This window comes from Flavobacterium johnsoniae, from assembly GCF_001879205.1.
Taxonomy (GTDB): domain Bacteria; phylum Bacteroidota; class Bacteroidia; order Flavobacteriales; family Flavobacteriaceae; genus Flavobacterium; species Flavobacterium johnsoniae_A.
Map to the genome: position 1 here is coordinate 173,014 of NZ_MLFK01000008.1, position 57,671 is coordinate 230,684.

General features: G+C 35.3%; 41 protein-coding genes and 1 pseudogene (2 of these 42 only partly in view). 22 read left to right on the plus strand and 20 right to left on the minus strand.

Going from position 1 to position 57,671, the window contains the following annotated elements:
* The 3 genes from BKM63_RS15670 to BKM63_RS15680 form a co-directional block, all read left to right on the plus strand.
* Positions 1-338: the 3' portion of a hypothetical protein gene (locus tag BKM63_RS15670; RefSeq protein WP_071637521.1), read on the plus strand. It extends 55 nt beyond the left edge of the window; only the last 338 of its 393 coding nucleotides appear in the window; its start codon lies beyond the left edge, outside the window; it ends in the stop codon at positions 336-338.
* 55 nt (positions 339-393) lie between these two features.
* Positions 394-1,809 carry a PLP-dependent aminotransferase family protein gene (locus BKM63_RS15675; protein WP_071637522.1) on the plus strand — a complete coding sequence of 472 codons (1,416 nt, stop codon included), beginning with the start codon at positions 394-396 and terminating at the stop codon, positions 1,807-1,809.
* 80 nt (positions 1,810-1,889) lie between these two features.
* On the plus strand, positions 1,890-2,675 hold the full coding sequence (locus BKM63_RS15680) for a PhzF family phenazine biosynthesis protein (RefSeq protein WP_071637523.1): 786 nt from the start codon (positions 1,890-1,892) through the stop codon (positions 2,673-2,675).
* Between the two features lie 12 nt (positions 2,676-2,687).
* Here BKM63_RS15680 and BKM63_RS15685 read toward each other — a convergent pair whose 3' ends face one another.
* From BKM63_RS15685 to BKM63_RS15700, 4 genes are all read right to left on the minus strand, one after another.
* Complete coding sequence (locus BKM63_RS15685) at positions 2,688-3,095, minus strand: DUF1634 domain-containing protein (RefSeq protein ID WP_083572250.1); 408 nt, start codon at positions 3,093-3,095, stop codon at positions 2,688-2,690.
* Positions 3,082-3,918 (minus strand): sulfite exporter TauE/SafE family protein, encoded by an 837-nt coding sequence (locus tag BKM63_RS15690; protein ID WP_071637524.1) that lies wholly within the window; start codon positions 3,916-3,918, stop codon positions 3,082-3,084. The genes BKM63_RS15685 and BKM63_RS15690 overlap by 14 nt, the downstream gene beginning before the upstream one ends.
* A 231-nt stretch (positions 3,919-4,149) precedes the next feature.
* Entirely contained in the window at positions 4,150-4,584 is a 435-nt protein-coding gene (locus tag BKM63_RS15695) for a DoxX family protein (RefSeq protein WP_071637525.1), read from the minus strand.
* A gap of 6 nt (positions 4,585-4,590) precedes the next feature.
* Positions 4,591-5,148, minus strand: a complete 558-nt coding sequence (locus BKM63_RS15700; RefSeq protein ID WP_071637526.1) for a GNAT family N-acetyltransferase — start codon at positions 5,146-5,148, stop codon at positions 4,591-4,593.
* A 252-nt stretch (positions 5,149-5,400) separates the two neighbouring features.
* On the opposite strand from BKM63_RS15700, the gene BKM63_RS15710 reads away from it, so the two are divergent.
* From BKM63_RS15710 to BKM63_RS15740, 7 genes are all read left to right on the plus strand, one after another.
* Entirely contained in the window at positions 5,401-6,414 is a 1,014-nt protein-coding gene (locus BKM63_RS15710; RefSeq protein WP_071637528.1) for a zinc-binding alcohol dehydrogenase family protein, read from the plus strand.
* Positions 6,415-6,568: 154 nt separating this feature from the next.
* Entirely contained in the window at positions 6,569-6,955 is a 387-nt protein-coding gene (locus BKM63_RS15715; protein ID WP_071637578.1) for a DoxX family protein, read from the plus strand.
* 117 nt (positions 6,956-7,072) lie between these two features.
* Positions 7,073-9,277, plus strand: a complete 2,205-nt coding sequence (locus BKM63_RS15720) for a TonB-dependent receptor (protein ID WP_071637529.1) — start codon at positions 7,073-7,075, stop codon at positions 9,275-9,277.
* A gap of 159 nt (positions 9,278-9,436) precedes the next feature.
* Positions 9,437-10,663: a PQQ-dependent sugar dehydrogenase gene (locus BKM63_RS15725; protein WP_071637530.1), complete on the plus strand. Its 1,227-nt coding sequence runs from the start codon at positions 9,437-9,439 to the stop codon at positions 10,661-10,663.
* A 138-nt stretch (positions 10,664-10,801) separates the two neighbouring features.
* Positions 10,802-11,647 carry a helix-turn-helix domain-containing protein gene (locus tag BKM63_RS15730; RefSeq protein ID WP_071637531.1) on the plus strand — a complete coding sequence of 282 codons (846 nt, stop codon included), beginning with the start codon at positions 10,802-10,804 and terminating at the stop codon, positions 11,645-11,647.
* 199 nt (positions 11,648-11,846) lie between these two features.
* Complete coding sequence (locus BKM63_RS15735; RefSeq protein WP_071637532.1) at positions 11,847-12,347, plus strand: hypothetical protein; 501 nt, start codon at positions 11,847-11,849, stop codon at positions 12,345-12,347.
* A 112-nt stretch (positions 12,348-12,459) separates the two neighbouring features.
* Positions 12,460-13,239 (plus strand): Ku protein, encoded by a 780-nt coding sequence (locus BKM63_RS15740; RefSeq protein ID WP_071637533.1) that lies wholly within the window; start codon positions 12,460-12,462, stop codon positions 13,237-13,239.
* A gap of 5 nt (positions 13,240-13,244) precedes the next feature.
* On the opposite strand, the gene ligD is transcribed toward BKM63_RS15740, so the two are convergent.
* On the minus strand, positions 13,245-15,845 hold the full coding sequence (gene ligD / locus BKM63_RS15745; RefSeq protein ID WP_071637534.1) for a DNA ligase D: 2,601 nt from the start codon (positions 15,843-15,845) through the stop codon (positions 13,245-13,247).
* Entirely contained in the window at positions 15,832-16,314 is a 483-nt protein-coding gene (locus BKM63_RS15750) for a hypothetical protein (RefSeq protein WP_071637535.1), read from the minus strand. Before BKM63_RS15750 ends, ligD begins: the two co-directional genes overlap by 14 nt.
* Before the next feature lie 273 nt (positions 16,315-16,587).
* On the opposite strand from BKM63_RS15750, the gene BKM63_RS15755 reads away from it, so the two are divergent.
* Positions 16,588-18,735: a catalase gene (locus BKM63_RS15755; protein WP_071637536.1), complete on the plus strand. Its 2,148-nt coding sequence runs from the start codon at positions 16,588-16,590 to the stop codon at positions 18,733-18,735.
* A 62-nt stretch (positions 18,736-18,797) separates the two neighbouring features.
* Here the strand turns inward: BKM63_RS15755 and BKM63_RS15760 are convergent, their stop codons facing one another.
* Both BKM63_RS15760 and BKM63_RS15765 read right to left on the minus strand, forming a co-directional pair.
* On the minus strand, positions 18,798-19,673 hold the full coding sequence (locus tag BKM63_RS15760) for a DMT family transporter (protein ID WP_071637537.1): 876 nt from the start codon (positions 19,671-19,673) through the stop codon (positions 18,798-18,800).
* A gap of 1 nt (position 19,674) precedes the next feature.
* Entirely contained in the window at positions 19,675-20,196 is a 522-nt protein-coding gene (locus BKM63_RS15765) for a GNAT family N-acetyltransferase (RefSeq protein WP_071637538.1), read from the minus strand.
* Between the two features lie 64 nt (positions 20,197-20,260).
* Here BKM63_RS15765 and BKM63_RS15770 point away from each other — a divergent pair, with 64 nt between their 5' ends.
* Positions 20,261-21,124 (plus strand): LysR family transcriptional regulator, encoded by an 864-nt coding sequence (locus BKM63_RS15770; RefSeq protein WP_071637539.1) that lies wholly within the window; start codon positions 20,261-20,263, stop codon positions 21,122-21,124.
* 5 nt (positions 21,125-21,129) lie between these two features.
* Here the strand turns inward: BKM63_RS15770 and BKM63_RS15775 are convergent, their stop codons facing one another.
* From BKM63_RS15775 to BKM63_RS15785, 3 genes are all read right to left on the minus strand, one after another.
* Positions 21,130-21,576: a GNAT family N-acetyltransferase gene (locus BKM63_RS15775; RefSeq protein WP_071637540.1), complete on the minus strand. Its 447-nt coding sequence runs from the start codon at positions 21,574-21,576 to the stop codon at positions 21,130-21,132.
* Between the two features lie 184 nt (positions 21,577-21,760).
* Positions 21,761-22,087 (minus strand): DMT family transporter, encoded by a 327-nt coding sequence (locus BKM63_RS15780; RefSeq protein ID WP_071637541.1) that lies wholly within the window; start codon positions 22,085-22,087, stop codon positions 21,761-21,763.
* Between the two features lie 71 nt (positions 22,088-22,158).
* Positions 22,159-22,722 (minus strand): Crp/Fnr family transcriptional regulator, encoded by a 564-nt coding sequence (locus tag BKM63_RS15785; protein WP_071637542.1) that lies wholly within the window; start codon positions 22,720-22,722, stop codon positions 22,159-22,161.
* Positions 22,723-23,006: 284 nt separating this feature from the next.
* Between BKM63_RS15785 and BKM63_RS15790 the strand changes: the two genes are divergently transcribed.
* The gene (locus tag BKM63_RS15790) at positions 23,007-24,065 is read left to right on the plus strand and encodes an NAD(P)-dependent alcohol dehydrogenase (RefSeq protein WP_071637543.1); all 1,059 of its coding nucleotides are present in this window, start codon (positions 23,007-23,009) and stop codon (positions 24,063-24,065) included.
* 68 nt (positions 24,066-24,133) lie between these two features.
* On the opposite strand, the gene BKM63_RS15795 is transcribed toward BKM63_RS15790, so the two are convergent.
* From BKM63_RS15795 to BKM63_RS15830, 8 genes are all read right to left on the minus strand, one after another.
* Entirely contained in the window at positions 24,134-24,940 is an 807-nt protein-coding gene (locus tag BKM63_RS15795; protein ID WP_071637544.1) for an SDR family NAD(P)-dependent oxidoreductase, read from the minus strand.
* A 151-nt stretch (positions 24,941-25,091) separates the two neighbouring features.
* Positions 25,092-25,679: a TetR/AcrR family transcriptional regulator gene (locus BKM63_RS15800; protein WP_071637545.1), complete on the minus strand. Its 588-nt coding sequence runs from the start codon at positions 25,677-25,679 to the stop codon at positions 25,092-25,094.
* Positions 25,680-25,822: 143 nt separating this feature from the next.
* Positions 25,823-27,049 carry a hypothetical protein gene (locus tag BKM63_RS15805; protein ID WP_071637546.1) on the minus strand — a complete coding sequence of 409 codons (1,227 nt, stop codon included), beginning with the start codon at positions 27,047-27,049 and terminating at the stop codon, positions 25,823-25,825.
* 40 nt (positions 27,050-27,089) lie between these two features.
* Positions 27,090-27,992, minus strand: coding sequence for a DUF4625 domain-containing protein (locus BKM63_RS15810; protein ID WP_071637547.1), 903 nt, complete (start codon positions 27,990-27,992; stop codon positions 27,090-27,092).
* A gap of 35 nt (positions 27,993-28,027) precedes the next feature.
* Positions 28,028-30,220 carry a TonB-dependent receptor gene (locus BKM63_RS15815; RefSeq protein ID WP_071637548.1) on the minus strand — a complete coding sequence of 731 codons (2,193 nt, stop codon included), beginning with the start codon at positions 30,218-30,220 and terminating at the stop codon, positions 28,028-28,030.
* Between the two features lie 8 nt (positions 30,221-30,228).
* Positions 30,229-30,702 carry a DUF4625 domain-containing protein gene (locus BKM63_RS15820; protein ID WP_071637549.1) on the minus strand — a complete coding sequence of 158 codons (474 nt, stop codon included), beginning with the start codon at positions 30,700-30,702 and terminating at the stop codon, positions 30,229-30,231.
* 507 nt (positions 30,703-31,209) lie between these two features.
* Positions 31,210-31,557, minus strand: a complete 348-nt coding sequence (locus BKM63_RS15825) for a hypothetical protein (RefSeq protein WP_071637550.1) — start codon at positions 31,555-31,557, stop codon at positions 31,210-31,212.
* Between the two features lie 188 nt (positions 31,558-31,745).
* Positions 31,746-32,339, minus strand: coding sequence for a hypothetical protein (locus tag BKM63_RS15830; protein ID WP_071637551.1), 594 nt, complete (start codon positions 32,337-32,339; stop codon positions 31,746-31,748).
* Positions 32,340-32,764: 425 nt separating this feature from the next.
* On the opposite strand from BKM63_RS15830, the gene BKM63_RS15835 reads away from it, so the two are divergent.
* The gene (locus BKM63_RS15835) at positions 32,765-33,049 is read left to right on the plus strand and encodes a hypothetical protein (protein ID WP_083572251.1); all 285 of its coding nucleotides are present in this window, start codon (positions 32,765-32,767) and stop codon (positions 33,047-33,049) included.
* 73 nt (positions 33,050-33,122) lie between these two features.
* Here the strand turns inward: BKM63_RS15835 and BKM63_RS15840 are convergent.
* A pseudogene (locus tag BKM63_RS15840) lies at positions 33,123-33,779 on the minus strand (AAA family ATPase); the annotation flags it as partial.
* Between the two features lie 2 nt (positions 33,780-33,781).
* On the opposite strand from BKM63_RS15840, the gene BKM63_RS15845 reads away from it, so the two are divergent.
* The 8 genes from BKM63_RS15845 to BKM63_RS15885 all read left to right on the plus strand — a co-directional run.
* A complete protein-coding gene (locus BKM63_RS15845; protein WP_242661159.1) occupies positions 33,782-35,545 on the plus strand; it encodes a type VI secretion system baseplate subunit TssF in 1,764 nt (587 codons plus the stop codon).
* Positions 35,546-35,917: 372 nt separating this feature from the next.
* Positions 35,918-36,475: an RNA polymerase sigma-70 factor gene (locus tag BKM63_RS15850; RefSeq protein WP_071637553.1), complete on the plus strand. Its 558-nt coding sequence runs from the start codon at positions 35,918-35,920 to the stop codon at positions 36,473-36,475.
* A 117-nt stretch (positions 36,476-36,592) separates the two neighbouring features.
* On the plus strand, positions 36,593-37,510 hold the full coding sequence (locus BKM63_RS15855; RefSeq protein ID WP_071637554.1) for a FecR family protein: 918 nt from the start codon (positions 36,593-36,595) through the stop codon (positions 37,508-37,510).
* Between the two features lie 93 nt (positions 37,511-37,603).
* The gene (locus BKM63_RS15860) at positions 37,604-40,987 is read left to right on the plus strand and encodes a SusC/RagA family TonB-linked outer membrane protein (protein WP_071637555.1); all 3,384 of its coding nucleotides are present in this window, start codon (positions 37,604-37,606) and stop codon (positions 40,985-40,987) included.
* A gap of 21 nt (positions 40,988-41,008) precedes the next feature.
* Positions 41,009-42,544, plus strand: coding sequence for a RagB/SusD family nutrient uptake outer membrane protein (locus BKM63_RS15865; RefSeq protein ID WP_071637556.1), 1,536 nt, complete (start codon positions 41,009-41,011; stop codon positions 42,542-42,544).
* A gap of 426 nt (positions 42,545-42,970) precedes the next feature.
* Complete coding sequence (locus tag BKM63_RS15875; protein ID WP_071637558.1) at positions 42,971-44,794, plus strand: alkaline phosphatase; 1,824 nt, start codon at positions 42,971-42,973, stop codon at positions 44,792-44,794.
* Positions 44,795-45,104: 310 nt separating this feature from the next.
* A complete protein-coding gene (locus BKM63_RS15880) occupies positions 45,105-52,067 on the plus strand; it encodes a leucine-rich repeat domain-containing protein (protein ID WP_071637559.1) in 6,963 nt (2,320 codons plus the stop codon).
* Positions 52,068-52,101: 34 nt separating this feature from the next.
* Positions 52,102-57,671 carry the 5' portion of a CARDB domain-containing protein gene (locus BKM63_RS15885; protein ID WP_242661160.1) on the plus strand. The gene runs 2,395 nt beyond the window's last position, so only the first 5,570 of its 7,965 coding nucleotides appear in the window; its start codon is at positions 52,102-52,104; its stop codon lies beyond the right edge, outside the window.

Sequence of the window (57,671 nt, forward strand, 5' to 3'; positions counted from 1 at the left end):
TAAAATCGGTTATCAATATTTATCAAAACAGAAGCAGTAAAAACTTTGTTCAGGATCGAAACATTTCACAATTGAGCCATGATTTCGGTCTTCCCTTGAGTGTGGCTTTATGCGAAAACCGGGTAGTAGGCTATGCCTTTGTTACCATAAATGAAAGGGAAGAACCTGAAATTAATTCGTATTGGGAGAAAGAATTTTATAGTATAGAAGCTGAGCAGGATTTAAAAATTCATGCTGAAGAGACTTGCCATTCTTTATTTAAAGATGCACCTGCACGTTCGATCAAGATTCAAAATGCCGCCGCAAAATTATCCAGCTGGTTACAAGTTTGTAATTGATAAACAGGTTACAGATTAATTTTTAGTAAATTTACCAGACACAGATATAAAAAAAATGGCAAAAGAGATTCTATATCAGAAGATTGCAAATATCATTGAAGAACAAATATTTTCAGAAACTTTAAAAATAGGAGATAAGCTCCCGTCTATTCGGGCTCTTCAAAAATTACATAATGTAAGTTTGAATACTATTAAACAGTCTTTTTTAGAACTGGAAAGTAAATCTTTGATTGAATCTCGCCCAAAATCAGGTTTTTATGTAAGTAAAACTTCCAATCGAAAACTGTCTATACCATCAATGAATCAATTAAAACAGCCAGAGAAGCAAGCTGCGCCGGAAGACTTGATTACCAAGGTTTTCAATAGCCTGAACGATAACAGTATTACCCGATTTTCGTTAGGAGTTCCAGATCCAAGCCTGCTCCCTATAGCCAAACTGAATAAGGGAATTATAAAAGCTGTTCAAAACTTAGAAGAAACCGGTTCAGGTTATGGACCCGTTCAGGGAAGTGCAAACCTGAGACGAAACCTTGCAAAATGGTCTATTGTTTTGGAAGGAAAACTCACAGAAGATGATTTTGTAATTACTTCCGGGGCTATGAATGCTATTTACAACTGTTTAATGGCTGTTACCAAAAGAGGTGATACCATTGCAATTGAAAGCCCTGTTTATTTTGGAATTATCCAGGTTGCGCAAACCTTAGGTCTTACTATTATTGAACTGCCGACACATCCTACAACCGGAGTAGATTTAGACGCTTTAAAAAAGGTAATTCATAAAATTGATGTCTGCTGTTTTATGAGTAATTTCAGCAACCCGCTTGGAAGTTTAATGCCGGATGAAAGTAAAATAGAATTGGTTAAGCTGCTTACTTATCACAATATTCCCTTAATAGAAGATGATCTTTACGGTAATCTTTTTTTTGGAACAACAAGACCAAAGCCCTGTAAGTATTTTGATGAGGCAGGTATTGTAATGTGGTGCGGCTCAATTTCTAAAACGCTGGCACCGGGCTATCGTTTGGGATGGGTTGCTCCCGGAAAATTTAAAAATAAAATTATCAGGCAAAAACTGGTAGAAACCATTTGTACGCCCTCGTTGTATCAGGAAGTAATTGCAGATTTTTTAGAGCACGGAAGATACGATCATCATTTAAGAAATTTTAGAAGTACATTATATACTAATTCACTTCATTTTCAGCGTACTATTGAAGATTTTTTTCCTGAAAACACTAAAATTTCACAACCTCAGGGCGGAACTTTTTTTTGGCTTGAGTTGGATAAAAATATCGATACAGCTGTTTTATACGATACGGCCATAAAGCAAAAGATAGGTTTTGCACCCGGACGGATTTTTACGCATCATAATCAGTACAACAACTGTTTGAGGCTTAATTTTGCTTTGGAATGGAAACCCAAAGTAGAAGCCGATTTAAAGCGTTTAGGATTATTAATCAAAAACGCTGTTTAATCTGTACCTGTTAAAAATCAAATTATTGTATCTGTAATTTTGTTTTAATGCGCATTAAATTTGCTTAAAAATTAGAAATTATGATACTTACCATATATCAGGTTGATGCTTTTACAGATCAGGTTTTTAAAGGAAATCCTGCGGCAGTTTGTCCGTTATCAGAATGGATTTCAGATGATCTTCTTCAGAAAATTGCTTCAGAAAACAATTTATCAGAAACGGCATTCTATGTTCCAAAAGACAATAAGTTTGAAATTAGATGGTTTACGCCGACAGCAGAAGTAGATTTATGCGGACATGCTACTTTGGCGGCAGCTTTTGTTTTGTTTACGCAAGAAGGTTTTTCTAAAAAAATACTGGAATTCTATTCTCCGCGAAGCGGTGATTTATCTGTGATTGTCGAGGAAGATTCGTTTGTTTTGAATTTTCCTGCAGATGATTATAAAGAGGTAGAATTATCAGATCAGTTTTTAGAACTTACAGATAGAACACCAATTGCTGTTTATAAAGGCAAAACCGATTTTATGCTGGTTTTTGAAAAACAGGAAGATATTCAAAATTTAAAACCCAACTTGTTACTGATTAGTCAAATAGAAGCAAGAGGAATTATTGTAACAGCAAAAGGAAATGACCACGATTTTGTTTCCCGCTTTTTTGCACCTGCAGTGGGTGTTAACGAAGATCCTGTCTGCGGATCTGCGCATACCACACTCACACCATTTTGGGCCTCTCAATTAAACAAAAAAATGCTTACTGCCTTTCAGCTTTCAGAAAGAACGGGCAGTTTAACATGTACTTTATTAAACGACAGAGTAAAACTATCCGGAAAAGCAGTATTATATTTAAAAGGAGAAATTTATGTTTAAATCTTCTTTTTATTAATGAGAAAATCCAAAAGAAATACTTGTTATAATAATCAGGATCACGATCAGTGTAATGACAACATATAAATAATCTTTCTCCAGCATAAAAGAAAATAAAGAAAGCAAAACCCGGAATACGGGAGTTAGGAAAAGTAATATGATTCCAACGAATATTAAATACGCCCCATTTCCCTGAACAGCGCCATTGTAAACAGTTGATATAACTTCAAATATATTTCGGTCATTTTCCTTAAAAACAGAGTAATCTTCAATTTCATTTCCGTGGTGCATTAAATACACGATACCGCCAATAAAAGCAACCGATAATGAAATCCAGACACCGTAACGCAATAAGTTTCCAATAATAGTTTGAAAATCTTTTTCTCCAAATTTTTCGTGCTGCATAATTTTAGATTTTTCCATTAAGTCCGTTATAAATCATATTAACTGCCAATACAAAAATCAGGCATGCAAAAAAGATTCTCAATTTTTTAGGATTTGTTCGCACCAAAACTTTGGCTCCGGCCATAGCGCCAAAAAGTACACCAATAACAACCGGCATGCAGATTCCCGGTTCGATATATCCTTTTTGAATATAAATTACAGAACTAGCCATCGCTGTAACCCCCATCATAAAATTACTGGTTGTGGTTGAAACCTTAAACGGAATTCGCATAATGTTATCCATGGCTATTACTTTAAAGGCACCAGAACCAATTCCTAATAAACCCGACATCATTCCGGCGATGCCCATCATGCTGAAACCGCCAATTACGTTTTTGGTTCCGTAACTCACCACTTTTCCGTCATGAGTTGGGTAAGTTCCCTCAAGCCTGAGTTTTTTAGCCAGAGGGCTCGATTCTAAAACGATATGTTCTTCTTTCTTTCGAAGGGAATTTATGGCTGAAAATATTAAAGTAAGCCCGAATAAAACTGCAATAAATGAAGTAGGAGCAATGGTAGAAAGCAAAGCGCCGCAAACCGCCCCAATTGTAGTCGCGATTTCCAGAAAAATTCCGAGCCTCATATTGGTAATCCCTTCTTTTACATAAGCAGCAGCAGAGCCCGAAGAAGTGGCAATAACCGAAACTAAAGCCGCTCCAATTGCATAATGAATGTCAACACCAAGAATTATAGTCAAAAGAGGGATAATAATTATACCTCCGCCCAAGCCTGATAATGAACCAATAAAGCCGGCTAAAAAAGCACCGAGCAGCATAATCAGAGTAAAAGTAAGTACTGTCATTAAGATAAATTTTGCTGAGGGCTAATTTACGAATAGATATCTGTTCCCAGTGATTTTTGGAACTTAAATATACCTTAAAAATGTTTTTGAGTATTCAGTTTTGAGTATTCAGTCTCAGTTTTCAGTTTTCAGGAACTCTGTCAAAGTTTAAAACTTTGACAAAGTTTGTGCTTTTTTAAACTACCGCAAACCAACACTGAGACTGAATACTCAAAACTGAATACTAAAAAACTATATCCTATTATCAGCGGCAAAAACAGTTTTACCTATAGTAGAAAGCAATAATGCCGCAGCTGCGCTTGTTAGAACCGAATAATCAAATGGTGCTTTTACCGAAACAGATATTGCCATTGCGAATGCAAAGACAAGCATTAAAACAGAAGTGCCCAAAGCAGCGATTCGGGTTTTAAAACCGAAGAGTAATAAAACCGATAATAAAATTTCAAAGAAAGTCGCTATCGCGCCCAATATTTCTGCAGTAGATTTAGAAGCAAAAGGGTTAAGAGTTTGAGTATAAATAACAAAGTTTTCCCAGTTTCCCCATGCCACTCCATTAGAACCCGGAGCTCCCCAAAGTCCAAATCGATCAGCAACAGCTGATAACATTGTAATTCCTAAAACTATTCTTAAAATCAAACCTGCCTGCCCAATTGATATGTTTCTCATTCTTAATTAATTTTTTATTTGAAGATGTTCCAAATTCTTTTTTACTAAAATTTTATGCCCAACTGGTTTAAAACCAAGTCTTAAGTATAACTTTTTAGCCTGCGGATTATCTTCTTCTACAAGTAAACCTAAAATGTCTTTATTTTTATGAACGTATTTTTCTATCAAAAATTGCAGAATTTTAGAACCAATTCCTTTGCCCTGATGATTAGGATTTATTCCTAAAGAGTCAATATAATATTCGCCGGCTTCGGTTTCATCTTCCGGATTGAAATCAGGATTATAATTCAATCGGATATACTCAATAATAGGAATACGCAGTTTATGTAAGTCGGCACCATTATAAACATTCACTGCGCCGATAATTTCATTTTCAGATTCGGCTACATAACAATTTTGATAGGAGTATTGATTGTTCTCTTTTTCAACAAAATAAAAAAGAAAGTCGTGCGCACTTTTATAATCTTCTTTACCAATAAATTTATATAGAATGTCTTCCATTGCCAATAGTAAAATTGGCGCTATATATTTTGAATCTGATTTTTCGGCCTTTCTGATATTCATTTTGAGATATTTTTTATTAGCAAATTTACTTTTTAAATATATTTTTCATGCAGATTTAAAAGATTATAGCAGATTAATTGAAATAAATCTGTATTTTCTCTTTTTTGAACCCGCATGAAATAAAAAAGTTTGATGCCTGCAGTTATTAAAACAATTGCTGAATTTCTACCGATATAGGATAAAAATATACCACTTTTCAGATTTAAACTGCTCGTATATTTGTTATTATAATTTAAATCAAAATCTAAAAAGATGAAAGCAATAGGATTCAAATCATCATTACCTATAGAAGAAAAAGAAAGTTTCATTGAATTTGAAACAGTAAAACCAACTCCCGGAGAACATGATTTATTAGTAAAAATTGAGGCCATTTCAGTAAATCCGGTTGATTTTAAAATTCGTCAGAGCGCTGCAAAAGATACTGTTTTAGAAACACCAAAAATTATTGGCTGGGATGCCGCTGGAATTGTGCAGGCAGTTGGAGAAAAAGTTACTTTGTTTGAAGTGGGAGATCTGGTATATTATGCCGGTGATATTACCACACCGGGAAGCAATGCCGAATATCAAATTATCGACGAACGAATTGTGGGCCGAAAACCAAAATCACTTACTATTGAAGAAGCCGCAGTAATACCATTAACAGGACTAACGGCCTGGGAAATCTTGTTTGACCGAATTAGGATAAGTCCTGAAAAAGACAAAGGAAAATCAATTTTGATTATTGGCGGTGCCGGCGGGGTAGGCTCAATTGCCATTCAGCTGGCTAAAAATATTGCAGGTTTGACTGTTATTGCAACAGCTTCGCGCCCGGAAACCATTGAATGGTGCAAAAATCAAGGAGCAGATTTTGTTGTCGATCATAAAGATTTGATTACTTCGGTTAGGAATGCCGGTTTTCAAAACGTTGATTTTATTTTAGACTTTGTAGATACCAATTCTTATTGGGATTCCATGGTTGAACTAATTAAACCACAAGGACATATCGCTTCTATTACCGGAAGCAGTGATCCGGTAGCTTTAAATAAATTGAAAAGCAAAAGTGTTTCCTTTTCTTGGGAATTCATGTACACACGTTCAATGTTTCAAACCGATGATATGATCGAGCAGCACAACATTTTAAACAAAATAGCCGATTTATTAGATAGCGGTGTTTTAAAAACAACTTTAAAAGAGACTTACAACGGACTTTCTGCAGAAAATCTAAAAAAAGCACATCAGCTTTTAGAATCAGGAAAGACAATTGGAAAAATTGCCATTAAATTTTAAAAACAAATATTGAACTAGGGTCTGTGAATAAGAAAATTATTTATTTAGAATGTATTTAAATAGTAAGTTTCTTTTGTAATATAATTTTGTATTTTAGCCGCTTTACAAGCCAAATTTGTATTTAATTTTTTTTAAAACCCAAAACAAAATTATTATGATTTCAAAAAACACAGACCTTGGATTACTACTATTACGAATCAGTACAGGAGGCTTAATGCTTTTTCACGGTATTTCAAAAGTGCTGCATGGAATTTCTTTTCTGGTAGAAAATATGGGCGCTTTTGGATACGCTGTTTACATTGGAGAATTTTTAGCACCTATTGCTATTTTATTAGGATTCCGTACCAGAATTGCTTCGGTTTTTCTTGCCATAACTTGTATTGTTGCCATTGCTGTGGCACATGCTCAGGATATTTTTTCAATTAGCGAACATGGAGGTTATGCTAATGAACTGCTGATGCTTTACCTTTTTGGTGCGGCTGCCTTATTCTTTACAGGAGCAGGAAAATTTGCTGTTTCAAAGACTAATAAGTGGGATTAATTTTTTTCTAAAAAAACAAATACTAAATAAGAAAAGTTCTAAATTAAATAAATAAGGCTTTTCTTATTTTTTTTGTATTACTTTTGCAGCAATTTATTATCTATTTTTTTTTACAGCATGCGATTTTTATTTGTTCTTTTAGTTTCTATTTGTTATTTTTCAGCACAATCACAATCTGTTTCCGGAATTGTAAATGATGAAAACGGAAAACCTCTTTCAGATGTTTTAATTCGAGATTTGATTTCAAAAACACACGCACACACTGATGTAAACGGAAAATTTACTTTAGAAGAAACTAAAGTGAACGACAGCCTTCAAATTTCCAAACAGGGTTTTATAACGCAAACCATACAACTTTCTTCCAATGATTTTCTTTCTATCGCGTTAGAAGAAAAGCCTTTTATGCTCGAAGAAGTTCGAATCACAAACAATTTAAAGTACTTAAACACAATTTCTAAAATTGATTTAGAAATTCAGCCTATATCCAATTCACAAGATTTATTGCGTAAAGTTCCGGGACTTTTTATTGGCCAGCATGCGGGAGGAGGAAAAGCAGAACAAATTTTTTTAAGAGGCTTTGACTGCGATCACGGAACCGATATTAATGTTACCGTTGACGGAATGCCGGTAAATATGGTTTCGCACGCACACGGACAAGGTTATGCTGACCTTCATTTTGTAATTCCGGAAACAGTCGACAATATAGATTTTGACATAGGTTCGTATTTTGTTGACAAAGGCGATTTTACAACGGCAGGTTATGTAGGTTTTAATACTAAAAAAGCCTTAGACAAAAACACAATTTCTTTTGAAGGCGGACAGTTTGATACCTTTAGAACAGTGGCTTTATTCAACTTGTTGAACAAAGAAAACCAGTCGGCTTATTTTGCCGGAGAATATATGATGACCGATGGTTATTTTGATGCTCCTCAAAACTTTAACCGTATTAATTTGTTCGGAAAATATTCGGCTAAAACGGCTAACGGGGATAAACTGGCACTTTCGGTTTCGCATTTTAAAAGTCAATGGGATGCCAGCGGACAAATCCCGGATCGTGCCGTAAACGACGGAACGATTTCGCATTTTGGCGCAATCGACCCAAATGAAGGCGGATCGACCAGCAGAACAAACTTTAATTTGCAGTATGATGCCAAAATTGATGAGAACACGCATATAAAAAACACAGCGTATTTGAGTAAATATGATTTTGAATTGTATTCAAATTTTACTTTTTTCTTAAATGATCCTGTAAACGGAGATCAGATTAAACAAAAGGAAAACAGAACTATCGTAGGATTTCAGTCAGAATACAATCAGAAACTGAATGAAAAATGGCTTTTTAAACTGGGTGCAGGATTAAGAAACGATAATAATAAAGATGTTGAATTATCGCATACTTTAAACAGAAAAACGGTTCTGGATTATTTGAGTTTAGGAACTGTCAATCAGACCAATCTTTTTTCTTATACCAGTTTTGATTTTACATCAGGTAAATGGCTGATTAATTCGGGATTAAGATTAGATTATTTCAAATTTGGTTATGAAGACCAATTGGCATCGACTTATAGCAATCAAACACAGACAAAAGCGATTGTGAGTCCAAAACTAAATTTTTTATATACTCAGAATGAAAGTCTTCAATATTTCTTAAAATTAGGAAAAGGTTTTCACAGCAATGATACTCGTGTAGTTGTAGCGCAAAAAGGAGAAAAAATTCTTCCGGAAACTTATGGTGCTGATTTAGGAATTAATTGGAAACCTTTTCCAAGAATGATAGTAAACTCGGCAATTTGGTATTTGTATCTGGCACAGGAATTTGTTTATGTAGGAGACGAAGCTGTTGTTGAACCAAGCGGTAAAACAGAAAGAAAAGGATTTGATTTTGGTTTTAGATATCAGTTAACCAATTGGTTATTCTGGAATACAGATTATACCTATACTCATGCACGATCTATAGACGAACCAAAAGGAGAAGATTATTTACCGCTTGCTCCGGTTCATACTTTGGTAAACGGATTTTCGGTAAAAGACTTAAAAGGGTTTTCAGGAAGTTTGAGAACAAGATTTCTGGGTGATCGTCCAGCGAATGAAGATAATTCGGTTGTGGCAAAAGGTTACTGCATTACCGATTTTTCTGTAAATTATCAAATTAAAAAAGTATCTATAGGAATAAACATCGACAATATTTTTAATACAAAATGGAAAGAAACACAGTTCTTAACAGAAACGAGATTGGCAAATGAAACAGATCCTGTAGAAGAAATTCACTTTACTGCAGGAACTCCATTTAATGCAAGATTGATTTTGAAATACAGCTGGTAAACTATTCTGAAATATTGTATAAGACAGTCCAATTATCCTGAATTGGACTTTTTTTATCAATGAAATTCTGTAAGTTATACCTTAAATTATATAAAATTTTCCATTATTATTTTTAGATATTTGGCGTTATAACCCAAATTAATTTAATAAATAACTACTATGAAAAATTTAAAGTACATTTTCATTCTTTCAAGTGCATTATTTGCCTTTAGTTGTTCTAATAATGATTCTCCTGAGAATGGAGGCGGAACAGTAACTGATCCTGTAGAAACTAATCCAGCCAATACACAATATAAACCTGCATTTACCGGACAAACCAGAATTAATGGTATGACTACAAATACAGAGTTTAAAGCGGATATTATTACAAGCGCGCTTACTAGTCCGTGGGGCGTTAAAGCACTTCCTGACGGACGACTTTTAGTTACTCAAAAAACAACGGGAACTTTGCGTATTGTTACTACTGCCGGAGTTGTCAGTGAACCTATTACAGGTCTGCCTGCTGTTAACCCTGCTAATCAGGGAGGTTTATTAGGTTTATGTCTTGATCCTGATTTTGCGACTAACAGGATGATTTACTGGGTGTTTTCTGAAGCAGTAACTGGCGGAAATATTTCATCTGTTGCAAAAGGAAAACTGGCAGCTAATGAAAAAACAATCGAAAACGCAACTGTTATTTACCGATCTAGCCCGGCAAATCCAAGTGATCTTCATTACGGAGGCCGTATTCTTTTTGACCAAACCGGAAATCTTGTGGTAAGTACAGGAGAGCGTTCCGTTTTGCAAACCAGACCTTTGGCACAATCACTTACGGCAAGTTTGGGTAAAGTTTTAAGAATTACAAAAGACGGACAGCCAGCACCTGGAAATCCAGTTTTTAACGGTGCAGGAGCATTACCTGAATTATATACTTACGGACATAGAAATCCTCAGGGACTGGCAATTCATCCGGTTACTAAAGAAATCTGGCAAAGTGAACACGGTCCAAGAGGAGGCGACGAGTTAAACCGTCTTAAAGCTGGTTCTAACTATGGATGGCCTACGATTACCTACGGAATTGAATACAGCGGACAACCAATTGGTGAAGCGATTCAACAGAAAGAGGGAATGGAACAGCCGGTTTATTATTGGGATCCTGTTATTTCTCCAAGCGGTATGACATTCTACACAGGAAATCGTGTACCAGAGTGGGAGAATAACCTTTTTATTGGTTCTTTAAGCGCGACGCATATTGCAAGATTGGTGATTAGAGACAATAAAGTAGTAGGAGAAGAAAGACTTCTGGCAGGCGAAGGTCAGCGTTTTAGAGATATTACGCAGGGCAGTGATGGTGCTTTATACGCCGTAACTGATCAGGGAAGACTTTATAAAATAGACAAGAAATAAGTTGTTGATAGTTGATTGTTAATTGTCGATGATTATATTAAATAAAATTAAGAATGGCGCTTTTTTTGCGCCATTTTTGTTTCTTATCATATCGTGATCATTCATTATCTTTGAGGTGTATCATTACAAAAGAAAGTTTTGAAAAATAAAATCCTAACCTATTCCTTAACGGAGCATAAAAGCCTTTTTTCAAGTGCTGATGAAAAGGATTATTTCTACACTCAAACTACAGAACATCCGTATATAAACGAGCCCTATCGGGCAGAAAGTTATGCGATTGAGTTTTTAAGAGAAGGTTCTATTATAATTCAGACGCAGTTAGACAAAAGAACAATCCACGCGCCGGCGGTTATTGCGTTAGGTCCTACAGTGACTAGAAGTTTTACCAAAAACAGCAATAAAATCTTAATTGATATTATATTCTTTAAGCCGCAGTTCTTTCTGGAAAGCCAGACCAACGTTTTCTTTTTATCGCAATATGAGTTTTTCGAAAACAATAATGTCTTGGAACTCAACGGAGATTTAAAAATTAAATTTGAGCGTATTTTCAATTTGATAAAAGAACTTTTAGAAGGCAGTTCTAAGCATCAGTCGGCGGCACTTATTAGTTATCTTTACATTTTGATATACGAACTTGATTCGGTTCAGGAAGTGGTTTCTGCTGAAATAACTCAAAATCCAATATTCGAAAAATTTAAAAAACTTCTTTTTAAAGATTTTTTAAAACAGCGATCTGTTGAATATTATGCCGATGCCTTACATGTAACCCGAAAATATCTGTCGGAAGTAATTAAAAAGAACAGCGGCAAAACAGCAAGTGACTGGATTAATGAAGTTGTAATTCTGGAAGCCAAAGTGCTGTTACAGAATAAAAGTCTAACCATTAATCAAATCAGTGACGAATTGAACTTTCAAAATCAATCTGCTTTTGGAAGGTTTTTTAAAAATCATACAGGGATTTCTCCGTTGGAATATCGGAAGTAATGTTCAGTGTTCAGTCTCAGTCTCAGTCTCAGTTTTCAGTTTCAGTTTTTAATCTCGAAAAAAAAAACTTAGTCCCTCAGCCCCTTAGCATCTTAGCCCCTTAAAAAAAAAAGCCTTTTCGAACAAAACAACCGTCGTATTGCTCTTTTCTTAAAACAAAAATCTCTGCAAATTTGCTTCTTCATCAATAAAGAAAATTATGAGCAAAACAGCAAGATTTGTAGTGATAATTAATGATAATGTAGTCTGGATGGAAAGTCAGGCCCTTCAGTATTATGAGCGTTTATTTGAGGCAAAAGATTTGGCCGATAAATATGCCCAGGAAAAATTTTCTCAAAAAGAACTCTTCAGAATACAAAATGATTTTTCAATTGAAATTCTGATGGTACACGACGGCGAAAATCCGCAGTCATTTTTAAAACTGGATTCTTCGAGACTTACCAATGAAAACCTGGGAGCAGAAAAGGCCATTTGTCTAAAAGATATCATTTATTTTAATGAGGAAGATTTAGTTGTACTTTTTAAACGTTCCGAAGAAATTGCGTTGCAGCGAAAACACGATTTAATTTGGGTAAAAGCTTTTGCAGCAGAAGATGTTTTAACTAAAACACTGAAAGCTTTAAATTATGAAGAATTTGACTTTGACGAAACAACAGAAAATTTAGAAAAACAAATTTATCTCAGGAAAAAACTGCGCTGATTTTGGTTTTCAGTGCTAATCGTGAGTCGGTATTTTGTAAAACATTCTCATGATGTTATAAAGTTTACAACAGAATCTGATTTAATTTTAAGGTTAATTAAATCAGAGAGTTATGAGATCGATATGGACAGGATCAGTTAGTTTTGGATTAATTAATATTCCAATAAAAATGTTTTCGGCGGTTCAGGAAAGCAGTCTTGATATGGACATGCTGGACAAAAAAGACCATGCAAATATTAAGTTTAAACGTGTTAATGAAAATACAGGTAAAGAAGTTGATTTTTCAAACATTGTAAAAGGCTATAAAATTGAAGATAAATATGTCATCCTTGAAGATTCTGATTTCGAAGCTGCAGATGCCATTAAAACCAAAACGATTGATATAGAAAGTTTTGCTTTTGAAAAAGAAATCCAGAGTATTTATTACGAACAGCCCTATTATCTGGAGCCGGACAAAGGCGCTATGAACGCCTATGGACTGCTTCGTGATGCACTCGAAGCTTCGGGAAAAGTAGGAGTAACCCGTTTTGTTTTGCGAAATAAAGAAAGTCTTGCTATTCTAAAACCATATAAAAATGTGATTGTTTTAAACCGAATAAGATTTGAACAGGAAATACGAAATACAGATGAATTAAAACTGCCTCCGGTTTCTAAAAAAGCCACAAAAGAAATGGATATGGCCGAAAAATTAATCGATCAGCTTACTGAAAAATTTGACATTACTGGTTTTAAAGACGAATATACGGCCAAACTTTTAGATATTATTAAAAAGAAAGCCAAAGGAAAAGTACAAAAAGCTACGAAACTAAAAGTAGTGCATAACAAACAAAGTGATGACTTAATGTCTATGTTGAAAGCAAGTTTAGAAACTAAAACGAAAAAATCATCTTAGTCGCATTATTCATCACCACTTTGTTTTTCTTCTAATTTCTTTATAATTTTTTTGATATTGGCACCTTTTGATAAAACAGGTTTCCATAAATCACCTTTTTTCTCAAACCGCTGCAATACATTTTTAATTGTAAACTGCGACGGATGCAGTTTTTCATTAACTTCACTCCATTCTAAAGGTGTCGAAACCGTTGCGCCTGGTTTAGGACGGACAGAGTAAGGAGCCGCTAAAGTTTGTCCTCTTCGGTTTTGAAGAAAATCGATATATAATTTATTTTTTCTTTTTTTGATGCTTCGTTCTATTGAAGTTGTTTTAGGGAGCCTTGTGTGTACTTCTTTGGCTATTAGTTCTGCCAGAATTTTAATAGAATCATAATCGTATTGTGCACCTAGTGGTATATAAATATGCAGTCCCGTAGCTCCAGAAGTCTTGCACAAACATTCAGTTTCCAGTTCATCCATCACTTCTTTCACCACTAAAGCTGTTTCGACCACAATTTTAAAATCATCTTCCTTTGCGGGATCTAAATCAATAACCAGCCAATCCGGATTTGAAATGCTTTTAATCGTTGAATTCCATGGATTTATTTCAATACAGCCCAAATTCGCCATATAAAGCAAGGTTTCTTTATCATTACAAACAAGATAATTAACATCAGCATCGTTTGATTCTGAAAAGATTTTTTTCGTTTTAAGCCATTTTGGAGTTTTATCAACATCAATGTCTTTTTGATAAAAACTAGGCGAATCAATTCCGTTAGGAAAACGGTTCATCGATTCCGGACGATCTTTTAAATAAGGCAGCATGAGTGTAGCAGCTTCGTTATAATATTGAATAATGTCGCCCTTGGTAATTCCATCTTTAGGAAAATATATTTTGTTCTGATTCGTTAAATGAAGAGTTGTTTTACCCACTTTTAAATCGTAATCATTTTCAGTTTTGTTTTTTAAATCTCCCATTTTAATCGGATTAAGATTTATATCTTTAGTATTTTCATTTTCATTATCACGGTCGTTGTTAGGATCATTTTTCTTATCATTTCCATTAAAAACAACTTCATCTGCCTTTTTATCAATTCTTAATCCCAGATAAACGGGATGTCTTAAATTATTATCTTCTGTCCATTCTGAATATTTTACCTGACAAACTAATTTTGGTTTGACCCATTGAATTTTATCTCGTAAAGGAACTTTTTCATTCAACGGGGATTGGTCTGTAAAAAGAGGTTTTAGTTTAGAATAAAGTTCTTTTAAAACAGCTTCGGTAAAGCCAGTACCGCATTTACCAATGTATTGCAGTCTTTTGCCGCTATACTGACCCAGAAGAATGGCACCAAAATATTTTCGGGAATTTTTTGGTTCTGTAATTCCGATAATAATTGCTTCTTCTTCGTTCGAAATTTTAATTTTCAGCCAGTTACTGCTTCTCCCAGCAACCGCATAAGAACTCTCTGCTTTTTTGGCAATAATTCCTTCGCTTTTATTTTTTTGTGCTTGTTCAAATTGGGCAATACCGTTTCCGATTGTATGTTCAGAATAAAAAATATTCGAGAATTGATATTTATTAAATAAAATTTTAAGCAGTTCTTTTCGATCCAGGAGAGATAATTCGGTTACCGGATTTCCATCTAAATTGAGGAGATCAAAAACATAATATTTTAAATTTCCAATTCCGGTTTTAAGGTAATTTTGAAGCATTTGAAAATCAGCCTTTCCTGCTTCGTTTTCTACTACGACCTCGCCATCGAGAACCACAGTATGATCTATTTTTTTTAATTCATCTGCAATAGGTTTAAAACTGGTGTCGAAAGAAATTTTATTTCTGCTGAATAATTCGATTTTATCAGCATTAACAACAGCAATAGTGCGATAACCATCATATTTATTCTCAAAAATCCATTCTTCATCATCAAACGGTTTTTCAGTAGTATTGGCAAGCATCGGCTTTATGAATTCAGCTTTTATTGTTTTTGCTGCTGGCTTTTTTTTTATGGTTTTTTCGGTTGTTTTTTCTTCTTGTTCTGTTATCATTTTTGCAGATTTTTTCTCCATTTCTTCCAGACTTCTTTTAGAAATAACCGATTTATTTTTTTCTAAAATATCAATATCAGAAGCATATTTATCTTGCTTTTTAATCAGCAGCCATGCATTTTCCTGCTTTCCATGAAGTTTTACCAATGAAAATTCTCCTTTAAGTTTTTTCCCCTTTAAGATAAAACTCAAACGTCCTTTTTTTAGGTCGGTTAAGAGTTGCTTTTCTGCCGAAGTTGTTCTCTCGTCAGAAGTATAAGTTCCATTATCCCATACAATTACATTTCCTGCGCCATAATTTCCGGCCGGAATTGTTCCTTCAAAATCTTTGTAGCTGTACGGATGATCTTCGACCATCATGGCAAGACGTTTCACTTCCGGATCCATTGAAGGGCCTTTAGGAACCGCCCAGCTTTTGAGTACACCATCCATTTCTAATCTAAAGTCATAATGCAGATGCGATGCAGCGTGTTTTTGAACCACAAATATTAGTTCACTGGCCGATTTTTCGACCTTGCCCTTTGGTTCGCGTGTTTGCTTAAAATCTCTCTTTTCGTTGTATTTAGACAGTGACATAGGCGTTTGCTAGTATTAAAAGAGTTAAAGTAATAGAGTAAAGCGCAGTGGCTACAATAGCAAAAATGATATGAGCAAAGAACAGCTGAATATAATAACCCTTAAAGTCAATTGGGGGTTGATGATGGGTCATTTTGAAAATAAATACCCAGCTGATAATACCAATCAAACCGCTAATTACTCCTAGTAGGAGAGCACTTAACGGCGAAATTGCTAATATGTCCTTTACCCAAATGATATGATATCCAAGCACAAACAAAAAACCGATTATGTAGTGCAATAACCACCCCCAGGTTTTCTTTGATTGTTCGGAGCGATTCAAGTTCATTTTTTCTAAAACAAAAGCGAGCAATACCGGCTCTTTGTACAGTTCCCTAAAGCTTTTTGACATAGCGTAACTGAACCAGGTCATGGCTGAGGTTGCGCCAATAGAAACCAGCAGTAGTTGTAAAATAATGAATAAAACCATACAGCTCTTTTTTTAAAATTAATTTGAATCGTATATCAAAGTTATTTCAGAAAAGCGTTTTTTACTTATACTATTAAAATTTGTAATTATATAATTATCAGTATGTAACGATTTTTTTGTGGATAGTTTAAATGATGTAATTCTAAAATTTAATTGTATAATTTTCACTATCATGTGTCGGTTATCTTTGATAGAATTTCTATTACAACCTCATTTATAGAAATGAAACTTTATTACGTCAAAAAAAATAATAAATGTTAAAACAAAGAAAAAATGAAAAATTCAAAGAAACCAAACCCTGATAATTCTGATGAAAAACAAAGAGATTTAGATTTAAATAAATCTCACGCAGAAAATCAGTTTTTAACAACTAATCAAGGAGTTAAGATAAATGACAATAACAACTCCCTAAAATCTGGAGAAAGAGGCCCATCTCTTTTAGAAGATTTTATTTTAAGAGAAAAAATAACCCATTTTGACCACGAACGAATTCCGGAAAGAATCGTTCATGCGAGAGGTTCTGCCGCACATGGATATTTTGAACTTTACAATTCGATGGAAAAATATACCAAAGCAGGATTTTTAAATAATACCAGTATTAAAACTCCCGTTTTTGTTCGTTTTTCAACTGTTGCCGGTTCAAGAGGTTCTACAGATTTAGCCCGTGATGTGCGTGGTTTTGCTGTAAAATTTTATACCCAGGAAGGTATTTTTGATTTGGTTGGAAATAATATGCCTGTATTTTTTATTCAGGATGCCATGAAATTTCCGGATTTAATTCATGCTGTTAAACCCGAGCCTCACAATGAGATTCCGCAGGCAGCATCGGCACATGATACTTTTTGGGATTTTATTTCACTGATGCCCGAGTCTATGCATATGATTATGTGGGTAATGAGCGACAGGGCAATTCCGAGAAGTTTACGAATGATGGAAGGTTTTGGTGTTCATACTTTTAGATTTGTAAACAAACAAAATGAATCGCATTTCGTAAAATTTCACTGGAAACCAAAATTAGGAACGCATGCCGTTGCCTGGGACGAAGCACAAAAAATATCAGGTAAAAACTCCGATTTTCACAAACAGGATTTATGGGAAGCTATTGATTCCGGAAATTTCCCGGAGTGGGAGTTAGGCGTTCAGATTATTCCGGAAAGCGATGAACATAAATATGATTTTGATTTGCTGGATCCAACAAAATTAGTTCCTGAGGAATTAGTTCCGGTAACCATTATTGGAAAAATGGTATTGAATAAAAACCCTGATAATTTTTTCGCAGAAACAGAGCAGGTTGCATTTCATCCGGGGCATATTGTACCTGGTATTGATTTTACCAATGATCCTCTATTACAAGGCCGATTATTTTCTTATACCGATACGCAGTTATCAAGATTAGGAAGTCCAAATTTTCACGAAATTCCAATTAACAGAACAATAGCGCCAATGCACAACAACCAGCGCGACGGACATATGCGTCAGGAAATTGCGACTGGAAAGGTGAGTTATCATCCTAATTCACTGGGAGGTGGCTGTCCTTTTCAGGCCAAAATTGACGAAGGCGGATTTGCCAGTTTTAATGAACGAATTGATGCACATAAAATAAGAGAAAGAAGCGAAAGTTTCTCAGATCATTTTAGCCAGGCGGCACTTTTTTACAACAGCCAGACTGCTATCGAACAAGATCATATCGCTAACGCATTATCTTTTGAATTAGGAAAAGTAGAAACAGTTGCTATTCGCGAAAGAATGCTGGGATTACTTAATTTTATTAATTCCGAATTGGCAGCGAAAGTGGCTAAAAGTCTGGGAATTCCAGTTCCTAAAACTATTGAAAAACCCATAAATCATGGGGTAGGTGCTGATGATAATGGTCATCACGAACCAACAAAAGTAAAGCAAAACATTCAAAATTCTGACGCTTTGAGTATGCTGAAAAATCCAACAATTTCTAATACCATTGCCACAAGACAAATTGCTTTTTTATGCGCCGAAGGGGTAAATGGGGATTCGGTAAAAGCAATGAAAACGGCGCTTCAAAACGCCGGGGCAAAAGCTGTAATTATTGCACCGCATTTGGGAACAATTGTGTCTGAAGAAGGAACAGAAATTCCGGTTGACCAGACGTATAAAATTGCAGCTTCAGTACTTTTTGATGGTATATTTATTCCCGGCGGTAAAGGGATCGATGCTCTTTCAAAAATAAAAGAAGTGAAAGAATTTATAAACGATACTTACAATCATTGTAAATTTATTGCAGCTGAAGCCGAAGGAACCCAGATATTAAAAAATAAAGGAGATATAAAAGAAAAAGATGCCGGAGTTTTACAAAGTGAAACTATTGCTGACAAGGCTTTGAGCACTTCCTTTATAAAAGCTCTGGGAAGACATCGTTTTTGGGAAAGAGAAAAGATGCTTGAATAATAAAATTGAAGTAAGATGAAAACCAAAAAGCTCAATTCATTTGAATTGAGCTTTTTTATGTTTTAAACATTTATGCTTTGTTTTCTTTTAAAATTTACTTCTGAAATAATAGTTGCCGCAAAAATAAGACTGCCTCCCAAAAGCAATCGTACCGAAAGGTTTTCGCCTAGAATAAAGAAAGCTGCAATCGCACCAAAAATAGGTTCAAACAAATAGATAACGGCAACTCTTTCTGCCGATAAATAACGCTGGGAAATATTTGAAATCGTGTACATATATGCTGTAGAAAACAAAGCACAGTAAACAACGCCAAGCCAAAATGTATTGTCTTTAGGAAACCAATCGGAATTTTGATCTGTAAGGGCCAAAAAGAAAGTCAGCATGGCACAGATTGCAAACATGGGAACGATTGACGTTAAAAGATTTTTAACAGCCGCATGTTTTTCTACAGAAATTAAATAAACAGCAAAAGCAAAAGCTCCGGCAATTGTGTATAAATCTCCCAGGTTTATGGTGAATTCTTCTTTTACGGCTATGACAAACAAACCGCATAATGCCGTTATGGCTGCTATCCAGATTTTTAAAGGGATATTAGTTTTGTAAACGGTGAGTTTTATTAACGGAATAATAATGACACATAATCCGGCGATAAAAGAACACTGAGAAGCATCGGTGTATTTTAAACCGACGGTTTGCAGATGAATGCCTAAAAACATAGGAACTGCCAGGATAGCACCGGTTTTAATAGATTCGAAGGTGGTTTCTCTAACATATTTCCAAAAAATTATGGTTAGAACCACTACGGCCATTAAAAAGCGATAGAATAAAAAGGTTGAGGGAGAATAATTCCCAACTGCCAGTTTGGTAACAGAATAGGATATTCCCCAAAAAGCAGTACCAATAATGAGTAAAACCAATAGAATTTGTTTTTGTTTCATTTTATTTTAAAACTTTTTTCATCATTAAATCCGTTTGTTCGTCATCGCCCAATTTGAAAATATGAGTTCCAAATTCTACAAAACCGTTTTTGGTGTAAAAGCTTACTGCCCTGAAATTATTTACCCAGACACCAAGCCAAATATAATCTGCTTTTATTTCCTCTCCTTTTTGCAGAGCCTGATTGTAAAGTTCCTGAGCCACTTTTTTACCATGAAATTCTTTTAAAACATAAATACGTTCTATTTCGAGTGCGTTTTTATCCTTCATTTCGGTTTGAGCCTCGCCCGTATTTAATTTGAGGTAGCCAATTACTTTTCCTTCTAATTCTGCTAAATAAAAGTGAGAATCTTTATTTTGGAGTTCTGCTGTTAGTTTTTCGATGGCAAAACTTTCATTCAGATATTTGATCATATTTTCATCTGAATTGTTCGTAGCAAATGTTTCCGAAAAAGTAATTCTTCCTATAGTTTGAAGCCTTTCAGCATCAGCTATTAGGGCTTTATTTATTTTGATCGTATTCATTATATTAAATTATTAATGCATTAAAACCTATTTTTTATTTGTATTAAATGCGTAAATTGCATCAATGGATTTACAGCAGATTAAATATTTTTTGGCTCTTGCCCGCGAACTTCATTTCTGGAATACTGCCGGAAAAATGAATATTACACAATCAGCTCTCAGCCGCCAGATTCAGTCCCTTGAAAACCAGCTGGGTGTCAAGTTGTTTGAACGTAATAAACGCAATGTCAAACTTACGGATGCCGGTCGATTTCTTCAGGAAAAATGGGAAGTAGAACTCAGTAAACTAGAGTACATTCATCAATCGGCCCGACAGATTCATTTAGGCGAAAGCGGTACGATTACGATTTCTCATCCTGATTCTATTTCTGCTTCCATCATGCCGGATATTTTATCCCGAATATCGGATGCTTTTCCCAAATTAAAAATAAAACTGGTTCAGGTATTGTATGAAAACCAGCAGGATTTTCTTCTCAATTATAAAATCGATCTGGCTATTACCCGTGACATTAATCATGCGCGCGATATAAAATCAGAAAAAATCTATACCGATAATTTATCGATCGTAGTTCCTGAGAATCATCCGTATCGAAAACTGGAAGACCTTACAAAAGAATCTCTTGCTAATCAAAAATTTATACTGCCTACTACAGACGAAGGAAGCAGTTACAGCGATTTGGTACAAGGATTATTTAACTCTTTTGAAAGCGCACCCGAAGTTTATCTTCATTCTGAATTTGGATCGGCGATTATTGCGTTGGTCCGAAAAGGACTCGGTATTGCCATATTACCGGATTCATACGTTTTTCATGAAATTTCAGGCATCCGATTTATTAAGCTTCCGCTAAAAACAGATCTTTATCTTAATTGGAGAACCGAAGATCATAACCCCGTTCTGGCTAACGTTTTAAAACTCATTGTTTCTTAAACCTATTAGACCCGTAACATTTCGATATGCGGAATTCCGTCTTCATCATACACTTCTCCCTTCTCAACAAATCCAAGAGATTGATAAAACCTGGATAAATGATATTGCGCGCCAATACGAATAGGACCATTTCCGAATTTTTCGTAACAGCCTTCAATTGAGGCTTCCATAAGTTTTTTTCCTAACCCTAATCCGCGGTGAGAGTTAGAGATTACCACTCTTCCTATAGAAATTTCCTTAAAAGATAAACCTGCCGGAACTAAACGCGTGCTTCCTGCAAATTCATTATTTACGTAATATAGAAGATGAAAACTCTTTTGGTCTTTATTATCGAGATCGAGATAAGGACAATTTTGTTCTACCACAAAAATTTCACTTCTTAAACGAAGCATGGCGTACAATTCGATATTGGTTAATTCATCAAATGATTTAATAGTATAGCTTAAAGTCATATTTTACCTGGTTTGCTGCTTTTTCTGGCAAATATAAAACTGGAAATAATGATATAAAATGCTTATTTTTTATCATGTGATGCATAAAATGCATTAGTCTGTTTTTTTTTAAAATAAAAAAGCGAAATACTTTCCTGAAAATGGATTAAAGTATTTCGCTTTCAAAGCTTTAGGTTAAAATATATTAATGTGATACTGCTTTAAGTCCCACAATAGAAGCAACCAGAGTAGTAAGAAAAAATATGCGCCAAAAAGCAGCAGGTTCTTTAAACAAAAATATTCCCATAAGTACTGTTCCAACAGCACCAATTCCAGTCCAAATAGCATACGCGGTTCCTAGCGGAAGTGTTTCGGCAGCTTTTATCAGTAATAGCATACTGACAGTTATCGAGATAAAAAAGCCGATATACCAATAATACATTTCCATGCCTGTAGTTTCTTTTGCTTTTCCAAGACAAGTTGCAAAGGCTACTTCAAAAAGTCCTGCAATAATTAAAATAATCCAGTTCATATAGTTAAAATTTTATGGAGCAAAGTTCCTTCTCTGCATTCAGAAAAAATTTAACAAATGATAAAAAATATTTATTTTAATTCAGCGCGAATTCTGCTTAGGCTGACTTGTGTAATGCCGAGATAAGAGGCAATATGTCCCAATTGTATTCTTTTAATCAGTTCAGGATGATTTGTGATAAGATCTAAATAACGTTCAGATGCGTTTTTAAAGAGTTTAGAAATTAATCGTTCTTCTGTTTTAATGAGTTCTCTTTCGGCAAATTTCCGGCCCCAGTTGGCAATATGAATATCAGAATTAAACAATTGCTGCAAATTGGCTGTTTTTAATTCATAGAGTTCACAGTCTTCCAAAAGTTCGATATTTTCATAACCATTTTGATTTTCAACATAGCTTTTCATGGAGATAATGGTTTCTCCTTCTTTACCAAACCAAAAAGTTACATCGCTGTCATCTTCATCAATGTAAGCCCTTACAATTCCTTTTTTAATAAAGTAAATGCTCGATTCAACCTTGCCCGCTTTTAATATAATATGTCCTTTTGGATAGGTTACTGAGTTGATTGTCAGTAATAAATCTTTTTTTGACTGTTCAGGCAATAGAAAGATGTGATCCAGAATAGTTGAAATGTCCATTTTTGGTATTGATTTGTTTTTAAAAATAATAAGTTCTTATTATTTAGGATAAAGTTATTAAATTTGATAGAAGACAAAAGATAAAATTGAATAAATGAGGTAATTGCAGGTACTTAACCTTCCTTTTATTTTTACTGTTTTTTGCTTTTAATTTTAATTTCTGTCGTTTTCTGCCCCGTCTTATTATATTTTAAAATTGTTTGAATTTCATAAGTAAATGTTTCTTTTCTGTTATTTTAAGGCAAGAAGCTGTTTTAATTTTACAACTTAAAATCTAAAAAAATATGAATACAAGTAGCACAAAAGCATTTGGTACAAAAGCAGCAGACGCATTGCTGGAAGAAATGACAATTGCACGCAGAGAAGTTTTGCCAAAAGACGTTGAGATCGAAATTCTATACTGTGGTGTATGTCATTCTGATTTGCATACGGCCAGAAACGACTGGGGAGGAAGTTTGTATCCTGCAGTTCCAGGGCATGAAATTGTAGGGAGAGTTACAAAAGTAGGTAATGAAGTTACAAAACTAAAAGTAGGAGATCTGGCTGGAGTAGGCTGCCTGGTTGATTCTTGTCATACTTGCGACAGTTGTAAACAAGATTTAGAACAATACTGTTTAAACGGATTTACAGGAACTTACAACGGAAAGGATAAACATATTGGCGGACACACGTTTGGTGGTTATTCTGAAAAAGTAGTTGTAGACGAGCATTTTGTTCTAAAAGTGCCTGCAAACTTAAATTTAGCAGCGGTTGCCCCTTTACTTTGTGCAGGAATTACAACCTGGTCACCATTAAGACACTGGAAAGTAGGAAAAGGAAGTAAGGTTGCTGTAGTTGGTTTAGGCGGATTAGGGCACATGGCAATTAAACTGGCAAAAGGTTTAGGAGCAGAAGTTACATTGTTTTCAAGAACTCCGGACAAAATACAAGATGCAATCGAGTTGGGAGCAGATTCTGTAATTATTTCTACAGATGACCAGCAGATGAAATCAGTAAGCGGTAAATACGATCTTATTATCGATACGGTTCCTTATGTGCATGATGTAAATCCTTATGTGGCTACCTTAAATATCAATGGAACTTTAGTTTTAGTGGGGTATTTAGGAGGTTTGGAGCCAATTTTGAATACCGTGCCCATGATTATGGGAAGAAAATCTGTAGCAGGTTCTGTAATTGGCGGTATTGCCGAGACACAAGAAATGCTTGATTTTTGTGGTGAACATAATATTGTTTCGGAAATTGAAATTATTAAAATGCAGGAAATCAATGAAGCATACGAAAGAATGCTGAAAAGCGACGTAAGATATCGTTTTGTAATTGATATGGATTCTCTTAAATCTTAATTCAGGGTTTATAGAAAACAAAAAGGCAATCTTAACAAGATTGCCTTTTTGTTTAAAATGTTATTTGATTATCCGTGCGCTGCTACAGAAACGTCATTCCATTTTTCCCAGGTTGCTAATTTTTGTTCGTAGTTTTGTTTTACGAACGGAAGAGCCACTCTTCCTAATAACAAGCGTAATGGAGGATTTTCACTTTCAACCAGTTTAAGAATTGCTGGTGAAGTTGCTTCAACAATTCCGAAATCATTTTCTGATTCTGAAAATGCTTTTTTAAGACCATCATAAACAGGATTGCTTTCGCTGCTTATTCCGGTATGCCAAATATTTGATGCATAACCATTTGGCTCTACAAGCGTAACATTGATTCCAAATTGTTTTACTTCTGTGGCTAAAGTTTCGCTTAAACCTTCGATAGCAAATTTTGAAGCATTATAAAGTCCCATAGTTGGCAGAGCAGCCAGTCCTAAAATAGAAGAAACCTGAATAATATGTCCGCTTTTTTGCTCTCTCATAATGGGTAAAACTGCTTGTGTAAGCCATAAAGTACCGAAGAAATTAGTTTCAAATTGTGCTCTTGCTTCTTCCTGAGTTGCTTCTTCTACGGCTCCGGTTAGGGCATAGCCTGCATTGTTAATCAAAATATCGATTGTTCCAAAATGCTGTTTTACTTTTTGCACCACTGATAGTGATTCTTCGCGATTGTCTACATCCAGCTTTAAAGCCAAAACGGATTCGCCGTATTTTTCTTTTAAATCGTTTAAAGTTTCCACGTTACGGGCCGTAGCCGCAACTTTGTATCCTTTTGCTAAAAATGCTTCTGCCCAGGCTTTTCCAAAACCTTTTGATGCTCCTGTAATTAAAATTGTTTTTGACATTGTGTTTTTTATTTGTTGTTAATTAATGTGTTGTTTATGTTTTGTTGTTTGTTGTTTATTGTTTGTTGTTTATTGTTTGTGGTTTATTGTTTGTGTTGGAATTTTATTTAAAACAAAAGTGACTGATCGGTCTTTTTTTTGATAAAAAAAATTAGAAGCTGTTTTCCTCTATTAAATTTTTAAGCGTTTTGGCCACGACCTGCATTTTATCATTGTTTCCGGACATTCTTGACATTAAATGACCGCCTTCGAGCATGGCAAACATTGCGATTGCAAATTCAGCAGCGTTCAAGTCTGCTTTAAATTCTTTATTTGAAATTCCGTTTTCTATAATACCGGCTAATAACTGCTGGCTTTGTTTAATAGCGTTGTTTACTTTTTCTTTTACGGTTGGATTCGTGTCATCTGCTTCTGTCCCAAAATTCAATAAAGGACAACCGCCTGTAACGGGTGGGTGAGTAGGATTGCTAAAAAAATCAATGTAAGTAAATAAAGCTTCTTTTGCACTTTTGCATCTGCTTAAAGCAGCCTGAAGTTTAATTGATAATACCTTTACGTTATGATCAACAGCAGCACAGGCGAGTACTTCTTTATTTTCAAAATGAACATACATACTGCCTTTAGACAATTTGGTAGCTTCCATAATATCGCTCATAGAAGTAGCGGCAATTCCTTTTGTATTAAAAATAGGAGCGGCTTTTTCTATAATAAATTGTCTGGTTTCTTCACCTTTTGCCATGATAGCTGAATTTTACACTGCAAATATATGACCGATTGGTCATATATGCAACTATTTTTTAATTTTTTTTATTTCCAGAGTAATTTATCACTAAAAAAAGCGTGCTTTAAGGCACGCTTTTCCAATAGCTTAAGTATCTGTATTTAATGACTTTTGCTATTCTCAAACCCCAGAATTGTAATCATATACGGCGTAGTCGAAACTTTAATTTTGTTTACAATTGCCGTCTTTTCAAAGCTATATTGCAGTAATTCTCCTGTTGATGGCGAAGTGATATACGCAAAATTGGCTGTTAATTGTATTTGTGGTTTCAATGGTGCATCAGCTGCTGTTTCTCCAATAATTTTAGATTCTTTTTCAACTTGGAGGCTGTTTAGGTTAAATAATTTAAACTCACCCGAATGCAATAAAACGCCTAGCTTTTTATGATCATAGCTTACTTTGCACTGCATAATTTTTGTATTTTCAATGATTGGTTTTATGGTTCCGTTTACCACATCAATCAAATATGCGCCTTTTGCGGCCGTGTATCCCACAAATTTACCGCTGTAATCTGTTTCTAAAATCGTTCCGAACCAAGCCGTTCCAAAATCCTCAGGAAAAGCAATTAGTTTTTGTTTTCCACTGCTTTCTACAACCAAAACACCACTTGCAGAGCCAAAAACAGCATAAGTTCCGTCAGAAGCATTTCCGTGAATCCCTTTTGTAGTAAGGGCTGGATCGAATAAAGTTTTACCTGTATTGTCTATAATTTTTACTTTTTCGGGAAGTGTTCCTGCAACCGAATTATCTTTTACCGTAATAGCATACGTTCCGTTCGAGAAAGCAGCCATTGCGCCATGATGCGCCAAAAGTCCTGCATTGATAATTTTAAATTTAGCTCCAGCTGTATTAACCTCTGTTTCTTTTGCAACAGATAAAGTTCCGTCGCCGTCATTAAAAGTCAGGATTTCTCCAATTTTACTTTTAAAGTGAGTTGGAAGCGGCGACTGGCCAGTTAAGGCACCAAATTTTGGTAATCCGTCAACATCCACATGATCGCCATGGCCTTCAAATCCGCTGTCAAAAGTTTCGACCGTATTATCTGCCCTGTGGACAATTCCGGCATATCGCCCTGATTCTGTTGTGTAAAGAGAAGATTTTGCAAATTTGGCGTTAAAAAATGCTGCAGTAGCATCTACCGGATTTACAAGTGTAAGCTGCGTCGTTTTTTCATCCGAAAGCAAAATTCTTAAATATTTGAATTCCGTTACTGCTTCATCAGGAGCAGGAGCAGGAGCAGGAGCAGGAGTGTCGTCGTCATTGCTGCAGGAAATTGCAAAAAGAGACAAAGCGAATAAGAAAATCAGTTTGAAATAAGTTTTTTTCATTGTAAGTGTATTTAGGGTTAATTTTTATGATTTTTTTGAACTAAAAGTTGATAGTGATGGGCATTGATTTGTATGTGCTCATGTTGTAAGACGTATTTTTATACAATACTACCCAGTTGTATTGACCGGATTCCCATGCTTTTTCAGCCGTTATAGCATTTCCTTCATTGTCTTTATCCGCGCCAATGACAATGCTTTCTCCGCCGTATACATCGTTTATTTTTTGAAGTGTTGTAATTTTTGAAGCAGCCGGAAGATCTTTATGTTCAACTTTTGAAATAATAATTACTTTTTTAAAGTCAAGATTGTCAATACTTTCCGGGTGATAATTGAAGCTTTTTTTAATTAAAACAGAATATAAGATTCCGTTGCCCATAATCTGGCTGATTTGCGCATGAGCCGTTAGTTTATCATTTTTTTTGAAAACTAACTGAGGCTCTACCCAGGTCTCCATATAATAAATAAGATCCTCATTTCGCGACAGCATATCTCGGCCTACAACAGGATCAACAGGCATATTGGCAGGATCTGTAATCGTAAGGACTTCTTTGATCTCCAGTGTCGATCCGTTTTCGTCCGTTACGATAAATAAGAAATCAAATTTTCCTTCGGGAGCATCGGCAGGAATCGTAAAATGTTTGTGCACATTGGTGTTTTTTACCCCAATATATTGCGGCCAAGTAAGTTCCAGTTTCCAGTCTTTGGTATATTTTTCGCCGGTTTTAGGAAGTATTTTTAATTCTACGTTTTTAATTTTATCCGCGGCAGTAACATCAGCATTAAAATGAAAGTCACGACCGACTAAAGCTTGTTTGTTATTTGCCGTTCCTATTTCGATATTGGCAGCAGTTGGTTTTAACACTTCATTATCGTCATCATTATTACAGGCGACGAATGCAGAAGCCGTCATTAAAAATAGAAGAATCGATTTTACTTTTTTCATAAGTTTTGGGTATTTAAAATTGGGTTGTACATTTTTTATTGATGGATTAAAAAGGGAACTTTTACAGAAAGGATAATGTTTCTGCCTGCTTCCGGAAGTTCAATCAGCCTGTAAAAACTGGTATGATTTAGATATCGCGTGTTGAATACATTCTGAACTTGAAGCGATACCGCAAAATCCTGTTTTCCGGCTTGTAATTTTGTTCCGAATGCGAGATTGAAAACCTGACTGTCTGCCGTTTTCTTTTCTGGCGGCACAATCTGGTTTTGTTGTGCCGTAAAACGATAATCGATTGAAAAATACGTATCTCTTAAATTCTTGATTTCCGGATTATAATTAATACCGAATAAAACTGAGGCGGGAGGAGAGAAGGGAAGCGTATACCCTTTTTTACTGCCGGATAATTGTTCTGAATAAAGGTATTCGGCTAAAATTTCACCGCTCAAATTTTTTAGAAATTGATACTTTGCCTGCAGTTCACCGCCATAACGCATAACTTTACTCTGCTGATATTCAAAAACCTGATTTCCTGCGCCATAGTAAATATCATGCTGAGATGTTGGGTTTAAATAGATGAAATTGGGGAAATAGTTAAAAAACGGATTCAACTGCAGCGACCATCTGTTTTCCTGCCAGTCGATTCCGAGATCTAATTGATACGAACGCTCGGCATTTAGATTTTGATTCCCTTTTTCAAATCGGAAATAATGATAATTTACTCCGTTTGAAGCTAATTCTTTTGCAATTGGCATTCTAAAACTCGTTCCGGCATTGGCTTTAAACAAAACTTTTCCCGGATTGTAATTTACTCCGGCTGACCACGTAAAGCTTTTAAACGTTTTGGTTAAATCTTCAGAACGCTTTAAATATTCACGGTTAGTCTGGCCGTTTTGCGTAATCTCGCTTTCAAACCAATCGTTGTACTGTTCTATTTTGATTTGTCCATAATCCATTCGAAGAGCTCCGTGAAGCATCCAGAAATCATTTAGGGGCATTTTATCATAAGCAAATAATCCGGCATTCAGCTGATTAAAAGCAGGAATTAAAAAGCTCCAGCCGTTGATTTCGTTTTGCTGCTGTTCACCATTTAAGCCAATGGTAAATTGATGTTTTCCAGCCGAAAATTCATCTTTAACCGAGGCTGAAAAGACATCTTTATCATATTGTCTTTCCAGATCATGAGGCGCATACATATCAGCGGGATAAAGTGGAGGCATGTAACCGTGATTTACATAATGGCTCCATTCGCGGCGGAAATTATTCTGAAAACCCAATTGTGTCTGCAGCGCATGATTTCCAACTTCAAACGAAGTCGTATTACTGATTTTAGTATGCGTAACCTCCTGAAAAGGCATCAAAATATCACGGCTTGATTTATCGTGAAGTTCAAGGTCTACATTTCGTGGTTCTAATCCGTGTGCGTTCGCAAAAAAACCGCTTTTCGTATGAACAGAACTGAAATAGAAAACAGATTTAAAGTTCTCTCCTGCATATCCGGTGCTTAAATGCAAATCAAGTTCACGTCCTGCTGTATTGCGCAAATGATTTTTGTATAAAGGCACCGCATAATTGTAAACCTGAACCATATCGGCAGGAACACGATAATCGCCATAATCTTGTGAAGTAATTCGGGTATCGAAGAACCAGTTTTGATTCCTTCCAAAAAGATTCAATGAGCCTCCAAATTGTTCATTATTGCTTTTAGCCGTAAAATCAACAGCGCCGCCCAAAGTGTTTTTTTTAGGAAAAGGCAAGGGGCTGATATTTACTGCACCGCCAATAGCATCGGAACCATAAATAAAGGAGGATGGTCCTTTTATGATTTCAACGCGATTAACTGCATATTGATCGATTTCCAAACCGTGGTCTGCGCCCCATTGCTGTCCTTCGTGTTTTATGCCGTTTTCGACCACAATAACCTGATTAAAACTGAGCCCGCGAATTAAGGGTTTAGAACCGCCTGACCCAATAGAAATAGTTTTAACACCCGGAATTCGCTGTAACGACTGCATCAGGCTTCCGCCGAGATTCCGCTGAATGAAACCACTGTTTACGGCTTCAATATTTAGGGATTCCTCTTTTTTAAGACGTTTTCCGGACTGATCTTTAATCACAACTTCTTCCAGTTCTTTTGCTTTGGGGGTGTTATTCTGAGACTGAACTTTTGAAAAGAAAGCAAGGCAGAACAACAGGTAAATCAAGAATCTATTTGATTTATTTTCAATCATTAAACAGTTTATAAAATTTTAATACTTAAGCCTTTTATACTCTGCCAGCCTTCTTTATCAGTCAAACGAATCATAAAATGATAATCACCCGGTTCAATATCCTGTGGAATTGTAATTTCCTGAACGGCTTCGTAGGTTTTTAAACCTGAAGGAATGGTAACGGAATTGATGTACAGAAAAGGATTTACAGGCTTTTTAATTGGAGCCGTTTCGCAGTCTGATACTTCGGTACTATGCGTATGATGATCGAAATTGTGATGAATATCAAGACTATACGATCCTAAAGCAGCATTGTCGTTAAATTGAGCACGAAATGTAATTTTCTGTCCGCGCGTCATTTGACTGCATTGTACAGGAAATGCATTTGAAGCCGAAATATCAATTACTGGATATTCCTTATCCACTTCATTATCATCACTGCTGCAAGCGGTAAAGGCGAGTGAACTTAAAAAGAGAGCGGTAATAATTTTGACTTTTTTCATATTTAGTATTTTGGGATTACAAGGCAGGGGAGCTTCGTTTGGAATTTCAGATAAGGCATAGTGATACCTTCTCAGTACAAAATGCACTAAGTGAAATTGCAACACATAACCAGCAGTGTTATGTTACGAAAGCATATTTTTGAATGAAGAAAACGCCATTAAAGCAGTAAAACAAAGTACAGAACACAAGTGGATTGCACGCTTTTTACCGGAATAAGTTTAGGAATGTTATGGATTTTGTCCAGATTTCACTGGAAGTATAAATCTAAAACCGTTGATTTTTTTAGCACATAGAAACATAGCTGCAAAACTCTTAAAAGGTTTTTCACTTATTTAAACAAACAGAAAACTATGTATTAGAGTTTTCTTTTCACATATAATTCCGTCCCTAAATTTCTGGTTCAGGACTATATTTCTATTTGTTGAAAATAAATATATAAGATAATGTTCTAGATTTAAACTTGAAAAAAAGCAAAAGCATAACATTCCGTTCAGGAATGACGATTCTTAGATTGTGGGAGGAGCGCGGAGCGCAAACAGGGAACCTTTAAAGTAATTAGAATAACTTTTAGAATAAAAAGCAGTAAACGAATTTATAAAACTGCTTTTATAGAATTCAAAAGGTTCAAAAGTAAAAGTGGTAACAGGGCTGAATTTAAAATGACAGATAGCGCATTCTTCATTAGAATGCTTATGGATTTTAAATTCGGTTTTAGCAGTATGATGCAGTTCTGTTTTTTTAGGAACAGCATTATGATTGTGAATATGTTCATACGAATGTATTACCGGAAATAATATTGCGAACAATACGATAAGCGGTAAGAGAAGATTAATAAATTTTAATTTCTTTTTCATTCAGATGACATGGCATTTGGTTAATGCGACAGAGTTGCAAATATAAAATTCTTATTTGTAAATGCAACAGTGTTTCAATAAAAAATATTTAAAATAAAAAAAGCCTTAAAAAAACTAATTGAGAATCAGTTGTTTTAAGGCTTTAGATTTTACAGCATTGCTATAAAATCATTATGGAAAACTTAGCTTTATTCTTTATACAATATGATAACGGCTTTATAACCGGTTCCAACATTCCATTGGCTTGATTCAATAACGGCTCCTTTATCATCAAAAACCTGAAATTCGGCTGTATTTGGCGAAGCAGAACCTTCATTCAGGGCTTCAAAATCAATTTTATTAATACCTTTTACCAAATTAATCTTAAACCCTTTAAATTCTCCATCTAGAAGAACTTCCGGCTCGATCACTTTATCATTTAAATAGACCCTGATTTTATCACCGTCTACAAAAGCAGCATCTCTGTAACGAACTGTAGAAAAAGCTGATTTGGTTATAAAACCTCCTAGATATTCATTACGTCTGTAAAAAATCCCTTCTACATTAGCTTCTTTTTTATATAAAATATTATTCTTAAAAAGTTCTTCGGGATTAATTTGCAGTACAATAGGATCTTTTGCCAAAGCAGGCGGTTCTGAGTTTGGTGAAGCTTCTGCCGGCGGTATGACTTCTTTATTTTCTGGATTTTTAGACTGGATTGGCTGGTATTTGCCTTTCACTTCTTCTTGAGAATGTACGTGTAAGGAAGCGCCAATTATAATTAGAAACAGTATTCTTTTCATATTTTACAATTTATATATCATTCAAATGTGCTGTCAGATAAACACATTAACTCTTGTTAATAAAAACAGGTATTTATAGCATTTATTGCCTTTAATGCATAATTATTTTGTGATACAAATAACCTGGGAAACAATGTTTTCAAAAATAGAATCGAGACAAACTTTGTTTCATATTATAATATGAAACCTAATTTACGACCTAACAATGATATAAAACAAGCAGGTGGTAATAACTTTGATAATGTTTTGAAATATAATTGTTTAAATGATTTTTAGAGAAAAAAAAGAAAAGGGTTTGTCTTTTTAAAGAATTAAAATTATTTGCACTAATAAAGACTTAAAAAGGCAAAGTCTTTTTCAATTCGATTGTTAAAAATTTATATCAAAAAGTAATTTCTGTTTATCTGATAGTAATAGACTAAAAAATGCAGCAAACAAAAGATGATTTTTACTTAAACTCCAAAACTATGTCCCTACCTGACGAACTATACAATGTTAAATTTGCAGAATATTTTGAATCAATGAGAAAGATGTATTTAATCGATGACCGGTTTAAAAACATCTGCGATGATTATTGTAATAGTGTTGCCAATGCTGAAATTTACAGGAAAAAATTTGAGAAAAATTTTCGCCATCAGTTAGAGTGTGAAAACCTGTCTAAGGAATTAGAAGAAGAGATACTGTTTTACATTGTTAGAAACAGCGAGTAAGAGAAGGAATTTTTATGAAATGCGCGGATACAAAAAAAACGCCGATCAGCGTTTTTTTTGTACTTTTTAAGTATTAATTTACAATAGTAAATTCTTCCTTTATCCATTTCACTTCATTGTTTTCAATGCTTACAGAAATAGTATCCCCGTCTTTTACTTCTCCCGAGATTATTTTTTTTGCCAAAGGTCTTCTTAAATGACTTCTGATAATGCTTTTTATTGGCCTTGCACCGTATTTGGCATTGTATCCATTTTCAGCGAGATACAGTTTTGCGTCCATCGGAATTTCAACTTTAATATTGATATTTTTCAATAAATCCATAAATTCTTTTTTAAGATGGATTTCGAATATTTTCAATGCATTTTCTTTGCTGATAGGAGCGAATGGCACAATTTCGGTTAAACGTCCTAAAAATTCAGGTCTGAAATAATTACCCATAATTTCCATTAAAGAACCTGATGTTGGAATTTCTCCATTGTTAAAAGTATTGACAATATGATCAGCACCAATATTTGAGGTAAAAAGGATAATAGCATTTGAGAAATCACCTTCTTTTCCTAAACGATCGTGTAGTTTTCCTTCGTCCATGATTTGCAGAAAAACATCAAAAACGGATGGATGTGCTTTTTCAATTTCATCAAATAAAACTATAGAGTACGGTTTTTGCCTGATTTTGTTCACCAATAAGCCGCCTTCTTCATATCCTACATAGCCGGGAGGCGCTCCATGAGATGGAAACATCATTTGATCCTGTGGTATCAATGATGCTTAACGCATTGTCTTACGAATTAGAAAAAGTAGCTCATGAGCTTGAAGACTCAAAAACCCGTGTAGTAGAAAGGGTTTTGGAAATCATGTTTCCGGAAGTTACAGCAGGAGTAAAGCCGGCAAGAGCCATTTTGCATGCTTTGCCCATAGATAATAATATGAAAGTTTCACTGCAGAATCAAATGCTCGCAAGTCGAAGAATTCATAATATCTACAACCCTTTAGCACCAATAACAAAAGAGATTGCGCTTTCGCCTACATTAGAAGTAAAATTGTCTTCTGCGGAGATAAAGTATGTGGCTTATGAGAGAAATTTATTCGAAATTTCGAATCTTTTTTATAAAGACGCTGTTCGGGATTATAAACATTCCCTGCCTTCAGGTATAGTGTTTATGGGAATTGAATTAAAGAATCCAAAGGCATTAGAGCTTGAGGATTTAATGCTTTACATTGATATTAAAAATACGCATCAGAAAGAAATGTTTCATTACTATTTAAAGCAAATGAAATGTTTTCAGGATGATGTAGAAATTACTGTTGAAGAAGGGTATAATGTGCCTGTTAATAATATTGACATAGACAATATTATTAATCGTAATTACACGCATTTGAGCGAGATAATGCAGGAGGTAAATGAATTTTATTTCGATAATTTTTATACGCTGAAAGGATCATTAAAGCACAAACCTATTAATGAATACAGTGAAGAATACAAATGTTTTAAAGCTATAACAGACAGAAATGATAATCCTATTATTTGGGTGAAAATGGTTTTTCCGGAATCATTAATTCCTCAAATATTAGACAATGTTTCTTTTACGGCAAATTGTTTTCCGGTAATCAACAAAAAGAAACATATTATAAATAAAACGCTGGGTAATTTTTTGTCGTATATCGCATTAGAAACAGATAATAATATCTATCTGGATGTTGATACAGTCATTGATGGATTCAATAATCACTATGAAATAAAAGAATTTAAAGATGGTGTTATTGAAGAGGGAAATGCCGTATTGCGAACAGGAGGAGTTTCCAGATTTGATTCCAGAAGTGCATCAGAATTACTTCAAAACGTATTAGATTTGTTAAAAGACGAAAGTTCCTCTTTTGCAGGTTTAGGTAAGGACTTTATGAATAGTTCGTTGGTAGAAATTAATCAGCTGTTAGCTTCTGTAGAACAACAGGCGAGGGAAAGTAGTTTTTCTAAAAATAATGATCCTTACTTAATGATTAAACCAAAGATTGATGAATCTATTGGAAAATCTTTTGCCATACATTATTGGTCAACCTGTGCCGAAGAAGGAAATGATATTAAAGCAGGAACAGTTTTAGAAACTAAAGATGATATGCTGTTTGTTAGTAAAGAGGCAGTTTTGATTACCAATACTGTTGGCGGAATGAACAAACAGAATAACAAAGACAGAATTCTGGCGTATCGTAATGCTTTGCTGACTCGCGGCCGAATTGTAACTTTTGCCGATATAAAAGCATTTGGTTTTAATCATTTCAAAAGTTGTGTAACAGATATTAGAATCGAAAAAGGCACACGAAAAGAAATTTCCGTAAAAGCTGGTTTCAGCCGGACAGTCGATATTTATTTACAGGTAAACCCCGTAGAAAAAGATTATTTATCGGAAACAGAATGGGACTATCTATGCGACAGTTTTATGAAACAGCTTAAAAACAGATCATCGAATGTATTTCCATACCGAATATTTGTAAACTAAAAAAAAAGCTTCTCAATTGAGAAGCTTTTTTTTTTATCCTTCATTTTACTATTCTTTAACTTCATAAGTGTCATACTGAAGCCTTCTTCTGATTAACTTCTTTTCCACTCATCAAACAAAATCAAGATACTGTTATTTGAAAACTTAGTTTTTTATGAAATGTTAATACAATGTTTTATAATCTACCCCTTTTATTAATGTAAACGTAACCTTATAGACCTACCCTCCGTTCTAATTTTGGAGACATATTATAAAACAAACTACTGTAGTATATGTCATTTTTTAAATTTAGAACAGCTCGTAAGAAAATACTCCAAACCCGTTTTTCGGCTCAAACCTTCTTTCAAAAAAATAATTCAAAAAAGAAGCATTATGTATAAAGGTTATACTGACGAAGAACTTGTTGAATTATTGAAGCAAGGCCGAGACAAGGCTTTTGATGAGTTGTACTTTCGATATAGAGACCTGCTTGTTCGGTTTGTTTACATGCGGATGAAATCGGTTTCAATTTCGGAAGAGATTGTTCAGGAAGTTTTTACCACAATCTGGGAACGACGTAAAACTATTCAGATACAAAAGAGTTTTATGGCTTATATCTACACTTCGGTGCGTTATAAAACCTTAGATTATATCAAATCGCATGCTGTAACAGATCAATATATTCAAGAAGTTTTGGATAGAAATATGATTGTTTACAACGCTGCCAATACTACAGAAGATTCTATTTTTTACGAAGAACTTCAGGATGCGGTTGACAAAGCCGCCGCTTTACTTCCCAAAAAAGCGAAAGAAGTTTTTATTCTTAGCCGCATTAAACACTACTCCAATAAAGAAATTGCTGACGAACTAAATGTTTCCATCGAAACAGTGAAGTATCATATTACGTACGCGCTAAAATTTATGCGGACTTATTTAGGAGAATTTAATTGACAACCAATTTATTCATCAGGTTACTATTGTTTTTTTTCTTAACAAAAGCGTAACCTGGCGCGCCTACCTGAAATTTCCATTTCCAAGACATACTATTAAAGACATAAAGAAATTATAATGCCTGACAAATTAAAACAAGAAATCAAACATTTTTTAGAAGGGAAGTATTCTCCAAAAGGACAAGAAATGTGGAACAAATGGTACGATCGTACAGAGGAAGTTTTCGATATGGAAATGGTTCAATCAGATCGTTCTAAACTCAAAAAAGAATTAAGACAAATAAAGAAAACGAATAAAGTCATTTCTCTCTCCTATAAAAGCTGGGCTGTTGCAGCTTCTTTGTTTTTCCTAATCGGCTTATCCGTGTTTTTTCACCATTCGGGAGCAGTTGTAGAGAATGTACAATATGCAACAAAACTGGGAGAACGTTCGAAGATAACTTTAAGTGACGGAACACAGATATGGCTAAATGCCGGAAGTCTTTTAAAATATCCCAAAGATTTTAAAGGCGATACACGCGAAGTTTATTTAACCGGAGAAGCTTTTTTTGATGTAGCCAAAGACAAAAAACATCCTTTTATAATTCATACCGATAAAATGGATACGAAAGTTCTCGGAACCAGTTTTAATGTTCAGGCTTATCCGGATCAAACCACGCAGGAAGTTTCGGTTTTAACCGGAAGGGTAAATGTAAAATCAACTGTAACCGAAGAAAATGTGTATGTAACGCCGGGACAGAAAGTCATTTTTAAATCTAAAAACAACAAACTTCAGGCATTTAAGGATATTCCGGTGAATTCTATTTCGCTGTGGCGGAAAAATATTATTGTTTTTGAAGATACGCCGCTTCCGGAAGTTGCAGCGACCATTAACCGAAATTACAATGTGGCAGTCGAAATCAAAAACAAGAATCTAAACACATTAAAAATTAACGGCTATTTCAAGGACCTGTCTGCAGATCAGGTTCTGGCTCTGGTTTGCAATATTATTAATGCCAGCTATAAATTGGACGCTGGGGTTTATAAGATTGAATAGTTGTTTAGTGAATTGTGAAATGGTAAAAGTGAGAATCAAAATATATAATCTACAATCTTAAGACAAAAATCTAAAATCTAAAATCCAAAAACTATGAATGAAAAACAAATGCGGTACGTCGCAAAATGTCTGAGCATTAAAAAAGCTTACAGGACAAAAGTAATCTTATTTCTTGCTTTGTTTTTTACCGGATTAGTAAACGCCGAAAATGTTGATTTTGATAAAAAAGTAACATTAAAAGTAGAAAATGAAAGTTTAAAGAATGTTTTTCAAAAAATTGAAAATCAGGCAAACGTGCATTTTATGTACGAATCAAATCAAGTTAATACCAATCAAAAAATCAGTTTAAAACTTACGAATGTAACGCTCGAGCAGGCGTTAGACAAAATATGCGGTAATTTTTCGCTTCGATATGAAATCGTGAGTAATAATATCGTGATTAAAAAAACACAAAAAGCTGCCGTTTCAGATCAGAATAAAATTACCATTTCAGGAACGGTTTATGGCGGTGATGATAATATGCCTTTGCCAGGAGTAGGAATTAAGGATAAATTTTCTACCGCAGCTACAGCAACAGATTTTGACGGAACCTTTAAATTAGAAGTTAATGCTGTTGAGGCACAGCTTATTTTCTCGTATGTAGGTTACGTTACACAAGAAGTAAAAGTGAGTCAGACTTCTGTGATAACCGTAAAACTAGCGGCCGATGTAAAACAACTTCAGGAAGTTGTGGTGATGGGATACGGAAGTGTAAAGAAAAATGAAGTTTTAGGATCCGTGGGTTCTGTTTCCATGAAAGAAGTTTCAAGCAGAACCTATAATAATGCCGGAGAATTACTGCAGGGAACTGTAGCCGGTGTTACTGTTATTAATGACGGTGGTGACCCAACGGCTTCGCCTACAATTAATATTCGTGGTATTGGATCATTAAATGCCGAAACTCCTTTAATTGTTTTAGACGGGATTATTTACAGCGGTTCATTAAATACTTTAAACCCAAATGATATTGCTTCAATCAGTGTTTTAAAAGATGCGGCTTCTGCAGCAATTTATGGAGCGAGAGCTTCTGGAGGGGTTATTTTAATTACTTCTAAAAAAGGAATTTCAGACCGCATCAACGTAAATGTAAATTATCAGGGAGGTTTTCAAAATGTAGCAAAAAAACTGAATGTTTTAAACGCTGCCGAATATGCAGATGCAATGAATACTGCCAGAGATAATGCAGGATTGCCAAGAATTCCTGCTTTTGATACGGCTTTCGAACCAACAGCAAGAACAACCAAAACCAACTGGATGGATGAAATTTTCCGTACAGGCGAAATTCAGGATTTATCGCTTTCTGTAAACGGTAAAACAGAAAAATCAAATTTCTTTTTGTCAGGAAGTTACAGAAGAAATGAAGGTATATTATTGAATACTTTTGGAAACCGTTATACCGTAAGAGCCAATTCGTCTTTTAAACTGGCAGATAATTTTACAATTGGAGAAAATTTATCGTATTCTTTAACCGATGGTCAGACTGCAAATACAGCAAGTGCTTATACAGGAGCTATTTTAGCGGCTGTTTTTTATCCGCCAAACGCTACAATTTATAGAGAAGACGGCTCTGGGCAATTTGGAGGAGTTCCGGAAAAATACATTGGTTCCTACGGAGACGTGATCAACCCGGTTGCGTATTTGAAAAGACTGGATAACCGTAATCCTGTTTCGACTGTTTTAATTAATCCTTATGCAGAGTGGGAAATCATTCAGGGCTTAAAAGTAAAAACAAACTGGGGCTATACCAGAATACAGGATAATGCAACAGATTTTGCGGTTAAAATTACAGAACCTGGAAAAATATTCGACTTTAACAGATTGACCAAAAAGTCAATGACGATTACAGATTTATTGAGTGAACAGACTATTTCTTATGAGAAATCATTCGGGAAACACAATCTGAAAGCTCTAGCCGGATATACGTATCAGGAAACGAAAAAAGATTTTTATACCGTTGAAGGAACTGGTTTTGATAACGAAGATCCATCGCAGCGTTATTTATTGAATGCAAAACTAATCCAGCAGACAGGAGCAGGTTTATCAGATGAAATTATTTCTTCTTATGTAGGAAGGTTAAACTACGATTTCAATCAAAAATATTTATTCTCAGGAATTATCCGCCGCGACGGAACTTCTAAACTTTTATCAAACAACCGCTGGAAAGTATATCCGTCAGTTTCGGCTGGATGGTTAATTTCTGAAGAAGGATTTATGCAGGGCATTAACCCAGTTGTAAGCAATTTAAAACTTCGTGCTAGCTGGGGGCAGATAGGAAACTTAGGAAACCTTGGGCCATATCAGTTTAGTGTGCCTTTAACGCAGACTCAGGCTTTAATAGGAGCAACGCCAACTATTAATTATGGTTATGCAGAAAGCGAATTATCTAACCCAAATTTAAAATGGGAAAGCTCTGAGCAGACAAACTTAGGTCTTGATTTTACCATGTTTAACAATAGTTTGACTGGATCTGTAGATGCTTATATAAAGAAAAACAAAGACATGTTGGTGCGCGATCAATTACCGGGAGTTTCAGGAACGCCTCTTGGAAGAATTGTAAACTCTGGAGATGTTGAAAATAAAGGTATTGAGGTAAGTTTAACCTACCAAAAAACTCGCGGCGAATTTAAATATGACATTACGGCAAATGCAGCATTTTTGAGCAACAAAATTGTTTCTATTAAAGACGATTTAACTTCGTTAGAGCCTTTAAACCTAAGCAGAGTTCGCAGTTTGCCTTTGGCTAACATTTATCAGGTTGGAAGCCCGGTTGGTGCTTTCTACGGATATGCAACAGACGGATTATTTCAAAGTACAGCCGAAGCAAAAGCCTATGTAAATGCTAATGGTGTGGCATATCAGCCAAATGCAGTTGCAGGAGACATTAAATTTAAGGATGAAAACGGCGACGGTGTTATCAATAACAGCGACAGAGTAGTATTAGGAAGTCCGTTCCCGAAAACAACTTTTAGTTTAAACACCAATTTTAGATACAAAGGTTTCGATATGAATATCTTTTTGAGCGGTGCGGCAGGAAATAGTGTTTTCAACGCAGTTAAACATACCGGTTTAAATGCTTCTTTCCCGGGATATAACTTATTGGCCGATTCTAAAAATGCCTGGTCTCCAACCAATACAGATACGAATGTTCCGGTTCTTTCATCAACAGATAACAATAACAATTTCGGACGAATCTCTGATTTTTATATCGAAGATGCTTCTTTCTTAAGATTAAGAAACGTTTCTCTTGGTTATACGGTAAAAGAAAGCTGGCTGAACGGTAAAGCGAAATTGAGATTCTTTATTTCGGGACAAAACTTGTTTACGATTACCAATTATTCTGGAATGGATCCTGAAGTTGGACTTAAAAACTTCGGAATGGATGTAGGTAAATATCCGCTTTCCCGTATTTATATGACGGGTGTCAACGCTACTTTTTAAAAAAAATATAAAACTAACAAAATGAAAAATTTAAGTCTTTTATTATTGAGTTTTGTGCTTTTGCTAAGCACTTCAGCTTGCGAAAGCGAACTTGATCTGGTACCTCAGGGAGCGCCGTCAAGTGGGAATTTCTGGAAAACTCCGGCCGATGCAAAAGCAGGTGTAAATTCGATTTACGCTTTATATTCAGATGACAATATGTACGGCCGTGGTTTCTTTTGGCTGAACAATGCCAGTGATGACATCGGAACAAAACCAAGACAAAATGCAGAACGTATCAAAAATTTTATTGTAGACGGGGCAGAATCTGATACCAAAGATATCTGGAGAATTCATTACGAAATCATGAAACGATGCAACGATGTAATCCGTAATATTCCGAATATTCCTTTGGATGAAAAAACAAAAAACGGAATGTTAGGAGAAGCTTATTTCAACCATGCTGTAATGCATTTAGAATTGGCTTACCATTATGGAGATGATCGTGCAGGAATTCCAATCCAGGACAGAGCAAATCCAACCAATGTTTATGTGCCTCGTGCTAAAAACGTGGCAGAAAACTATGCTTACATTGCCGCTGATTTAATTAAAGCTGCTGATTTATTGCCATACTTCAATGAGCTTACACCGGATAATTACGGCCGCGCTCATAAAACAGCTGCATGGGGATATTTAGTTCGTACTTATTTGTATGCAAAAGACTGGGATAACGCCATAAAATATGCCAATATGATTGTGGCAAGCGGTAAGCACAAACTGCTTGATAACTTTGAAGATGTATTTAAAATTAAAAACAACTGGTCTACAGAATACATTTGGTCAGTAACTTCAAGTGCCGAAAATACCTCTTTGGGTTCTATTTTTCCAGGTGTTTGTTTAGAAGATAAAGGCTGGGGAGTTTATAACGGCTGGGGAAATTTTTATCCTACGAAAGAATTGTTCGATACCTATGATCCAACGGATAAAAGAAGAAGCGCTACCATACTTCAAAAAGGAGATAAATTCACTTATTTCGGGGAGTTAGTAACTTTTAACGAAGGAAAAAATGTAGTAAGTTCAAGTAATAGAACTGGATATCAGTTTAAAAAATATATGGAGCCGTTTAGTTATCCAAAAACTGGTTCAGGAGCAGTAGATATTCGTTATGTAAATGCCAACGGAGATAAACCTTCAACCGCTTTAAACGTACCTCTTTTGCGTTATGCCGATGTCATTTTAATGCTGGCAGAAGCCAAACTTATGAAAGGCCAGAATGCTGATAATGAAATCAATATGATTCGTCACCGTGCAGGTCTTGGTGATCTTGCAGGAGCAACAATGGTCGATTTAAAAAGAGAAAGAAGATGTGAGTTAGCGGGTGAGTGGACAGATCGTCATTTTGATTTAGTACGCTGGGGAGATGCTAAAGAAACGTATGCCAAACCATTGCACCATTATGACGGAAGTGTAATTTATCCGGCTCGTAATTTCAATCCTGCTATTCATCACGTTTGGCCAATACCGCCAGATGAAATTGCAGTAAGCAAAGGAGCTTTGTTTCAAAATAAAGGATGGTAAATTGCTTTTGGTTGATGGGTTATAGTTTATAGTTTATAGTTTATAGTTTATAGTTTATTGTTTACGGTTAATTATAAATCAACCACCAACCAAAAACCAAAAACCAAAAACATCAACCAAAAACCACCAACCATTAAATTAGTTTGTTTGTTTAGTTTTTTTTTACGCTGCAGGCTTGTTGTGGAGTCTGCAGATTGTAAAAAAAACAGAATGAAGCTCAATATTTATAAAAAAAACCAGTCTTTTTTAAAGAGGCTGGTTATTATTGTTTTTTTAGCCACAGATTAAAGGATTAAAAGAATTTTTTCTGCCGCGAATTGCACGAATTTCCACAAATTGTATTCGCAAAAATCAAAAAATAATTCGTGATAATTTGTGTAATTCGTGGCAAAAACCTGTACACAAAATAATTCAAAAATCATTTCAATGAAAAAAATATTCATCCTTTTTTGCCTTTCGTTTTTCCTTTTTGCACAAGCTCAGGAATACAGTTCATCCAACATACATTCACATAATGATTATGCCAGTCCGTTACCGTTTTATGGGGCATATTCTAATGAAGCAGGCGTTATTGAAGCCGATGTCTTTTTAGTAAATAACGAATTGTTTGTGGCGCATACTTCAAAAGAAATTGGACCAAACAATACACTCAAAAATTTTTATCTCGAGCCGCTTTCTTTAAAATTAAAGAATTTGGGATCTAAAGCTTATCCGAGTAATAAGCCATTGATTTTAATGATTGATATAAAATCTGATGCCGATTCTACTTTGAAATTAATTGCGCAACAGTTAAAAAACTATCCTGATATCATTATCAATAAAAATATTAAAGTGGTAATTTCAGGAAACAGACCAAATCCGGCACAGTGGACATCTTATCCGGAATTTATTTATTTTGACGGAAGGCTGAATGAAAACTACACTCCGGAGCAATTGGCACGTGTAGAAATGATCAGCGAAGATCTGCATGAGCTGACTATTTGGAACGGTAAAGGTGTTTTAACCCAAGCTGATTTGGAGAAAATTCAATCAGCTATAAAAAAAGTTCACAATCAGAACAAAAAGATAAGATTTTGGGCCACACAGGATAATGTAAATACGTGGATGACGCTGATGAATTTAAAAGTGGATTTTATTGGTACTGATAATGTGGCCGAATTGACGCATTTTATCAATAACCTTAAAAATAATTTTTATCAGAATACCGAATTTCATCAGGCTTATGCTCCTAAAAATGTTGCAGCTTTCGCCAAAAAGAAACCGAAAAATGTCATTCTGTTAATTGGTGACGGAATGGGGCTAACTCAGATTTATTCGGGTTATACGGCAAATAAAGGGCAGTTAAGCCTTTTTAATATTCCAACTCAGGGACTTTCTATTACCAAAGCTTCAGATAGTTATATTACCGATTCTGCCGCGGGAGCAACGGCAATGGCAACAGGTCATAAAACCAATAACAGGTTTATAAGCGTTGATGAAAACGGAAAACCTTTGGAATTAATTACACAGCAATTAGCAAAGAAAAATTACAAAACGGCTATTATTTCGGCAGGAAATATTACAGATGCTACTCCGGCCGCTTTTTATGCGCATCAGCCGGAAAGAAGCTACAGCGAGCCTATTGCTTATGATTTCTTATCGAATCCGTCAGATATTTTAATTGGAGGAGGGCAAAAAGAATTCAAATCCAGAAAAGACGGAAAAGATTTATCTAAAGTTTTAATTGAAAAAGGATATACATTTTCAGATAAATTCAGTTCTCTGGATACTATTAAAAACACCCGATTTATAGTTTTAGAAGATGCAGCTGTTGTTTCTATGAAAGACGGAAGAGGCGATTTTTTAACTAAATCACTTGCCAAAGCTACCAGTACTTTTGCAAAAACAAAAAATCCGTTTTTTATTATGGCCGAAGGTGCGCAGATTGATTATGGCGGACATAGAAATAACGTAGAATATGTGGTTCGCGAAATGCTGGATTTTGACAAATTAGTAGGGCAGGCGATGGAGTTTGTTGATAAAAATCCTGAAACACTTCTAATCGTAACAGCAGATCATGAAACTGGCGGTTTATCTTTAATCGACGGAAGTATTGAAAAAGGTTACGTTCACGGAAGTTTCAGTACAAACGATCATACAGCAGTTCCGGTGCCGGTTTTTGCTTATGGTGCGGGTGCTCAAAATTTTATGGGAGTTTATCAAAATACCGAAATTTACACAAAGATTTTAGAAGCTCTTTCCATAAAGTAACAACCATTTTTATATAGGAAAACCCTTGCCAGTGCAGGGTTTTTTTGTTTTTTTGAAGTTGAATTATGGAAGGATGAGGTATGTTTTTTGTTTCCTGATTGCATAAAAAATTACTGCAAAATTTTATTGTTTATAATGAATATAAATTACCTGTAATCAGGTAATTTGAAGAGTTATGTTGTTGTTAATTAGTCGTTTACGTTTTATGAATGATTATTTAACAGCGATAGATGAAATGTTTTTCCTACTTTTAGGCTGATTTTTTAACACAAGGTATCTTCCTAAAATACTGGCTTTTAAACATTAATCTATGAAGAGAAAACTACTTATTGGATTGCTATTTCTTTTTAGCAGTCTTTCTTTATTTGCGGCCAAAAACAACTTTAATATTCCTGTTCCGGATTCTGAATACCAGGCTTTGGTAGATTTTTACAAAGCTGCCGGCGAATCTAACTGGACAAATAAATGGAATACTAAGGAAAATAATCTGCATGAAGTGGCCTGGTATGGCGTAACAGTCGAAAACGGACATGTTACGGGCATTAACCTTAACAATACAAGTAACATTATAGGCGCAATTCCCGCTTCTTTTGGAAACTTGAAATTTCTTAAAACACTTTCTATGTATGGAGGAAGTTATACGAAAGACTTAAGTACAACAGATTTAAGTGTTTTTTCAGAATTAGAATCTTTAGAGTCTTTAGACCTGAGATATTGTAAGTTAAAAGGAATTATTCCGGCATCGTGGAGTAAATTAAAAAAACTCAAAACCCTGAATTTAAGCAACAATGCCATCACAGGATTAGTTCCTGAATTTGGGCAGCTTGAAAGTTTAGTAACTGTTGATCTTTCTGAGAATCAAATACCGGTTTTAATAAAAGAGTTAGAGAATTTAACGGCACTTAGAACTTTAAATTTAAATTCTAATAAAATTTCTACTATTGCAGCTTTACTGCCAAGTTCAGTAAGTCTTAGTCTTAATTATCAGTCGCCCAGCATTGAAAGTCTGCTGTATAAAGGAACTGATTTTAAAATTGACGTTCTGCCTAATGTGGTAACCTACAATAGAATTAAAAACGATTTTTCTGCCAGAAGACAATTTGTTGTTTACGTTCGAGGCAGCGAGATTGGCAGCACCACAATGGCAGCAGACGGAAGTTTAACGATTCCGGCCGCTTATTTATCCTCTTTAAAAAATGGAGATGAAGTCAACCTGTATCAGGAGTATGATTCCGGAACAGGAAATGTTTCTTACTACAGCCGTATTTATTTTACAAATGTAAAAGTAAGTCAGCCCGCCGTTTCTACTATTGAATATCAGGCATTAGTTGATTTTTATAATGCAATGGGAGGAAGCAGCTGGAATAATAAATGGGATATAAATGAAAATAATCTCGGTGAAGGAGCATGGACTGGTTTGAGTATTGAAAACGGGCATGTTACCGGATTAAACCTCAATAATACAAGTAATGTTTCCGGTTCGATTCCGGCTTCATTTGGAAATTTAAAATACCTGCGAAACCTTTCGCTTTATGCAGGAAATTACTCTAAAAATTTAAGTACAACAGACTTAAATGTTTTATCAGAACTGCAGTCTCTTGAAACACTCGACATGAGATACTGCCGAATCGTAAATGCTATTCCGTCTTCATGGAGCAAATTAAAAAAACTGAAAACAATTAGTTTCTACAATAACGCAATCAAAGGATTACCGGAAGAATTAGGTGAGATGGAAAGCCTGGTAACTTTAGATGCTTCTTATAATGAAATTAAATCCATTCCGGCATCAATAGGCAATCTGGCAAATCTCGTGACGCTGAATTTATCCGATAACCAGATTGAAGTTTTGGTAAAAGAATTAGAAAATGTTGCCACATTACGAAACGTAAATCTTTCGAGTAACAGAGTATCAACAATTTCGGGACTTTTAAGCACTCAGGTTAGTTTGAACCTAAATTCTCAAAATATTTATATTCCTAATTTGCTTTATGAAGGAACAGATCTTAAGATTGAAAATTTACCCAATATCCTTTCGTATTACAGAACTAAAAATGATTTTTCGTCAAGAAGAAAATTCAATCTTTTTTTGCGAGGGAGCCAGGTAGCGGCAGATTTGGTAATGGCACAAGACGGAAGTCTTACCATTCCGGCGACGTATTTATCCTCTTTAAAAACTGGAGATGAATTATACCTTTATCAGCAATATGACGGCGTATCCGGCAATTCGTACGATTCCAGAATTTATTTTACCAATATAAAAATTAATCTGCCTCAAATACCAGATGTAGAGTATCAGGCGCTTGTTGCTTTTCATAATGCAATGAACGGAACAAAATGGACCAATAAATGGGATGTTACCGTTAATAACCTGCATGAAGGCGCATGGTATGGGGTTAGTATCGAAGGCGGACACGTAACAGGACTTAATTTAAATAACAACAGTTCGGTTACAGGAGCCATTCCGGCTTCGATAAAAGATTTAAAATATCTTAAAAACCTTTCGCTTTATGGCGCAAGCTACAGTAAAGATTTAAGCACAACCGATTTAGCTGTTTTATCAGAACTTGAAAATCTGGAATCATTAGATTTAAGATACACCAAAATCAAGGGCGATCTTCCTGCGTCGTGGAGTAAGTTAAAAAAACTAAAAACCATTTATATAAATAGTAATGCACTTACTGCTTTACCAGAAAATATTGGGGAGATGGAAAGCCTGGTTACTTTAGATATGTCTTATAATCAAGTGAAAACAATTCCGGCTTCAATTGGAAATCTGGCCAATCTGGTTACCTTAAATTTAAGCGATAACCAAATCGAAATTTTGGTGAAAGAATTAGAGAATGTGACCACCTTAAAAACTTTAAATCTTTCGAGTAACCGAGTATCGACTATTAACGGACTTTTAAGTTCTCAGGTTAATTTGAGCCTGAATTCTCAAAACATTTATATTCAAGATTTTCTTTATGAAGGAATTGATGTTAAGGTTCAAAGTTTGCCTAATTTCCTTTCGTATTACAGAACTAAAAATGATTTTTCGTCAAGAAGAAAATTCAATTTGTATTTAAGGGGAAGTCAGGTAGCGACAGATTTGGTAATGGCGCAAGACGGAAGTATTACCATTCCGGCGACGTATTTATCTTCTTTAAAAACAGGAGATGAATTATACCTGTATCAGCAATATGACGGCGTATCCGGAAACTATTATGATTCCAGAATTTATTTTACCAATATTAAAATTAATCAGCCCAAAATACCAGACGAAGAATATCAGGCTTTAGTTGATTTCTATACCGTAATGAACGGAACAAAATGGACTAACAAATGGGATGTATCTGTAAATAATCTCCATGAAGGGGCATGGTATGGAGTAAGCATCGAAAACGGGCACGTAACAGGTCTTAATTTAAATAACAACAGTTCGGTTACAGGTGCTATTCCGGCTTCTATAAAAGACTTAAAATATCTTAAAAACCTTTCGCTTTATGGTGCAAGCTACAGTAAAGATTTAAGTACAACTGATTTAGCTGTTTTAGCTGAACTTGAAAATCTGGAATTTTTAGATTTAAGATATTCTAAAATCAAAGGTGATATTCCTGCATCGTGGAGCAAGTTAAAAAAAGTGAAAGAATTGTATTTAAATAACAATGCCATAACTGCATTACCTGAAGATTTTGGCGCGATGGAAAGTTTAGTGACGGTTAATTTGTCTTCTAACCAAATTAAAGCAATTCCGGTTTCTACAGGAAATCTGGCCAAATTAGTCACTCTAAATCTTTCTTATAACCAGATCGAAGTTTTGATTAAAGATTTAGAAAAAAATACCGCTTTGCAGACTTTAGTTCTTTCAAGCAACAAACTGGCTTCTATTGAAGGATTATTACCAAGTCAGGTTAATTTAGAGTTTACCTCGCAAACCTTAAATATCCCTAATTTTTTATATGAAGGAAATGATGTAAAAGTGAGTAATCTGCCTAATGTATTGCTTTACAACAGAGCGGTAAATGATTTCTCTGCACAAAGACCTTTTAGATTGTATTTAAAAGGAAATCAGGTAGGAAATAATTTAAGAGTGGCCGGAGACGGTACAATTACGATTCCGGCCGATTATCTGTCGACTTTAAAAACAGACGATGAATTGTATTTATATCAGGATTATGAAGGAGGTTCGGCTACTTCATATGATTCCAGAATTTACTTTACGAATGTAAAAGTAGACCAGCCAAAAATACCAGAGGCAGAATACCAGGCTTTAGTTGATTTTCATGCCGCCATGAATGGCACAAACTGGACGAATAAATGGGTAACTGCCGAGAATAATCTGCATGAAGGTGCGTGGTATGGAGTAAGCATTCAAAACGGACATATTACGGGATTAAACTTAAACAATAATTCTAATGTTTCGGGAACTATTCCAGCCTCTTTTGCCAATTTGAAATACTTAAAAAACCTTTCTTTATACGGAGGAAGTTATTCGAAAAACTTAAGTACAACCGATTTAGGAATTTTTTCTGGCCTTGAATCTTTAGAATCTTTAGATCTTAGATATACCAAATTAAAAGGCATTATACCATCTTCATGGAACAAATTGCAGGCTTTAAAAACCTTGTATTTAAATAATAATACAATTGAAGATGCAGACGAAGCTTTAGCACGTTTACCTCTTTTAAGAACGGTTGATTTTGCGAATCAGACTATTACGATTCCAACAATCGAGGTTGGAGCTAACGAACTGGTTATAAATCTGCCAACTTTGTCTACGTTTCTTTTTAATGCAAATGGAGGCGTTATCAATAACAAAAATCACTTTACGCTTTTTATTAATGGCGTAAATAAAGCATCAAATTATTCTAATACCGAAGGAAAACTAATCTTTAAAGACATTGCTTTATTCGGAATTAAACTAACCGATCAAATTAGAATTGTACAAAATGACGGAACGGCACAGGGAACTGCAATCAACTACAGTCAGGTAGTTTTTGGAAAACCTTTGACAGAAGAAGAATTTGAAATTCTGAAAAAATTCTACACCAGTACAAACGGCGCACAATGGACGCAGAAATGGGATATTTCTCAAAACAAACTTCATGAGGTAAGCTGGTACGGAGTAGGAACAAAAGACGGACACGTAGTTTCGTTGAGTTTGGCCGCGAACAACTTATCTGGAACTCTTCCTGCCGAGTTATCTGATTTGGTTTATCTGGAAACTTTAAACCTGCAGTCAAATGCAGTTGAAGGATCGATTCCGTCAGATTTAGGAAGACTAACCAATTTGAAAACGCTAAATTTGCAGTCCAATAAATTTAAGGGAACTTTACCGGTTTTATCCGCAATTTCAGGATTGAAAAAAGTTTCATTTGCCGGCAATGCTTTCAAGGGAACGATTCCGGGGCATTTAAATGATTTCGAAAATATAGAACAAATCGATCTTTCGAATAACGGTTTTGATGCTTTAGAAAGACCTTTTACTTACAACTTAGCCAGCGTATACATAAACCTAAGAGGACAGGTAATCGCAAAAGAGCAATATCTTTATTTAAAAGGAGACGAAATCGTAGTTGATCTTCCGGCTATTACGACATACAACGAAACCACACAGGATTACAGCGGAAAATATCAGTTTGAACTTCAGGCCAATAATTTTAAAATTTCTGAAGCCACAGCTGTAGACAATACGATTACATTCCCAAATATTTCTGTTGCGAATATTCCGGAGGGTGCTAAAATTTCGATTTGGCAGAAAACGGGAACTTCACAAGGAACTTATTTGCAATTTAAAGGAATTGCAGACGGTTCTGAAACTCCATTAATTACCGAAGAATATGAGGCTTTAGTAGCCTTTTTTCAAAGCGCAGGAGGAACAGGATGGAAAGAAGTTTGGGATACATCAGCAAACAATCTTCATGAAAAGAAATGGAAAGGTGTTACTACCAACGACGGACACGTGGTTTCGATCAATCTTCCGGATAATAACTTAACCGGAAATATAAATGCCGAAATTGGAAAATTCAGTGAATTGCAAAATCTGAATCTGGCTAAAAATAAACTAACAGGAGCAATTCCGGAGAGTTTATCAAAAGTAACAAAACTAAAAACACTTGATCTTTCAGAAAATGAATTGACTGGAATTGACGCCGCATTTTTGCCAGCGGTGAGTTTTAAAATTGATCGCCAGAAAATTAATTTGGGCGAACTGCCTTTAAATTTAAACGCAGTTTTAAAAGACCAAAAGATCAATCATTACGATCATACCAATTCTGTTTTTAATGCCACACAGTCATATAATATGACTGTGAAAGACTATTTCCAGATGGTTACGGTTCCGGAAGACGGCATTAAACTGACGAATATTTTAAGCGAATGGAATGTTCCAAACAACCAGACCTTAGAATTGAGACAAATTGCAGGAGCTGCCCGAAACAGTGTAATTACCTATACGATCACATATAGAGAAGGAGATTCAAACTTTGACGGAATTGTAAACATTCTTGATATTCAATCGACTTTGAATTATACCTTAAGCCAGAAACCAAAGTTTTTCAATTTTGGCGCAGCCGATATCAATAAAGATAAAAACCTGAACGTACTTGACATTATTTCACTGATTAATAAAATTCAGTCCGGCACACTTGAAATTCCTGCCGGTACTAAACGTCAGGCTTTGGCAAATGAAGATGTTATTCTGAGTATCGAAGACAATACGCTTTATATCGACAATCAACAGGTTTCGGCAGCAGCGTTTGATATTCGTTTAAAAGACGGAAAGAAAGCCGAAACAAAAGAACTTCTTTCAAGTTTGGGCTATACGGTTTCAGTTGCAGAACGTGATGGCGAAATTAGTATTGCAGGTTTTTCTATGGATAAATCACTTTCTGGAAAACAGGCGATTGCAAAAGTTTCTCCTCAGACAACTATTGTTTCTGCTATGATTTCGAATACCGATGCAAACGCATTGAGCTATAAAATTGCGAAAACTTTAGGCGTTGAGGAAATCGATGCAGATAAGTCAGTTACGCTTTTAAATTTCCCAAATCCGTTTATCGATACGACCGTAATAAAGTATCATATACCGGAAAATGCAGGTAAAGCAACGTTGAAAGTTTTTGATATGCAGGGAAGAACGGTTCGCACACAATCTAATCTTGATGCGTCAGAAGGAAGTCATGAATTTTCTTTTCATCGAAATGACCTTGCATCGGGGGTATATTTTTATACAATCGAACTGCAGGATACAGCAAAACCTGGATTTTTAAAAGGAAAAATGTTAATACAATAAACTCACCAAAATGATATCTAACAAATTTAAAACCATGAAAACACAAGCTTTTTTGGTCTTTGTATTCCTATTTTTGGGAACATATATACAGGCACAAAATAGTTTAAAGGTATTGAACGCGGCGGCCGGACCGGGCGAAAAATCGTCTATTGTCATTGATTTGGCTAATGCCGATGAAGTAGTGGGAGCCGAATTTACACTTACTGTTCCGCAGGGACTAATTGTAAGCGAGAAAGAAAGTAAAATTATAGAAAGCCGTAAAGGCGATCATGCGATTTATGTCAATATCGAAAAGAATAATCCGCGCAATTATCACTTTATTATTCTTTCGCTGACAAGTACTTCTTTTAAAGGAAACAGCGGTAATTTAGTAGAAATTCCTATTGAAATTCCTCTAAATTATGTTTCCGGACAAACACACAATTTAGATTTATCGGGTGTTGTTTTGAGCTCTAAAAATGCAGTAGACATTGGTTCCAGCCATACTAACGGAAAACTAACCATTGCAACAGCTCAATACCCTGATTTAACCATTTCAGGAATCAGCACAGCCGAATCTACAATTACACCGGAAGGCAAAATAAATGTTTCGTGGATAGTTGACAATATTGGCGGCCGAATTGCTTCGGGAGGATGGATTGAACAGGTAAGCATTGTTTCGGATCAAACCGGATTAGAATACAATCTGGGTACCGTTTCTTACAATGAAGATTTAGACAAACAAAGATCCATAAACCGAACTGCAGTATTCAATCTTCCTAAAGTTTTAGGACTAGAAGGCAATGTAAAAGTTAAGATTAATATTATCCCCAACACGGCGGTAAAAGAACCGGAATCTTTAAAAAGCAATAATAAGGTAACGTCAGCAGTTTCTATTTTACTTGAGAAACGTTTGTATTTAACTTTAGATAAGAAAAGTATCGACGAGAATTCGACAGAAGTTATCAGAGCATCTTTAACACAAAGCGGTGACAGAAGCAGTGACAAAATATTTGATTTAACGGCTTCTTTAGCTTCGGAGCTTCAATTTGATGCGAATGTAAAAATACTGAAAGACCAGTCATCTGTAGTTTTTTACATAAAGCCAATTGACAATGCAGCAAGTGATGGAAACAGAACCGTAGCACTTTCAGTTTCCGGAAATGATTACACTGCTGTTTCAGACAATATTGAAATTATAGACAACGAGTTTTCGACTCTTACTTTGACACCGTCTAAAATTGCAGCCACAGATGGGGAAACCATTACCGTAACTTTAGAAACTGATTTTGCTAAAACGAAAGACATTAAGTTTACAATTACAGCAGATCAGAGTTCACGATGGACGGTTCCGGCAGAAGTAATACTTCCTGCAGGGAGTAAAACCACTTCTTTTACGGTAACAATAAAAAACAATAAAGTTCCTGAACAAACGGTAACCGGAAAATTAATTTTGAGGGCCGAAGGTTTCCAGGCAGGAAATACAGAAGTCATTTTAAAAAGTTCTAACGTTCCGGCTTTTGAATTGGAAATTGCACCAACCACGATTTCAAAAGGAGACGGGGTTTATGCGACTTATGCCACGGTAAAGCGTTTAGATAAATCAGAAATCAGTACAAAAATACGTTTAAAGGCAAGTGTTGCCAATGCGTTGATTCTTCCAGATGTGATCGATTTTCCTGCCAATGTAAATTCGAAGAGATTTAATATTGGAGCCATAAACAACGGAATTGTAGACGGTACTAAAGTAGTCAACGTAACGGCCGATGTTTATCTTTCATCTTGTAATTGTACCATTCCGGCGGGAGATGGCAGTAAACCGAGTAAGGATATTACTATTCTGGACAGCAACGGACCAGCCTTAAACGTAAAAGCCAGTCCTGCAACCGTTAAGGCTGGTGTACAAAAAGCGGCTAAAATTATGATTACAAGAAATACAGTTGATACTTCTCAAGCCGTTTTGGTACAGCTTTCATCAGATTCTCCTACGATTGTCTCAATTCCGGAACAGGTTTCAATTCCGGTTGGACAGGAAAGTGTTGAGGTCGAAATCAATACTATCATTGATCCGGCTAAAACTGGAGATCAAACGGTGCGTATTCAGGCAGAAGCAGCTAATTTTAGTTCAGGTTTTACGTGGATTTTGGTTACAGATCAAAACAAACCTGACGCGGTAGTAACATCAGTAAAAGCGGTGGCCGAAGCAAATGGAGAAGATACGATCGATGTAACCGCTTCTATCGCCAATCAGGGATTTGCTCTTTTAGCAAAAGGTGCAAAGATTGAATATTATCTTTCTAAAGATAAATCGACTAAGAATGCAACGCTGATAACAACTTCGGTAATCGACGCAGATATAGATTCAGGAAAGAAGCTGGATCTTATAAAATCGGTAAAACTGCCGCAACAGGCAGGCGATTATTATCTGGTTGCAGCTGTAAACTCAGACCAAAAAATAAACGAATTATCGTATACCAATAATGAGGCATATACGGCAATAAAATTACATTCGAGCTATACGGCAGTAAGTACAGTTTCCAGATCTGTTTACAAATCAGGTGAAGTAGTTACGATTACAGGATCTGCTAAAATGGCCAATAATGCTCCGGCCGTAAACAAAGAAGTAGAAATCATTATTTCTCAAGGAAGTTTTACACGTTCGTACAAAGTAAAAACCAATGCCTCTGGAAACTTCGCTTACGATTTTGAACCACTGCAGGCAGAAAGTGGTCATTATACTGTAAGTGCAGGCTATCCGGGAACAAAAAATGCAGTTCAGGCTGAGTTTGATATTGTTGGTTTTGAATGGACAAACAAGCCGGATTATTTAAAATGGGATGTGGTAACCAAAGTGCCGTATAAAGGAGAATTTGTATTAAAAAACAACAGCAAAATTCCTTTAACCAATATAAAAATAGAACTTCCGGCTGATGCAGGATTTACAATAGAAACAAATCCTTTAACATTGGCATCAGGACAGGAAGCTGTTCTTAGCTATACGATCGTGGCAGAAACGCCGTCGGCAGAACAAAAGTACTATAATATCAATTTCAATATTACTTCAAACGAAGGCGCAAAACTGCCTGCTTTAGCCTATTATCATGCTAAAGCGCAAACTCCAAAGCTATTGGCAAACCCTGTAAGCATCAACACCACGATGATAAAGGGAAGTTCTCGTTTTTATGAAGTGACGATTTCTAATACCGGAGCAATAGATGCAGAAAAGGTAAAAGTAGACGTTCCGAATCTGGAATGGATGAAGCTAAAAAGTGCCGCTGTAATTGACAAAATAGCCCCAAATGAATCAGTAAAAGTTATTCTTGAATTAGCACCAACAGATAAACAACAATTAAATGTTCCACTAAGCGGTAATCTGGCTTTAAATCCATCTAATGGAGGAGGAGTAAGCATTCCTTTTAAAATAGAAACCGTTTCAGAAGGAACAGGTTCTTTATTAATTGATGTAGTCGATGAATATACTTACAACACCGAAAGAGCACCACATTTGAAGAATGCAAAAGTGGTGGTTCGCCATCCATTTTCCGGAGTTATTTTAGCAGAGGGATTAACGGATGAAAACGGATTATTCAGCACACCGCAAATTCCGGAAGGCTATTATACCGTAACCGTAACGGCAGATAAACACGCTTCTTATCAAAATAATTTATTGGTAGATCCGGGGAAAGTAACAACTCAGAGAGTGTTTATTTCGTATCAGGCCGTAAGTTATGAATGGGTTGTAAAACCAACGGAAATAGCAGACGAATACCAGTCTGATTTGGTAGTTAAATTTGAAACAAACGTACCAAAACCGGTAATTGTTATTGATATCGATAACCCTGTACTGGATTTGCAAACAGGAGAAAGCAGAATGAGTTATGCAACCGTTACCAATCACGGTTTAATTGCCTTGTCAAACGTAACTTTTAATGTAGACAGTCAGGGCGATTACAAGTTCAAACTGATGATTGATAAAGTTGATGTATTAAACGCTAAATCGACTATCATTGTTCCGATTCTGATAACAAGACCGGCTTCAAGCGGAAAAAGTGCGGCCGCCGGACAAAATTGCAGTTACAACTTAATAACAAAAGGAACTTATGTCTGCGAAACAGAACAAAATCTGGCGGCATTTCAGCCTTATTATGTAATAACTTGTACCACACCAACTACACCAGTTGTTGGAGGTGAGCCAAATTTTAACGGAGGAGGTTTTGGACCATTAATTCCTATAGGTACCATTATTGGAAATATTATTACTGAACTGCCTACTATTTGTACAAATCCTTGTATAACTTCGATTATTAGTACTGCAATGGGCTGTTCGCCATTTATTCCTTTACAACTTGCTTCATGTCTTCTTTCTCTTGCGACGGTTGATAATGATATAATAAATATAACTTTAGCATTAGGAAGCTGTATTCCAGGTCCAACTAAGGCAGGATGTTATTTTGGACTTGCGTCAACGGCTAAAACTTGTATAGAGCAATGGATGAACAGTAAAAGCACTCAAAACAGTTTCTTGCAATCTAAATATGAAGACTTTCAGGCAATGGCAGATGCTGAAACAGCCTTAACTAATAGAATAAAAGCATATTTAGGCAATGACAGATTATTAGAAAGCCCTAATTTTCAAAATTTCATGAAAGAAACAGCTTCAAATCTGGATGCTGGAAAACCATTTTCTGCATCAGATATTGCACGAATTAAAACGAATCTTTCTGGTACAGATATTACAGGTCAGGAAATTGACAGCTTTTGTAATAGATGGAACACTACTTTAGAAGCATGGAGTAAAAACATAAAAGCCCCTAATGCTGAATATCCAAACATCATTAATAAAAATGATATTGAGAACTATGACAGAACAAGAAAAGCATTAGTTGAGCTGACTGCAAAAAGAGGTTTTGTCTCCGTTGCAGCATTGTATGAGAATGATCTTAAAGAAATTGAAGAGTATGGAAAAGAATTAGCTTCTCAATCATCTGTTTGCGCAACAGTAACAGTTAAATTCTCTCAAAAAATCACTATGACGAGAGAAGCTTTTGAAGGAACGCTAACATTAAACAACGGAAGCGATTCGAACACAATTAAAGATCTAAATCTGGATTTAGTAATTAAAGACGAAGCCGGAAATGACATGACGCATTTATTCCAGATCAATAAAGATGCTTTCCTTAGCGGAAGCGGACTTGTAGCGCCAAGCAGCAGCCAATCAGGAACTGTAATTTTTATTCCAACAAAAGAAGCTGCGCCAACTGTAGCTAAATCGTACTCTTTTGGAGGAACGTTATCCTATTTAGATCCTAATACAGGCGACAGAGTTTCGGTACAATTGTATCCGGTAACATTAGAAGTAAACCCAAGTCCTGATTTGGTAATGCATTATTTCATGCAGCGTGATATTTTAGGTGATGATCCGCTTACGGATAAAATCGAACCGATTGTTCCGGCAGAAATGGCTTTATTAATTAAAAATGAAGGTTACGGAATTGCCAAAAATGTTCAGGTAGAATCGGTACAGCCGGAAATTATCGAAAACAAAAAAGGTTTGTTAATTGATTTTGAAATCGTGGGAAGCAACTTCAACAACGAACCAAAACAATTAGGTTTATTAAATGTTGA

Bases quoted from the DNA above. Each gene is read 5' to 3' on its own strand.
- BKM63_RS15795 (WP_071637544.1), bottom strand. From the start codon at position 24,940: ATGTCAAAAACAATTTTAATTACAGGAGCATCAAAAGGTTTTGGAAAA.
- BKM63_RS15815 (WP_071637548.1), bottom strand. From the start codon at position 30,220: ATGATTGAAAATAAATCAAATAGATTCTTGATTTACCTGTTGTTCTGC.
- BKM63_RS15715 (WP_071637578.1), top strand. From the start codon at position 6,569: ATGATTTCAAAAAACACAGACCTTGGATTACTACTATTACGAATCAGT.
- BKM63_RS15790 (WP_071637543.1), top strand. From the start codon at position 23,007: ATGAATACAAGTAGCACAAAAGCATTTGGTACAAAAGCAGCAGACGCA.
- BKM63_RS15785 (WP_071637542.1), bottom strand. From the start codon at position 22,722: ATGGACATTTCAACTATTCTGGATCACATCTTTCTATTGCCTGAACAG.
- BKM63_RS15740 (WP_071637533.1), top strand. From the start codon at position 12,460: ATGAGATCGATATGGACAGGATCAGTTAGTTTTGGATTAATTAATATT.
- BKM63_RS15835 (WP_083572251.1), top strand. From the start codon at position 32,765: ATGCAGCAAACAAAAGATGATTTTTACTTAAACTCCAAAACTATGTCC.
- BKM63_RS15805 (WP_071637546.1), bottom strand. From the start codon at position 27,049: ATGAAAAAAACTTATTTCAAACTGATTTTCTTATTCGCTTTGTCTCTT.
- BKM63_RS15690 (WP_071637524.1), bottom strand. From the start codon at position 3,918: ATGACAGTACTTACTTTTACTCTGATTATGCTGCTCGGTGCTTTTTTA.
- BKM63_RS15800 (WP_071637545.1), bottom strand. From the start codon at position 25,679: ATGGCAAAAGGTGAAGAAACCAGACAATTTATTATAGAAAAAGCCGCT.
- BKM63_RS15875 (WP_071637558.1), top strand. From the start codon at position 42,971: ATGAAAAAAATATTCATCCTTTTTTGCCTTTCGTTTTTCCTTTTTGCA.
- BKM63_RS15770 (WP_071637539.1), top strand. From the start codon at position 20,261: ATGGATTTACAGCAGATTAAATATTTTTTGGCTCTTGCCCGCGAACTT.
- BKM63_RS15845 (WP_242661159.1), top strand. From the start codon at position 33,782: ATGGAAACATCATTTGATCCTGTGGTATCAATGATGCTTAACGCATTG.
- BKM63_RS15880 (WP_071637559.1), top strand. From the start codon at position 45,105: ATGAAGAGAAAACTACTTATTGGATTGCTATTTCTTTTTAGCAGTCTT.
- ligD (WP_071637534.1), bottom strand. From the start codon at position 15,845: ATGTCACTGTCTAAATACAACGAAAAGAGAGATTTTAAGCAAACACGC.
- BKM63_RS15755 (WP_071637536.1), top strand. From the start codon at position 16,588: ATGAAAAATTCAAAGAAACCAAACCCTGATAATTCTGATGAAAAACAA.
- BKM63_RS15865 (WP_071637556.1), top strand. From the start codon at position 41,009: ATGAAAAATTTAAGTCTTTTATTATTGAGTTTTGTGCTTTTGCTAAGC.
- BKM63_RS15680 (WP_071637523.1), top strand. From the start codon at position 1,890: ATGATACTTACCATATATCAGGTTGATGCTTTTACAGATCAGGTTTTT.
- BKM63_RS15850 (WP_071637553.1), top strand. From the start codon at position 35,918: ATGTATAAAGGTTATACTGACGAAGAACTTGTTGAATTATTGAAGCAA.
- BKM63_RS15725 (WP_071637530.1), top strand. From the start codon at position 9,437: ATGAAAAATTTAAAGTACATTTTCATTCTTTCAAGTGCATTATTTGCC.
- BKM63_RS15855 (WP_071637554.1), top strand. From the start codon at position 36,593: ATGCCTGACAAATTAAAACAAGAAATCAAACATTTTTTAGAAGGGAAG.
- BKM63_RS15695 (WP_071637525.1), bottom strand. From the start codon at position 4,584: ATGAGAAACATATCAATTGGGCAGGCAGGTTTGATTTTAAGAATAGTT.
- BKM63_RS15760 (WP_071637537.1), bottom strand. From the start codon at position 19,673: ATGAAACAAAAACAAATTCTATTGGTTTTACTCATTATTGGTACTGCT.
- BKM63_RS15735 (WP_071637532.1), top strand. From the start codon at position 11,847: ATGAGCAAAACAGCAAGATTTGTAGTGATAATTAATGATAATGTAGTC.
- BKM63_RS15675 (WP_071637522.1), top strand. From the start codon at position 394: ATGGCAAAAGAGATTCTATATCAGAAGATTGCAAATATCATTGAAGAA.
- BKM63_RS15775 (WP_071637540.1), bottom strand. From the start codon at position 21,576: ATGACTTTAAGCTATACTATTAAATCATTTGATGAATTAACCAATATC.
- BKM63_RS15830 (WP_071637551.1), bottom strand. From the start codon at position 32,339: ATGAAAAGAATACTGTTTCTAATTATAATTGGCGCTTCCTTACACGTA.
- BKM63_RS15810 (WP_071637547.1), bottom strand. From the start codon at position 27,992: ATGAAAAAAGTAAAATCGATTCTTCTATTTTTAATGACGGCTTCTGCA.
- BKM63_RS15765 (WP_071637538.1), bottom strand. From the start codon at position 20,196: ATGAATACGATCAAAATAAATAAAGCCCTAATAGCTGATGCTGAAAGG.
- BKM63_RS15820 (WP_071637549.1), bottom strand. From the start codon at position 30,702: ATGAAAAAAGTCAAAATTATTACCGCTCTCTTTTTAAGTTCACTCGCC.
- BKM63_RS15750 (WP_071637535.1), bottom strand. From the start codon at position 16,314: ATGGTTTTATTCATTATTTTACAACTACTGCTGGTTTCTATTGGCGCA.
- BKM63_RS15710 (WP_071637528.1), top strand. From the start codon at position 5,401: ATGAAAGCAATAGGATTCAAATCATCATTACCTATAGAAGAAAAAGAA.
- BKM63_RS15700 (WP_071637526.1), bottom strand. From the start codon at position 5,148: ATGAATATCAGAAAGGCCGAAAAATCAGATTCAAAATATATAGCGCCA.
- BKM63_RS15685 (WP_083572250.1), bottom strand. From the start codon at position 3,095: ATGGAAAAATCTAAAATTATGCAGCACGAAAAATTTGGAGAAAAAGAT.
- BKM63_RS15825 (WP_071637550.1), bottom strand. From the start codon at position 31,557: ATGAAAAAGAAATTAAAATTTATTAATCTTCTCTTACCGCTTATCGTA.
- BKM63_RS15720 (WP_071637529.1), top strand. From the start codon at position 7,073: ATGCGATTTTTATTTGTTCTTTTAGTTTCTATTTGTTATTTTTCAGCA.
- BKM63_RS15780 (WP_071637541.1), bottom strand. From the start codon at position 22,087: ATGAACTGGATTATTTTAATTATTGCAGGACTTTTTGAAGTAGCCTTT.
- BKM63_RS15860 (WP_071637555.1), top strand. From the start codon at position 37,604: ATGAATGAAAAACAAATGCGGTACGTCGCAAAATGTCTGAGCATTAAA.